This window comes from Finegoldia magna ATCC 29328, from assembly GCF_000010185.1.
GTDB classification, from domain to species: domain Bacteria; phylum Bacillota; class Clostridia; order Tissierellales; family Peptoniphilaceae; genus Finegoldia; species Finegoldia magna_H.
Genome location: NC_010376.1, coordinates 922744 through 980414, shown reverse-complemented (window position 1 = coordinate 980414; position 57671 = coordinate 922744). Strand labels below are relative to the sequence as shown.

The window sequence follows — 57671 nt, the reverse complement described above, 5'->3', positions numbered from 1 at the left end:
AAATATTCGGAATTTGATATCAGATTTTATCTAAAATTATGTGATGTTATAATATTTACAAGAAATCGAAATATAAATTAAAAAAAATATTTGATTTTTGAAATTTAATAAAAAATTTATGAGATTCATAATATGACCCTAACACAATATTTATAGATTATTGTAAGATTGGGGTCAGTATGAGTCTTTTTTTTTACACTAAAAATAGTTGGAAATTACACAGCTTGATAAAATATTATGATATTAATGATTTTATATACGTTATTAAAATAAAATAACGCCAAGAATATAACAAAATATAAACAAAGCTGTTAAAATAATATTGAATTACTTGCTCTTTTTTAAATTGTATTGTAAAATAATTTGGGTTAAAAAATGCAATATGTATTTTACATATAAAACAACATAAAATAAGGAGTGATTTAAAGAAAATGAGTAAAACTGAAAAGAAAAAACTAGGATTAATACCCAAATTATTAATCGCGATAGGATTAGGTACTTTAGCTGGTTTGTATATGCCTCAATGGTTCGTGAAGACTGCTGTAACATTCTCATCAATGTTCGGCGCATTTTTAAACTTCGTTATTCCACTTATGATTATCGCTTTTGTAACAAAGGGAATTGCTGATCTTGGAGAGGGAGCTGGACAATTATTATTAGTAACTGTTGTAATTGCTTATGCATCTACTCTTATTGGTGGGTCATTATCATATGTTATGAGTTCAAATATATTCCCAGCATTTATAAGTCCGGACCAAGTTTCTAAGATTCAAGCGTCAACTAAGATAGGCATGGATCCATTTTTTGAAATTCCAATCAAACCATTTTTTGATGTAACTTCATCAATTATTTTTGCATTTATGATGGGAATTGCAATTTCATGGTTAAGAAAACATGGCAAAGGAGAATATTGCTACAATTTAGTAGGAGAATTTAATGAAATAATCACAAAAGTATTGTCAACTGCAATTGTACCATTATTACCTTTCTTTATATTTGGTAATTTCTCAAAAATGGCATTTACTGGATCTGTATTTGCAGTTCTTTCGATTTTCTGGAAGATATTCTTGTGTGTAATAGCACTTCACTTAATATATGTAGCAGTATTATTTATAATAAGTGGGACTTACACGAAGAGAAATCCTGTAAAACTTATCAAAAATCAAGTCAAAGGATATTTGACAGCAATAGGAACTCAATCATCTGTTGCGACAATTCCAGTTAACTTGGAATGTGCTAAACAAAATTCAGTAAGCAAAAGTATTAGAGATTTTGTAATTCCATTGGGAGCTACTGTTCATATGCCAGGTTCAATGATTACAATTACTGCTTGTACTTTTACAATATTAACAATGTATGGAATGAATCATTCTTACTTACTAATGTTAAGATATATGGCAATTCTTGGAATAGCAATGGTTGCTGCTCCAGGAGCTCCAGGTGGAGCAATTATGAGTGCATTGCCATTCTTGCCAGTAGTTGGAATTCCATCTGAAGGTGAACTTGCATCATTGTTGATGACACTTTATTTGACACAAGATTCATTTGGAACTGCTGCGAATATTTCTGGGGATACTGCAATCTCTGTAGCTATCGATAAAATATTCAACAGACATATTGTAAAGAATGATGAGTATAAAGATGGTTTTAATGAAAAAGTAATAAATGAAGAAGATTTATAATAAAAATATTTGGCTAGGCTCTGTGAGCCTAGTTTTTGTTTAAGAAATTTTTTTAGATATTTCGACAATGAACACGAATTATTATTTATTGAATTAAAAATGCGAATGATATATAATGTTAAAGTAAAACATATGTTCAAGGGGTGAGTTATGGAATTTAAATTACATTCAAAATTCAAGCCTACAGGTGATCAACCACAAGCGATTGATAAACTTGCAAATGGTTTGGAAAATGGAAAAAATCATCAAATTTTAAAAGGTGTTACTGGTTCTGGTAAAACTTTTACGATGGCAAATATTATTCAAAAAGTTCAAAGACCAACTCTGGTTATAGCTCACAATAAAACTTTAGCATATCAGTTAGCTAGTGAGTTTAGGGAATTTTTCCCAGAAAATGCGGTTGAATTTTTCGTTTCGTATTATGACTACTACCAACCAGAAGCATACGTTGTTCAATCGGATACTTATATCGAGAAAGATTCAAGTATTAATGAAGAATTAGATAAACTTCGCCACAGTGCAACCATGAGTTTGTTTGAGAGAAGAGATGTTATTATCGTATCTTCTGTTTCATGTATTTATGGTTTGGGAGACCCAATTGATTACGAAAATTTGGTTATATCTTTGCGTCCTGGCATGGAAAAAGATAGAACTGAAGTTATGAAAAAATTAATCGATATTCAATACGTTAGAAATGATATTAACTTTACTAGAGGAACTTTCAGAGTAAGGGGAGATAGCTTGGATATTTTCCCGGCATCAAGTGGTGAAAAAAGTGTTAGAATAGAATTTTTCGGTGACGAAATAGATAGAATTACTGAAATTGATGCATTAACTGGAGAAATTGTCGGAGAAAGAAATCACGTTGCAATTTATCCAGCGAGTCACTATGCAACAACTCAGAAAAAAGTTGAAAAAGCTATTGTAACCATAGAAGAAGAATTAGAAGATAGATTAAAATACTTTAAAGATCACAATAAATTGTTAGAGGCTCAAAGATTAGAGCAAAGAACAAGATACGATATAGAAATGCTAAAAGAAATGGGATTTTGTACTGGAATAGAGAATTATTCAAGACACATGTCTCAGAGAAAACCTGGAAGTAGACCATATACTCTTATCGACTATTTTCCAAAAGATTTTGTAACTATGATTGATGAATCGCATGTTACTGTTCCACAAATAGGTGGTATGTATGAGGGAGACAGGTCGAGAAAAACGAGCTTGGTTGATTATGGTTTTAGATTGCCTTCTGCACTTGACAATCGTCCTTTGAAATTTAGTGAATTTGAATCAATGATGAATCAGGTAATTTATGTTTCAGCAACTCCAGGAAAGTATGAAAAAGCAAAAACTAATGAAGTTGTTGAGCAAGTTATTAGACCTACAGGATTATTAGATCCAAAAATTGAAGTTCGTCCAACAAAAGGGCAAATTGATGATTTGGTTAGTGAAATCAATAAGACAATTGAAAAAGGCGAACGCGTTTTGATTACTACTCTTACTAAAAAAATGAGCGAAGATTTGACAAGATATCTTGAAGATTTGGATATTAAAGTAACTTATTTGCATTCAGATATTGATACGATTGAAAGAATGGAAATCATAAGAGATTTGCGAGAAGGAAAATACGATGTACTTGTAGGAATCAACCTTTTGAGAGAAGGATTGGATTTACCAGAGGTTTCGTTGATTGCGATTTTGGATGCCGATAAAGAAGGGTTCTTGCGTTCAGAGACTTCTCTTATACAAACAATAGGTAGAGCTGCTAGAAATTCAAATGGTCACGTTATAATGTACGGTGATACTATTACAAGATCAATGGATGTAGCTATAACAGAAACTAATAGACGTAGAGAAATACAAGAAGAATACAACAAAGAGCACAATATTACTCCAACTACTATAAATAAATCTGTTAGAAAAAGAATTCAAAATACTTTTGTGGCAGAAGAAAATGAAAATTACGATGCTAATAAAGTTACAGAATTTTCAAAGGACGAGATCGAAGTTATTATCGAAAATTTGAACACAGAAATGCTAAAAGCTGCGGAAGAATTGGATTTCGAAAGAGCTGCTACACTTAGAGATCAAATAAGGAATTTGAAAAACACTTACTAAAGGAGCAAAATGAGTAAAGATAAAATTATTATAAAAGGTGCTAAGGAGAATAACCTTAAAAACGTGGACCTAACCATTCCTAGAAATAAAATGGTAGTCTTCACAGGTTTAAGTGGATCAGGTAAATCATCTTTAGCATTTGATACAATATATGCAGAAGGACAGCGAAGATACGTGGAATCTTTGAGTTCTTACGCACGCCAATTTTTAGGTCAAATGGACAAGCCGGATGTAGAATACATTGAAGGATTGTCTCCTTCAATTTCGATAGATCAAAAAACGACTAACAACAACCCACGTTCAACAGTAGGAACTGTTACGGAAATATACGATTATTTTAGACTACTTTTTGCAAGAGTAGGAACTGCTTACTGTCCAGTTTGTGGAAAACAGATTGTCAGCCAGACAGTAGATCAAATTGTAGATAGTGTGAAAGAATTAGAAGAACGTTCCAGAATTCAGATTTTAAGTCCTGTTGTAAAAGGCAAAAAGGGAGAATTCAAGAAACTTCTACAAAATTTGAGAAAAGATGGATTTATTAGAGCAATTGTAGATGGTGAGCAAGTTGAATTAGCAGAAGATATCGAACTAGATAAAAACAAGAAACACGATATTGATGTAATTGTCGACAGAATTATAATTAAAGACGGAATTGATTCGAGACTTACAGATTCTATAGAAACTGCCCTTAGATTATCTGAAAACAATGTAAAAGTTGATGTTATAGGAAAAGAAGTAATTTCTTACAGCACATCGATGAGTTGTCCAGATGGTCACATTTCTTATGAAGAATTAGAGCCAAGAGATTTCTCTTTTAACAATCCTTTCGGAATGTGTCCACATTGTAACGGACTTGGTTTTCATAAAAAAGTTGATGAAGATTTGGTTATTCCTAATATGGAGTTGTCGATTTCACAAGGGGCAATTGATCCTTATCAATCTTCAAAACCAGGCGGATATTATTATGAAATTATAAAAGCAATTGCTGATTCTTATGATTTTCCATTGGATAAACCAATTAAAGAAGCACCTAAGAAAATGATTAATGAGATTTTACATGGATCAAAGAAAAATCTTTCATTTATTTTTGATAGTCATTTTTCTGGAAGAAAAAAATTCAACGGAAAATTTGAAGGAGTTTTGAAAAATTTAGAAGAAAGATATAACAGAAGTACAACAGATTCTATGCATCAAAAAATAGGTGAGTACATGACAGATGTTGAATGCGATTATTGTCATGGTGCTAGATTAAAAGATGAGTATTTATCAGTTAGAATTAATGAGAAAAATATTTATGAAATTTGCCAAATGCCAGTAAAAGATTCTCTTCAATGGTTCAAGGACTTAGAATTAGAAGAATCCAAGAAATTTATCGGTGATGAAATATTGAAGGAAATTATCAGCAGACTTCAATTTTTGAATGATGTAGGGCTTGATTATTTGACTTTGGATAGATCTGCGTCTACTTTATCAGGTGGGGAATCTCAGAGAATAAGATTGGCAACGCAAATTGGATCTGCATTGGTCGGAGTTGTGTATGTATTAGATGAACCTTCAATAGGACTTCACCAAAGAGACAATGATAAATTGATTAAAGCACTTAGAAATTTGACTGATATCGGAAATACTTTAGTTGTGGTTGAACACGACGAAGATACAATGAAAGAATGCGATTATTTAGTAGACATTGGACCTGGAGCAGGGGTTCACGGAGGAGAAGTCGTAGCTTGTGGAACTATAGATGACATAATAAAAGAAAAAAGATCCATTACAGGGAAGTATTTGTCGGGCGAATTGGCAATTCCTGTTCCTAAACAAAGACGAAAGCCAAACGGATATTTAGAATTTAAAGGTTGCAAAGAAAATAACCTAAAAAACATAAATGCAAAATTTGCACTTTCATGTTTTAACTGTGTTACCGGAGTTTCTGGATCTGGAAAATCATCTTTGGTAAATGAAATTGTCTACAAAAAATTAGCTAGAGATTTGAATAATGCAAAGATGAAAAATGGTAAGTTTAAATCAGCGACTGGGATTGAGAATTTGGATAAGGTAGTTCAAATCGATCAATCTCCAATTGGTAGAACTCCACGAAGTAATCCAGCAACTTATACAAAAGTATTTGACTTAATAAGAGATTTGTTTGCATCAACACCTGAAGCGAATATGAGAGGATATCAAAAAGGAAGATTCTCATTTAATGTGAAAGGTGGAAGATGTGAAGCATGTAAAGGTGATGGAACTATAAAGGTGGAAATGCATTTTTTACCAGATGTTTATGTTCCATGCGATGTTTGTAAGGGAAAAAGATACAATAGAGAAACTTTACAAGTAAAATACAAAGGCAAAAATATTGCTGATGTATTGGATATGACAATTGATGAAGCGTTAGAATTTTTCAGAAATTTCCCACCGATTAAAAACAAATTACAAACTTTACAAGATGTTGGTTTGGGCTATATCAAATTGGGACAATCTTCAACAGAATTATCTGGTGGAGAAGCACAAAGAGTAAAACTTGCTAGTGAATTATCTAAAAAAAGCACAGGAAAAACTGTGTATATTTTGGACGAACCAACTACTGGCCTTCACTCTGCAGATATAGATAAATTAATTGAAGTATTACAAAGACTTGTTGATCAAGGAAACACTGTTATTGTTATTGAACACAATCTAGATGTTATTAAGGTTGCGGATTATATTATTGATTTGGGGCCTGAAGGAGGAAATGGTGGAGGAGAGGTAATCTTCCAAGGAACTCCAGAAAAACTAATTAACAAGAAAAATTCTTATACAGGACAATATTTGGCTCCAAAATTGAATCGTTAAATTTTTGTAATAATCACCTTCTTATTTTTAGTGTATAATAAAAGTTAAGAAGGTGATTTTTATGTACAATATTATGGTTGTCGATGACGAAAAAGACATAGTAAAAGCCATAGAAATATATTTAAAAACTGATAATTACAATGTACTGAAAGCTTATAATGGTTTTGATGCATTAGAATTAATGGAAAAGAATAAAATCGATTTATTTTTGGTGGACATAATGATGGAAGGAATGGACGGATTAGAACTAACACAAAAAATTCGAGAAGTTTCGAACGCGCCAATCATAATTTTGTCTGCAAAAAGCGAACTGAATGATAAGGTTATGGGATTGAATTTGGGTGCTGATGATTATATTACAAAACCTTTTGATGCTGTGGAATTATTGGCTAGAATCAAATCTTGTTTGAGAAGGTTAGAACTTAGCAAAGATAAATCATTAAATGGAAATATATTTTCAGCTGGAAGATTGACAATAAATGATGACAAAAAAGAAGTATTGATTGATGGAGAAGAAATAAAGCTAACTCCTTATGAATACGGAATTATTTTGCTATTATTGAAAAACAAAGGAATAGTATTCACATCAGAAGAAATATATGAAAATGTATGGGAAGCTCCACCTTATGATGTAAAAAAAATAGTTTCAGTCCACATTTCTAGACTGAGAGAAAAAGTTGAAATCAATCCTAGAAGACCAGATTTGATTAAATCTGTGTATGGAATGGGATATAAAATAGAGGACATTTAATGATAAAGTGGATTAAAAAAAGTTTTAGATCTATCGATGGTTACGTAGAAAAACAATTGGTAGATCTACTACTATATTTTAGTTTTGGTTTTATTCTTATATTCACTGTAGCATTTTTCATTGAAAATATAATTAATGTAGATAATTTTTCAGTTCTCATAACGCTGATTTATGCGTTTGTAGGTTTATTTTATTCTTTAATTAAAGTTGTAAGAACTATTTATAAGAAAAAAAAGAATGCTTTTTTGATATATCAATTTTTGAGTAATTTCAAGGGAAAATACTACAATATTTACGTTGAATCATTATTAACGTTGCTATTTCTAATGTACACAATGACAACAATTATGGTTTCAAATAGAAATTTATTTGGGATTATATTCATTGGAGCAATTTTAGCCAAAATTTACATTTCTATTTTGATTAATAATCTGGGAAAAATATTGCTCAATAAAAAAGTAGAAGCTATGTATTCTGGAAAAGATATTGATGTGTTTATTGACGATGAAATATACAAGGATTCAGTATATTTGATTAACCATTTGCATGATTCAGTTATCAATACGATGCAAGATAAAATCAATTCAGAAAAAATGAAAACTGAACTTATAACAAATATTTCACATGATATAAAAACACCGTTAACGTCTATTATTAATTATGTTGATTTGCTTAACCACGAAACTGACGAATCAGAAAAGAAAAGATATATAGAAATTCTAGAATATAACGCAAAAAGATTAAAAACTATGGTAATTGATTTAATATACGCTTCCAAAACAGGAACAGGAAATATTGATCTTGAGATGGAAGTTGTGGAGCTTAATGAATTAGTATTACAAGTTTATGGTCAATTTGACTCTGATTTTAATAAGATAGGTCTTGAATTCGATTATAATGATAAAAGAAAAACAGTTTTGATGATGACAGATGGTGCCAAGCTGTCTCGTGTAATTGAAAATATTTTTAGTAACATAGTGAAATATTCAAAACATAACACGAATGTTTACGGTGAATGCGATGTAGTAAATGATAATATTATCCTTAAATTTTCCAATGTTTGTAAAAATAAGATTGAAGTTAGTGCAGAAGAATTGATGGGACAATTCGTAAGAGGGGAAAGGTCACGCCATTCTGAAGGTAGTGGACTCGGATTGTATATTGCGAAGAATTTGATAGAATTGCTCGGAGGGACAAGTAAAATATCAATTGACGAAGATAGATTTATATATGAGATTAATTTTAAAGTTACTAGAAAGAAAAAAATGAACAAATAAAAAAGGTTAATTTTGGAAAAATCCAAAATTAACCTTTTTTTAATTTCTTTTATCATTTGACGAATCACGATCACGTTTACGATCTCGTTCTCTATTGTTTCTTTTATTGTCCTTATCGTTGTCTTTGTTGTCTTTTTCGTCTTTGTCTTTGCCGTCTTTATCCTTGTCATCCTTGTCTTCGTCTTCTTTATCCTCAGGTTTTAAAATATTGAAGATTGTTCTATCTGAATAACCAGGCATGCTGTATTTCCAGTCTTTAGGAATGATATTATTGTGTTCTGATGGTTTGTATGGAGGATCTCTTTTTATGAAAACTCCCCATCCTAATTCCCAAGGAGGAGTATTGTCAGTTGCCAATTTTCCATCCACAACATCAATTCGTTTAGATTCATATAAATCAGAAACTTCAGTAGGTTCTGTGCCTGCTTTGTAAATTTCTTCTTTTACAATTCCACGAGGATCTCTCCAACTATATTTGCTTGGTAATTTATTTGCCAAAGTATCAACTTTAACTCGTACAATTCCATCAGGCTCATCAAACTTAATCGGAATTTTATCTTCTAAAGTATATTTGTTGACTGCGCTCCAAATTTGTACAACTTTTTTCTGGCTGATTTGAGTCATCTTCAATTGCTGATTATCAAAACCTAACCAAGTACTTATTGTGTAGTAAGGACTCATTCCAACGAACCATACGTCTTGATAGTCGGTTGTCGTACCAGTTTTTCCACCGATATCGAATCCGTCTAACCTTGCGTATTTTGAGTAGTTGTAATCTGTAGAAGTTCTAAGAATATCTCTCATTATATATGCGATTTGAGGACTTACAACTTCATTTTGTTTTTGAGGATTATCTATTATAACTTTTCCTAAACTATCAGTAACTTTTGTAAATGAAATAGGCTCTCTGTATTGTCCACTGTTATTAATTGCATTATATGCTCCCGCCATTTCAACAGGTGTAAATCCTTTAGTTAATGAGCCGAGTGCCATTGCTGATGTGTTTTCATCGTTTTCTGAAGTATTTTCAGCTGCACTTATATAGTTATCAGCTTTAGGATTTTTTGCGTTAATCAATCCGAATTTTTCTAAATAAGTTTTCGATTTTTCAATTCCGATATCTTCCAAAACTTTTACGGCAGTAACGTTGATCGAGTTTTCAACTGCGTGTCTAAGTGAAACTAAACCTTCGTAACCTTCGTACCAGTTTTTTGGCCACAATTCGTGTTTCTCATTATAATGTGGTAAATCATCTAGGCCTGATGCAGGAGAGTATCCATTGTCCAATGCAGGAGTGTACACTCCCAAAGGTTTCATACTAGAACCAACTTGTCTAGGAATATCTGAGGCTCTGTTAGTAGTATCTTTGTTATCTGAATATCTTCCGCCAACTAATGCTTTGATTTGGCCAGTCGATTTATCAATGACAACACTTGATGATTGTGGTTGTTTGATTCCAACTTCATTTATTGTGTAGAAATCTTTAGCAAAAATCAAATTATCATTGTTATCATATTTTATTAAATTTGGATTATCTTTGATATATTGACTTGAAATTGTTATATTACCTTCACCATCTGTGTTAAGATTTTTCTTACCAATATTAATCGAAGATATTTTATGTGTTACTAAATTATTGCTGTCATTTACTGAATAATAATCTTTCAAATCTAAGTAATTTCCATATTGTTTTACTTTTATTGATTTTGAATAATTAAATGTTATAGACCCATCTGGGTTTTTAGTGTATTGTTTTGGAGAAATAAAGAATTCATCATTGTCGTTAATTATATTTTCCTTTCTAAAATAAATTACTTCATCTAATGCATTCGTAATATTTCTTCCGTCATCACTTGACCATTTTAACAAATTTGCTGATGAGCCATCGGATATAATATCATCGACTTTTTTGTCATACAATTTTTCCAAATTACTTTGCATATTCATGTCAACGCATGAATATATCTTTAAACCACCATTTATAAGTTTGCTTTTAGCTTCTTGTTGTGAGTATCCTTTTTCTATTAGTTTTGCAATGACTTGTTCGTAGATAATATCTGAATAGTAATTAGATAAGTTATCCACGTTTTTTATACCTGGTTTAATATTCGCTACTATATTTTCTTGAAGAGCTGTTTCGTATTCTTCCTTAGTTATTTTCTTATTTTCTAACATTTTTTTAAGAACGTAATCTCTTCTGTCGATAGTTTGTTGGTTGTAAACAGCTTTGTAAGTCTCACCGCTTAATGTAACTTCACCGACAATTTTTGATTGGTCTTTTACTTGACCTGGTTCAATAGCCTTGTATAGCGCTAGATTAGTAGGACTCTTTACGATTCCTGCTAGAGTAGCACATTCTGATAAAGTTAGTTCATTTATGTTTTTCTTGAAATAAATTTCAGAAGCTGCTTGAACTCCATAAGCATTTTGGCCCAAGAAAACAGTATTCATATACGTTTCCAAAAGTTTTTCTCTGCCTAAATAGTTTGTCAATTCCATTGCCAAGTAAGCTTCTTTGAATTTTCTATCAAATGATTTTTCATTAGTTAAGTACAAATTACGAGCCAATTGTTGTGCTAAAGTACTCGCTCCACGTTTCATAGAACCTGATCTTAAATTATCAAAAATAGCCGATGTAATACCAATAGGATCTACACCATTGTGTTTGTAAAATCTTTCATCTTCTACAGAGGTGAAAGCATCCATCATATATTTTGGTATTTTATCTAATTTAACAACCTCTCTGTATTCAGTGGTCTTGATTTTTTCGATTAAATTTCCATCCTGATCCAAAATTTCTGATGTTTGATTCATCATATTATTAATTTCTTCGGGGTTAACTTTAGGAGCTAACTGCATGGCGCGTACTCCGGCCACTCCGATTAGTCCACCAACAAATGCAAATATACAAATCAAACATAATATTAAAATTTTTATGGATTTCAATATTATATTTTTATCTTTATTCATAAATTCCTCCATAAAATGTATATAAACTATTATACCACAAAGTGTTGATTCAACATATATTCCAAGATTTACAATGCACATTTTACTTAAGTGAAGATTATTATATAATATAGATAAAGGAGCAACAATGAAAGAAAAAACAATTTTAGTTTATTTTGAATTTAAAAATAAAAAAATAAACGATGAAGATATAGGAGAAATGGAAAGTTTGATTGAATCATCTGGTGGTGAAGTCTGCGCTATCTCAGAAGTTCGAAAAAATTCCATCGATTCGAAATATTTTATTGGTAAAGGAAAATGTCTGGAGATAAAAGATGCTGCAGAAAAATTAGATGTAACTACTTTAATATTTAATGTAGAATTATCTGGCTCAAATATTAAAAATTTGGAAGATATTACTGGCCTTAAAATAGTTGATAAAACAAATTTGATTCTAGATATATTTGCGAGCAGAGCAAAAACAAAACAAAGTGTACTTCAAGTTGAACTGGCAGAGTACAAATACAGGCTTCCAAGATTGATTGGCTTCAGAGACCATTTATCTAGAACTGGTGGTGGAATTGGAACTAGAGGTCCAGGAGAAACAAAACTGGAAGTAGACAGAAGAACTATTCAAAAGAAAATAGACAACATAAAACGAGAATTAAAAAGTATCGACAAAAGTCAAGAAAACATGAGAAAACAAAGGCTGAAATCAGATATAAAAATGGTGAGTATGGTTGGATACACAAATGCTGGTAAATCTACATTATCTAATAAATTGGTGAATTTCTACAAAGATAAATATACCGAAGAATTTGAAACAGAAGATTTGCTTTTTAAAACTTTGGATACCACTTTAAGAAAATGTACATTACCGAATAAAAAGCAATGCCTCGTAATTGATACAGTAGGTTTCATTAAAGATATTCCTACAGATTTAATTGAAGCATTTAAGTCAACGCTACTGGATTTGAAACATTCTGATTTAATATTATTTGTATTAGATTCTTCTAGTTCTGATCTGGACAATCAAATAACTACAACTATGGACATATTAAAAGAACTAAAAGTATTAGACAAACCTATGGTTACTGTATTCAATAAATCCGACAAGAATCCTAATGTGATTTTTCCATATAATTTAGATAATAAAATAAAGATATCAGCTTTTAATGATAAAGATATAGAAAAGTTATTGTATAAAATTCAAGAAGAGTTATATGGCAATTATAAATGTGTTAATATGAAATTTGACTACAATCATCAGGATGTTTTGAATGCTGTTTTACAAAATTTCAAATGTGAAAATGTGTCTTATAATAATGATGATGTAAGTCTTGAGGTTGAAATCTCTGAATCAGAAATAGAAAAGTATAAGGAATTTATAATATGAAAAAATATAGAAGCGTTCACAAAAGCGTACCTTTTTCTTTTATTATCAATAAATCTGAATTTATTGGAAATTGTAAGTTTGTTGAAACAGAAGAAGAAGCACTGGAATTTGTGGATAGCATAAAATCAAAATACAGTGATGCAACTCACAATTGTTCAGCTTATGTTATTGGAGAAGATAAATTAACTCAAAGATTTGACGATGACGGAGAGCCTTCACAAACAGCAGGAATTCCAATTCTTGAAGTCATAAAAAAAGAAGATTTAACTAATGTTTGTGTTGTTGTTACAAGATACTATGGTGGCATTAAACTTGGAGCTGGTGGACTTATAAGAGCATACACAAAAGCATCTAGTGAGTGTTTGAATGAGTCGGTTATTGTAGACAAGAAAATATTTAGAAAATTTCAGATAGAATTTGATTACACAAATGTTGGAAGTATTGAAAATTTTTTGATGAATAATGATATTTACGTTGCTGATAAACAATACTCGGACAAAGTTGTATTCGATATTTTATTAGATGAAGATAAGTATGAAGAAGTTAAAGGCAAATTAATTGATTTGACAAGCGATAATATAAAGTTTACAATGATTGAATTTACTTATCAATCATCTTTAAATGATAAGTTAATATTTTAAAATGATTTAAATTGTGATAAAATTTGAAGGTGGATTAAAATGAATTACGCAAAATTATGTGAAGATCTAACAAAATGGATAAAAGAAGAAGTTGAATCTGCTAATCTAAAAGGAGCGGTTTTTGGAATTAGTGGTGGAATAGATAGTGCTGTGTTAGCTTGTTTGTGCAAAAAAGCTTTTGGAGATAACGCATTAGGTTTGATTATGCCAATAAAAAGTAATCCAAAAGACGAAGAAGATGCAAGAATATTAGCAAAATCAATTGGTTTGAGATTTACAAAAGTTGATCTTAATGAAAGTTACGATGCTTTGATTGGAACTTTTGAAAAAAATTCTGTGGAAATGGCTGCATCAAATATTAAGCCAAGACTTAGAATGATAACTTTGTACTATTACGCACAAAACAACGGATATATGGTGTTATCTGGATCAAATCGTTCTGAGTTTATGACTGGATATTTTACAAAATACGGAGATAGTGGAGCTGATCTTATGCCACTATTGAATTTGTACAAGACAGATATTTTCGAAATGGCGAAAGTTTTGGGCGTTCCAGATGTCATTATCAACAAAAAACCTAGTGCTGGTTTGTGGGAAGGTCAAACAGATGAAGATGAGTTTGGATTTACCTACGAAGAGTTGGATGATTATTTGATGAATAATTCAAACACGAAATCCAAAGATTTGATTGATAAAAAGATTAAACAAAGCGAACATAAAAGAAAATTTGCGAAATCATTTGAATTCGATAGAAGAAATTATTAAGGATGTGATTTTATGTCAGGACATAATAAATGGAGTAAAATAAAAAATAAAAAAGGCAGTGAAGACGCTAGAAGAGGCAAAATATTCACTAAGATGGCGAGAGCAATAACTGTTGCTGTTAGAGAAGGTGGAGCAGATCCAGAATACAACCCTAGTTTAAAATCTGTTATAGAAAAAGCTCGTGCAGAAAATATGCCTAACGATAACATAGACAGAGCAATTAAAAAAGCGAGTGGCGACGGAGATTCTGCAAACTATGAAAACATAGTCTACGAAGGATATGGTCCAGAAGGAGTTGCGGTTATAGTTGAATGCTTGACAGATAATAGAAACAGAACCGCTTCAGATGTTAGACATTATTTCGATAAATTCGGCGGAAATCTTGGACAAAACGGATCTGTATCATTTATGTTCCAAAGAAAAGGTCTGTTATTAATCGATGCAGATTCTTTGGATGAAGAAGAAGTAATGATGGACAGTTTAGATGCTGGTGCAGAAGATTTTGAAGCTGATGATGGAATTTTTGTAATCAACACAGCAATGGAAGATTTCGCACAAGTAAGAGATACTTTGTTAGATAAGGGATATAAATTCGTAAAATCTGATTTGGTTTATGAACCATCAAATTACGTTAAGATTAACGACGAATCAAATGTCGATAAGATGGAAAAGCTAATAGATAATCTTGAAGATAGTGATGATGTTCAACAAGTAAGTCATAATTGGGATAACGAATAAAAATGGACAGAGTAGCTTTTTCGATTTTTGGAATAGATATAATGTGGTATGGAATATTGATTACTTTAGGGGTGATTTTGGGCTATGTTGTAGCTGTAAAGTTAGCCAAGATGGAAAATATTTCAGAAAATACCATATTGGATATTTTAGTTTGGGCACTTCCTCTTGCAATTGTAGGAGCGAGGGCTTATTATGTGATATTCGAATGGGACTATTATTCCAAGAATTTAGGAGAAATCATAGACATTCGCGGTGGTGGATTAGCGATTTATGGGGGAATAATTGCCGCAGTTATTACTTGTTACGTTATTTGTAAAAAGAAAAATCTTAAATTTTTAAAAATGCTGGATATTTTTATGCCTGCGATTGCTTTGGGACAAGCAATTGGTAGATGGGGTAATTTTATTAACAAAGAAGCCTATGGTACTCCAACTAATCTTCCTTGGGCAATTACAATAGATGGTGTAAAAGTTCATCCTACATTCTTATATGAATCACTAGGAGATTTTCTAATATTTTTACTATTGGTGTATGTATTTAAGAATAGGAAGAAATTCAATGGTCAAATTACTAGTATGTACATGATTTTGTACGGAATATTGAGATTTTTCGTAGAAGGACTCAGAACAGACAGCTTGTACATTGGTGCATTAAGGGTGAGCCAATTAGTAAGTATCGCGATTATAATTGCAGGAGTAATCTTACAAATCAAATACAAAAAGCAAATTATTAAGTCAGATGAAAAATAAATCATCTGGCTTTTTAAACATTTTAAAGAGGTGATATATTTGTGTTCTAGATTTGAACTAAATATAAATGAACTTAATTTATTGAAAAGATACAATAAAAAACAAATCACAAAATTTAAACCAAAAGAAGAAGTCTTTCCGGGTCAACAAATTTTAACTTTGTGCGACGATTTTGATTACATGAGATGGGGAATTGATGTTGATTTTATGAAAAAATCTATAATAAATTCGAGGATAGAAAAGATTTATACTTCAAAGTTTTTTAAGGAAGATTTTGAATACAGAAGATGTTTGATTCCTGCGACAGCTTTTTTTGAGTGGAATCAAAAAAATAAAGATAAATATAGATTAACTGTTAAGAGTCAAAAAATATTTTCTATTGCAGGTATTTTCAGAGAATATAAAAGTCAAGAAACGAGAATTAGACACGTTAGTATGCTTACGACAGAAGCAAAAGGTTTAATGTCTGAAATTCACACTCGAATGCCAATTATATTGCCGCAATCTTTTGAACAAATATATTTGTCAGGAAAAAATCATGAAGAAATTCACGAGTTTATATTTAAAAATTACATTGATTTAGAATTGGAAAATTTATCAGATAGTCAATTAACATTTTTGTAATTTTATGATATAATTTATATGAATATTGAAAAGCGAAGAAGGATAAATAATATAACATATACAGAGAGTTAATGTGTGGTGAAAATTAACAAGTTATAACGGCAATCCGGAGCTAGTAATTCTAAGAGTGATGTTTATCATAATTAGGGTGGAACCGCGGAAATAACATTTCGTCCCTGAAGTTTTACTTCGGGGATTTTTTATTATTCAAAAAAATGGAGGGTTTTATGAAAAACGAAGAGAAAACTATGGAAAAAATAGTGAGCCTGTGTAAATCAAGAGGAATAATATTTCCTGGCAGTGAAATCTATGGAGGATTATCAAATACTTGGGACTATGGTTCTTTAGGAGTTGAAATAAAAAATAATATTAAAAGAGCTTGGTGGAAAAAATTTATACAACAAAGTCCTTATAATGTTGGTTTGGATGCAGCTATACTTATGAATCCTCAAACTTGGGTAGTTTCAGGTCATGTTGGTGGATTTTCCGACCCATTAATTGATTGTAAAGAATGTAAATCTAGATTTAGAGCAGATAAATTAATTGAAGATTATTACATGAACGAAAAAAATGAAGAAATTATTGGATTAGATGGAAAATCTGAGCAAGAATTGTTAGATATTATAGAAAAAGAAGACATTAAATGTCCTGAATGTGGTAAACACAATTTCACAGACATTAGAAAATTCAACTTGATGTTCAAAACTTTCCAAGGAGTTACTGAAGATAATAAATCAGAAATATATTTGAGACCAGAAACTGCACAAGGTATTTTTGTGAATTTTAAAAACGTTCAAAGAACATCTAGAAAAAAGGTTCCTTTTGGAATTGGCCAAATAGGTAAATCATTTAGAAACGAAATTACTCCAGGTAACTTTATTTTTAGAACAAGAGAATTTGAACAAATGGAATTAGAATTCTTCTGTAAACCTGGAACTGATTTAGAATGGTTTGATTACTGGAGAAACTTCTGTAAAGAATTTTTATTGAATTTAGGAATTAGAGAAGAAAATCTAAGATTAAGAGACCACTCTCAAGAAGAGTTATCATTCTATTCAAAAGCTACAACAGATTTTGAATATCTGTTCCCATTTGGATGGGGAGAATTGTGGGGAATTGCTGATAGAACAGATTACGATTTGTCTAAACACAGTGAAGGCTCTGGAGAAAAGTTGGAATATATGGATCCTACTACAAACGAAAAATATATTCCATATTGCATAGAACCATCTGTTGGTGTAGACAGAATGTTCTTATCTTTCTTGTGTGATGCTTATGATGAAGAACAGTTAGAAGACAATACAACAAGAACTGTTTTAAAAATCCATCCTGCTTTGGCAGCTTATAAAGTTGCAGTACTTCCATTAACTAAAAAGCTAAATGATAAAGCAATGGAAATTTATAATGAATTAGCTAAGAATTTCATGACTCATTTTGATGATGCTGGTTCAATTGGTAAGAGATACAGAAGAGAAGATGAAGCCGGAACACCATACTGTGTAACTATAGATTTTGATACATTAGAAGATAATACAGTTACTATCAGAGATAGAGACTCTATGGAGCAAAAGAGAATGACAGTTGAAGAAATTATTGAATTTGTAAATAAAGAAATGGAGTTTTAATTATATGACAGAAACATTGAATCCATTGGAAAATGCAAGATATCAAATAAAAAAGGCTTGTGAGATTTTAAAGTTAGACGATAGCGTTTATGAATTATTGAAAGATCCTTACAGAGTAATTGAAATTAATATTCCAGTAAAAATGGATGATGGATCAATGAAAGTATTCAAAGGTTATAGATCACAACACAATAATGCTATGGGTCCTACTAAAGGTGGATTGAGATTTAGAGAAGATGTTAATTTGGATGAAGTCAAAGCTTTGTCTATATGGATGACATTTAAATGTCAAGTAACAAATTTACCTTATGGTGGAGGAAAAGGTGGAATAATTGTTGATCCATCAAAGCTTTCTGAAGGCGAATTAGAAAGATTATCCAGAGGATTTGTAGATGGAATGTACAAATATTTAGGAGAAGATTTTGATATCCCAGCTCCCGATGTTAATACAAACGGAAAAATCATGAGCTGGATGGCTGATGAATACAACAAATTAACTGGTACTAATCAAATTGGAACTTTCACTGGAAAACCAATTGAATTTGGTGGATCATTGGGTAGAACTGAAGCTACAGGATTTTCAGTAGCTCTAAGCGCAAAAAAAGTTGTTTTAAATTTGGATAAAAAACTAGAAGAAACGACTGTTGCATTACAAGGATTAGGCAATGTTGGTATTTATACTTTAAAATATGTGCTTGAACATGGTATGAAAGTCAAATACATCATGGAATACAATAAGCAAAGAGGAGTATTTGCAATTCACAAGGAAGACGGATTCAACTTTGAAGAATGCTATGAAATCTCTCAAACACAAGATAAAGATTTTGCTAGCATTGAAGGATGCGAAGTAATTTCAAATGAGGAATTTTTCGCAGCTGATGTTGATGTTTTGATTCCTGCTGCTTTGGAAAATGCAATTACAACTGAAAATGTTAATTCAATTAAAGCGAAAATCATTGTAGAAGGTGCAAATGGACCTATAACAAAGGATGCAGATGAAATCTTAAATGAAAAAAATGTAGTTATTGTTCCTGATATTTTAGCAAACTCTGGTGGAGTAACAGTATCTTATTTCGAATGGGTACAAAACAAAGATGGATATTACTGGTCAGAAGAAGAAGTAAGAGACAAGGAATATCAATTGATTGACAAATCATTTGATGAAATTTGGGCTTTATCTAAAAAACTTAATATAACATTGAGACAAGCTGCTTATGTAAATTCAATCAAAAAGATTAGCAATACTATGAAAATACGCGGATGGTATTAATGCAAGCAAAAATAGAATTTGATGATGAATTAAAACTTACAAAAATCAAACAATCATCTTTTAACCCTACCCACATTTTTGAATGTGGGCAGGCTTTTAGATGGTACAAAGAAGACGATATGTCATATACAACAATTGACGGTGACATGTACTGCAATGTAAGTTTAGTTGGAGATTACGTATATATTAAAAACTGCACAGAAGAAGATTACTATAAAAAATGGGAAAATTATTTTGATTTAAAGACTAACTATACAAAGATAAAAGAAAAATTATCATTTAATGAAACTTTAAAAAACGCATTAGAATATGGTGATGGAATTAGAATTTTAAATCAGGATAAATTCTCAACTATAATTTCATTTATTATATCGGCGAACAATCAAATACCAAGAATTATGAAATCCGTAAATATAATTTGTGAAAATTACGGAAAATTTTTGGGCGATTTTAACGGTAGAAAATTATATTCTTTTCCTAAGCCTGAAGATTTGGCAAAAGTACCAGTACAAGAAATGAGAGAAGTGTGCAGAGTAGGATTTAGAGATAAAAGAATTGTGGACGTTTCAAAAATGGTTGCAAATAATGAGTTTGATATTTTGGAAATCGACAAATTATCAAATGAAGAATTGAGAAAAGAATTAATCAAGCTTCCTGGAGTTGGACCAAAAGTTGCTGATTGTATTATGCTTTTTTCATACAACAGACACAATACATTTCCTGTTGATGTATGGATCAAAAGAGTTATGGAGTATTTGTTCATTAAGGAAGAAACGAATAAGAATTTAATTGCAAAATATGCAGATGATTTATTTGGCGAATATGCAGGATATGCACAACAATATTTATTCTACTATGGAAGAGAAAATACAATTGGAAAATAACCATTAAAATCAAATAATAAAAAAAGACATAAAAGGATAAAAACTGAAATAAATACAGATATCTTTGCTTAAACACTGATAAATATGCTTGATAAAAACAAAAGTGTGGTTTATTATATAAGAGTATTAACACTCATCAAGTTAGAGTGCTAACAAAAGATTCTGAAGGAGGATATTATGAATTTAAAACCTATTGGTGATAGATTAGTATTAAAAAAACAAGAAAAAGAAGAAGAAAAAACATTCTCTGGAATAGTTCTCCCTTCTTCAGCCAAAGAAGCTCCTGTTTATGCAGAAGTATTAGCTATTGGTTCTGAAGTAGAAGAAGATGAAAAAATGAAAGGCAACATTAAAGTTGGAGATAAAGTTATATACTCAAAATATGCTGGAACAGAAATAAAACTAGAAGATACAGATTATATTCTAGTAAAATATGAAGATATTCTAGCAGTTGTAGAATAGGAGGATAAATTTTATGGCAAAACAAATTAAATTTTCAGATGATGCTCGTAAAAGCATGGTAGAAGGTATTAATAAATTATCAGATACAGTTAAAGTAACATTGGGACCAAAAGGTCGCAATGTAGTTTTAGATAAAGAATACGGCGCACCATTGATTACAAATGATGGTGTTTCAATTGCAAGAGAAATTGAACTTGAAGATGAATACGAAAACATGGGTGCACAATTAGTAAAAGAAGTTGCGACAAAAACAAATGACGTAGCAGGTGATGGTACAACTACTGCAACACTTTTAGCTCAAGCTATTATTAGAGAAGGATTGAAAAACTTAGCAGCTGGTGCTAATCCTATAGTTTTGCAAAAAGGTATAAAAAAAGCTGTTGAGAAGTCTGTAGAAGCTATCAAAGCTAGAAGTCACAGCGTTACTACAAAAGAAGAAATTGCTAATGTTGGTAGCGTATCAGCTGCAGATGAAACTATTGGTAAACTAATTGCAGAGGCTATGGAAAAAGTTGGAAACAATGGTGTAATTACTGTTGAGGAATCAAAATCTATGGGAACTACATTAAATGTTGTAGAAGGTATGGAATTCGATAGAGGATATGTTTCTCCTTACATGGTTTCTGATTCAGACAAAATGGTTGCAGCAATGGAAGATCCATTCATTTTAGTTACTGACAGAAAAATTACAAATATTCAAGATATATTGCCATTATTAGAACAAGTTGTTCAACAAGGTAAGCCATTATTTATAATCGCTGAAGATGTTGAAGGTGAAGCACTAGCAACATTAGTTTTAAATAAAATCAGAGGAACTTTCAATTGTGTAGCTGTAAAGGCACCAGGATTCGGAGATAGAAGAAAAGAAATGCTTGAAGATATTTGCATTTTAACTGGAGCACAATTAATTACAGAAGATTTGGGAATCGAATTAAAAGATGCATCATTTGATATGCTTGGAAGAGCAAGAAAAGTTAATGTATCAAAAGATAAAACAACAATTGTTGATGGTAACGGCGACCAATCAAAAATTGAAGAAAGAATTAACCAAATCCAAAACAGAATTCCTGAAACTGATTCTGAATACGATAGAGAAAAACTACAAGAAAGATTAGCAAAATTATCTGGTGGAGTTGCAGTAATTGAAGTCGGAGCAGCTACAGAAACAGAATTAAAAGAAAGAAAATTGAGAATAGAAGACGCTCTTGCAGCTACAAGAGCAGCAGTTGAAGAAGGAATTGTAGCTGGTGGTGGAACAATTCTATTAGATATTATTGAAGAAGTTGAAAAACTTGTCGATGACGTTGAGGGTGATGAAAAAACAGGTGTTAAAATAATTTTAAAAGCATTAGAAGAACCTGTAAAACAAATCGCAATTAATGCTGGAATCGACGGCTCAGTAATAGTAGAAAATGTAAAAAATAAAGATAAGGGAATAGGATTTGATGCATACAAAGGCGAATATGTAGATATGTTAAAAGCCGGAATTGTAGATCCAACAAAAGTAACATTATCAGCACTACAAAATGCAGCATCGGTTGCAAGTCTATTATTAACAACAGAAGCAGCAGTTGTAACAATAAAAAAAGACGAGCCAGCTATGCCTCAACCAGGTCCAGGCGCTTATATGTAATAAATCAAAGATGAGGATGTATATTCCTCATCTTTTTTTATGAAAAAAATTAAAGATGTTAGTTGAAAATGAATATCGGGTATATATTAATTAAGTTGGTGAGAAAATGAATAATTACGATTTAATAAACGAAGTGCTTGGTAAAACAAGTGAAGAAATAAAAAAAATGACTCCAATTAATATTCTTTTGGTAGGAAAAACCGGAGTTGGTAAATCAACACTAATTAATGGAATGTTTAGAGATAATTTAGCAGAAACTGGAATAGGGAAGCCTGTCACTAAATATTTACAAAAAATTACAAAAGAAAATATTCCTATTAATTTATATGACACCCAAGGGCTTGAACTTAATGCACAAAATCAAAGAGAAGTACTCGCTGAAATTACAACTCTTTTAAATGACTTAGAACATAATGGAGCAAAAGATAAAATTCATTTAATATATTATTGTATCAACTCGAATGGAGCTAGGATAGAAGATTCTGAAATAGCTTTGATTAATTCTTTAAAACAATTTGCACCAGTAATCATAGTATTGACACAATCATTAGGCGAAAATTCTGAAAAGTTAAAAGAATATATCGAAAATCTCGATTTAAATGTAGCTGATATTATAGAAATACTTGCGAAACCATACCGAATTAATGATATGGTTGTTGAAGAAAAAGGATTAAAAGAGCTGATGACTAAAAGCTTTGATCTTTTGGATGAGGAAATTAAAAATTCTTTTATTAATGCCCAACATGTTGACATTGACTTAAAAGTTAAAACGGCAAGACGTTGGGCAAAAAGATATATAAAAACAGCTTTTGGTATTGGATTTGTTCCTATACCATTTTCGGATGCATCATTATTAGTGCCTATGCAAATTGGAATGATAGCTCACATTAACTCTATATTTGGAATATCTATGGATAAGCAAAGAGTAGCTTCAATTATTGCGGCGATAGGAGGAACTGGAGGAGCGACTTTTGCAGGAAGATTTATAGTTACCAATGCATTAAAATTTATTCCGGGAATAGGAAGCATTGCCGGGGGATTGATTTCCGCTGCAACAGCATCAATAATGACAACTGCATTGGCTATGAGTTATATTGAAGTTTTGAATTATATTGCAAAAAGAGAAAAGCTAGGAATAAATATGGATTTTTCTGAAATTGAAAAATTAATGCAAAAAACTTATACAGAATATTTGAAGAATAGGAAGAAAAAAGAAGATGAATGATTTAACAAAAAAAGATTTTATTGAAAAGTACAAAGATGGGAATTATGATTTTGCAGTTCAAAATACTTGTAGAGCTGTAGAATATGCAAAACTTGAAGATTGCTTTAATGTAGCCGAAAGGAACAGGGAGCCATCGGATATTATAATTTATGAAGATGATGATATGATTGATTATTTTCATTATGATGGGCTAAAATATCAAGATTAAAAAACACAAGTGTGGTATAATATTTTTAACAGAGTAGGGTTGATGCGTTTAGTGTAATGGGATAGGGAGTTGCCCATTAACGAAATCATTGCGATATCAATGCCGCTTCCGCTGATAATATGAATTAGTGGGAGCATTATCTTTTAAATATAGGATAATGCTTTTTTTGTGGAGCACTCTCGAGTGCTCTTATATTTTTTATAAGAAAGGGATTTAAATGGATAAAGAAAAAATAGAACAAGCAGTATCGATGATAATAGAAGCAATTGGTGAGGATCCAAACAGAGAAGGGTTGTTGGAAACACCTCAAAGAGTTGCCAGAATGTATGAAGAAATTTTCAGTGGGTTAAACCAAGATGCAAAAACACATTTGTCAAAATCATTTGAAATAGTTGATGACAATATGGTAATTGAAAAGGATATTCCTTTTTATTCGATGTGTGAACATCATTTACTACCATTTTGGGGGAAAGTTAATATTGCATACATTCCTAACAAAAGAGTTGCAGGTTTGTCAAAATTAGCTAGAACAGTTGATGTGTATTCAAAAAAACCACAATTACAGGAAAGATTGAATATTGAAATAGCTGATGCTTTAATGGAATATTTAAACTGCAAAGGATGTTTAGTAACTATAGAAGCAGAGCACATGTGCATGAATATGAGAGGAGTAAAAAAACCTGGAACTTCTACAATGACTTCAGTAGCAAGAGGAGCTTTTGAAGAAGATTTGGATTTAAAGAATGAAGCATATAGATTAATGGGATTATAATGAAAAACACAGATATAGTCCTTAATCACAAAATATTTAACGAAAAAATAAATAAAATTGAAAATGATGAGAAAACTCGTGTGTTTTGTAAACACGACTTTTCTCATCTTATGGATGTTGCTAGAATCTGCTATATTATTAATTTAGAAGAAAATTTGAATATCGACAAAGATTTAATATATGTTACAGCGCTTCTACATGATTTGGGAAGAGCTGATGAAGTGGATACAGGTATTAATCACAGCATATTATCTCAAGAAATTGCACAAGAAATTTTGAAAGATTTAGATTTTGACGATATCTCTAAACAAAGAATAATAAATGCAATTAAAAATCATAGAACTAAAGAAAAAAACGACGATAGATTTATAGAAATTTTTTACAAAGCAGACAAGCTGTCTAGGATGTGTTTTAGATGTCCTGCTAGAAGTATTTGCAATTGGTCAGAAGAGAAGAAAAATAAAACGGTTATTTATTGAGAGGATACAAAATGTTAATTAGAAACAAAGAGTTTGATTTTAAAAACGACGCGTATATCATGGGAATTTTGAATGTCACACCAGATTCTTTTTCAGATGGAGGGAAATGGAATGATGTAGATAGAGCTGTTAAACACGTTGAGGAAATGATAAAAGATGGAGCTAGCATAATAGATATTGGTGCCGAATCAACAAGACCTGGTTACACTCCATTATCAACAGAAGAAGAACTTGAAAGAGTTATTCCTATTATCAGAAAAATAAGAGAAAATTTCGATGTTCCAATTTCCTTGGACACTTATAAAGCTGATACTTTAAGAGAAGTTGTTAAAGAAGGTGCTGATATTTTAAATGATATATGGGGATTGAAATCTGATTCTAAAATGGCACAAACTGCTAAAGAACTAGATATACCAGTAATATTAATGCACAATAAAGACAACAATCATTATAATGATTTAATGAAAGACTTGAATAGAGAAACATTAGAGTCAGTAGAATTGGCAAAAAAAGCAGGAATTAGAGAAGATTTAATCATATTGGATCCAGGAGTAGGCTTTGCACTAGATTATGAAAAAGATTTATCGGTTGTGAATAGGATTAAAGAATTTGTCGATTTGGGATATCCAGTTTTACTAGGTACAAGTAGAAAAAGATTTATAGGAAAAGCTATGGGAATTGATGTAGCAACTGATAGGGATTTTGGAACAGCAATAACTACAGCCATTGGAGTAATGAATGGTTGCTCGATATTTAGAGTTCATAATGTAAAACAAAACTTTGACGCAATGAGAATGGCTTTGGCTATAAAAAGAGAAGGAAAGTAATGGATTATCTTTTAGTTAAAGATTTAGAAATATACGCTAATCATGGAGTGTTTCAATCTGAAAAAGAATTGGGCCAAAAATTTTTGGTGACATTAAGAATGGGATACAATATGAAAAAAGGCGCAACATCAAATAATTTGGAAGATTCTATACATTATGGAATTTTGAGCAAAGAAGTTTATGATTATTTTCGATCGGAATCTATAGATTTAATTGAAACTGTAGCTTATAAATTAGTTGAGTTTATATTTGAAAAATATAAAATTGTACAAGAACTTTCTGTAGAAATAAAAAAACCATGGGCTCCTATCAATTTGCCACTGGATACAGTTAAAGTGACAATTAATAGGAAAAAAAGAAGATATTTCTTAGGGATTGGATCTAATATTGGAAACAAACAAGAATATGTTGACTCAGCTATTGATAGATTGAAAAGCATAAAAAGTATTGAACTGAAAAGAGTGTCTGAAATGTATATTACAAAAGCTTGGGGAAAAACTGATCAGGAAGATTTTCTAAATTGTGCTGTCGAAATAGAATCATATGAAGAACCTGAAGATTTGCTTAATATAACTCAAAAAATCGAACAAGATCTAGGAAGAGAAAGACACGAAAAATGGGGACCAAGAACTATAGATATCGACATTTTATTTTGTGATGGAGAAATAATATATACTGATGATTTGAAAATTCCTCATCCTTATGTTCAAGATAGAAAATTTGTGTTGGAACCTTTGAATGATTTTGCTGAATTTTTTATACATCCTGTTTTTCACAAAACCTTGAAGCAATTGTTAGAAGAATTAGAAAGCAAATAGAAAATTTTTTAAAAACAACGATTTTTAAGTCGTTGTTTTTTATTTAAAAATACAATAAATGAAAACTTGAAATTATCACTTGAATCAAATAAGATAAAATGATGATGAGTAAGTTTCAATTAAAATTTTTCTTTGAATTTTAATAGACTTTATATTATAATATCATAGTAATTTTTTAATTAGGGGGAAATATGATTTTATTTATAGTCGGTATATTAATTTTATTTGTCGGCGGTTATTTTTATGGAAAATACTGCGAAAAAGTATTCCAACCAGACGATAGAATAACACCTGCTATATCAATGGCTGATGGTGTAGACTTTGTCGAAATGAAAAAATGGAAGAATCAACTCATTGAGCTTCTAAATATCGCAGGAACTGGACCTATTTTAGGACCGATTCAAGGTATTTTATTTGGGCCTATAGCTTTTATAACTATTCCAATAGGATGTGTTTTAGCGGGAGCAACTCACGATTATTTCATAGGAATGATGTCTATGAGAAATGAAGGTGCTCAAGTTCCCAAAATGATAAGAAAGTATATGGGGAAAACTACTAATAAAGTTTATAATATTGTTATTTGGATATTAATGCTTTTAGTTGGTGTAGTATTTATTTATACTCCAGGAGATTTAATTGTTAATGACATTCTACATATGGATGTCGATGGTGGAATAATTTGGGTTGTATATGGAATTATTTTGATTTATTATCTATTAGCTACACTTTTTCCGATTGATAAGATAATAGGAAGAGTTTATCCTATTTTTGGTGCTATTTTAATAGTCAGTGCTATTGGTGTATTAGGCGGCGTTTTCCTAGATGGCGGAGCTAATTTGCACAATATTACTGAAGGGGTTTTATTAAGTAAGCATCCTTTGGGTCAAAGTTTTATTCCGGTATTTTTTATCACAGTTGCTTGTGGAATTCTTTCTGGATTTCACGGATCACAAATTACACTTATTTCTAGAACTGTAAAAAATGAACATGAAGGAAGATCAACATTCTACAATATGATGATTGCAGAAGGACTTATAGCTATGTGTTGGGCTTCAGGTGCTATGGTACTTTTCAATAGAGGTACAGCACTGGATACTAACGCTACTTTAATGGTTGGTATAATTTCTAAAACTTTTATGGGCAAAATTGGTGGCTTGTTTGCAATTATAGGAGTAATTGTATTACCAATTACAAGTGGAGATACTGCATTTAGATCGCTTCGTTTAATGATAGGTGAACAATTCAATATAAGTCAAAAATCCGTTAAAAATAGAATTTTGTTAAGCTTACTCATTTATGTTTTTGCTATCGCGATTCTTTATTTTGCCAAGACAAATGGAAATGGATTTAACTTATTATGGAGATACTTCGGTTTTACTAATCAATTGGTAGCTGTATTTGCTTTAATGTTGATTACAGTATATTTATATATCAATAAGAAAAATTACTTTATAACAATGATACCAGGAATGTTTTATGCATTTATAGTTTCAAGTTATATTGCGCATGCTGATTTGGGATTATCACTTGATAAGAGATTAGGAATGGATGGATACTTAGCAAGTTATATTGTAGGTTTCATATTCGTAGTTTTATTTACAGTATTTGTTATTAAAAAAGGTAAAATTGGACAAACTAAATCAGAATTAATAGGATAATTTTAAAAATCAAGCAGCTAAGTCTGCTTGATTTTTTGATATTCAAATTAATTTCAGAATTATTGAAATTAAAATATCTTTTTGATATAATTATATTAATAACAATGAATGGAGTGATAATATGGCAAGGGCAAGAGTATCATTAGCTGTTGTTAAGAGACTTCCAAAATACTATAGGTATTTAGGAATGATCGAGCAAAAGGGAATAATAAGAGTATCAAGTCAAGAATTGAGTAGCATAACAGGATTAACTGCTTCTCAAATCAGACAAGATTTAAACCATTTTGGTGGTTTTGGTCAACAAGGATACGGATACAATGTCGAAGAATTAAAATCAGAAATAGAAAAAATTATGGGAATTAACAAGTCTTATCGAGCAATAATTTTAGGTTGCGGAAATATAGGTAAAGCCATAATGAATTACAAAGGGTTTAAATCTTCAGGATTTAATATTGTTGATGTATTTGATCACGGTAAGAAAGTGGGATCTAAAATTTCAGATTACGAAATAAGAGATATCGATAAACTTGAAGAGTATCTTAAAGAGGAAAAACCGGAAATCGCTGTTATTGCCCTACCAACAGAAATAGCTCAAGAAATTTGCGATAAGCTAGTAGAAGGTGGAATAAAAGGAGTTTGGAATTTTGCATCATTAGATTTAAAATTACCAAAAAATGTTGTATTGGAAAATGTACATCTCGATGAAAGTTTGTATACACTGACATACTACATGAACAATTTAGCAGATTATCCAGGTACTAAAAATTAATTAAATTCGGCGTTTTAAAGCGCCGTTTTTTTATTGTAACTAATGTTACTACATTTTTAGTGTTTTTATATTATAATTATAATGTAAGAGGAGTGATAGTATGGATAGTATATTAGTTTTAGAAAAAGAACACGAAAATATAAGTAAAATAATTGATTTAATGAAAGAAAAGTCTATTGAGTTTATTAACAGCAAAAATATAAATGTTGAATTTGTAAAATCATTGATATTTATTTTGAAAGAATATGCGGATAAATTTCACCATAGAAAAGAAGAAGAAATACTTTTCAAAAAAATGCAAGAAGATTTGGGAAGAATCGGCCAAGTTATGATTTTAAACGGTATGCTAGTTGAACACGAGATAGCTAGGGGACTAATTTTTGATTTGGGACAAAGTATTAAAGCTTATGAAAATGATAAATCTGATGAAAATTTTGTTGAAGTTATTGGAAATTTGATGGGCTATAGAAGACATTTACAAAAGCATATCGAAAAAGAAAACACAGTTATATATCCTTATGGAAAGAAGAATTTATCTAAAGAAAGATTAAAAGAAGTTGAAGACGAAACTATAAAATTTTTAGAGGAAAATAAAGAACTACACGATGATTTAATGAAGAAAATAGAAGAATTATTTAATATGTAAGCTAAAAGAGGAATTAGTTATTAATTCCTTTTTTATTTATAGAAAATGTAATAATATTGTAACAAATAGATGCATTTCATTTATGTTATAATCTTATGTGGAAGGTGTTTTATGAAGATATTAATAACTACAGATACATACAGACCAACTATAAATGGAGTGGTAACTTCTATTGAATCATTAAAAAAAGCTTTAAATAGATTGGGACATGATGTTAGAATTTTAACCTTTTCAGATAGTTTTAATTCTAAAAAAGAAGAAGACATTTATTATATGGGTTCTTTAGGAGCTGGGAAATTTTATCCTGATGCTAGAATGAATAAATTATTTTATAATAGATTTTATGAAGATATAATGGAGTGGAAACCAGATATTGTCCATTCACAGACAGAATTTACTATGTTTATTCAAGCGAGAAGAATAGCTAAAGACCTTGATATTCCACTTTTGCATACTTACCACACTGTTTACGAAGATTATACACATTATTTCTCTTTAAATAAGAAAATTGGTAAAGAACTTGCCAAACAGTTCACAAAACAGATTATTAGATTTACTGACGGTGTAATAGTTCCGACTAAGAAAATATATAATTTATTGAAAGACTATAATATTCACGAAGAAATATATGTAGTTCCAACGGGTATTAATGTTCAAAAATTATCTGAGTGCGATGATTTTGATATAAGAAGTGGTTATAAGATTCCAAAAGATAAGCATATAATTCTATTTCTAGGCAGAATTGGTAAAGAAAAAAATATAACTGAAATTCTTAATTATCTTGAAAACATTGAAAGAGATGATATAGTATTTATTATTGCGGGCGCTGGACCATTTTTAACAGAGTTAAAAGAGATTGGGCTGAACTCTAAGATAAAAAACAGATTAATATTTACGGGAATGATTGATTCATCAAAAGTAGGAAACTTTTATTCCCAAGCAGATGTATTCGTGTCAGCCTCAACATCGGAAACACAAGGTTTGACTTTTATTGAGGCGATGGCTTGTTCAACGCCAATTATCTGCAGACACGATGATTGCCTGGAAGGTGTGTTAATTGACGGCAAAACAGGATTTGGTTACGATACTGAAGAAGAGTTTATAGAGTATTTGAATAGAATTTTGGGTAATGAAGAGTTAAGATGCGAAATGGGACGAAACTGTAAGCGATTAGTAGATGAAAATTATACTGAAGATTCTTTCGCTAATAAGATAGAAAAGATATATAAAAAGGTAATTGAAGAATATGCAAAATCTATTCAATAGGATAATCGAATCTGACAATAGAAAATTTCAAATTATTATTCATGTTTTAAATGTTATAGGAATACTTATAAGTATTGGTGTTATGATCTACGCATGGAGAACAGGAATATTAAAAGATATCGATAAATTTCAGGACTTTATGAACAGGTTTGGAAAATCTGCTGCTTTGATATTTATTTTGTTTCAAATTATGCAAGTAATTATACCAATTATTCCCGGCGGAATCACCTGCTTGGGTGGAGTAATATTATTTGGACCATGGATGGGATTTGTATACAATTACGTTAGTATTTGTATAGGATCAATCATCGTGTTTTTTATTGGTAGAAAATACGGTACTCCTTTGATTATAGCAATTTTTGGAGAAAAAGCTTATAACAAATACATAAAAATTCTTACAAAAAAGAATAGATTTGATAATGTATTTGCAGCATTAATATTTTTTCCGATAGCACCAGATGATATGCTATGCTACATAGCAGGAACAACAAAAATAAAATTTAAAAAATATTTCTGGATAATTATATTAGGAAAGCCTATGTCAATAGCGCTTTATTCACTGGGACTGGAAGTATTATTCAAGAAACTGATATTAAGGATTTAAATATAGATGAAAATTTTAATATATAAAGGTGATTATGATTTAGTAAAGCAAAGTGGTGTTGGTCAAGCTATCGAACACCAGGAAAAAGCTCTGAAACTAAATAATATTGACTACACAACTGACGAAAATGAAGATTACGATATTGTTCACATAAATACTATAATGCCTAAATCTAAAATTTTTGGACGAAAAGCAAAGAAACAAGGCAAGAAAGTTATTTATTATGGACATTCCACTATGGAGGATTTTAGAAATTCTTTTCGCGGAGCAAACTTACTAAGTGGACTTTTTAAAAAATGGATTATAAGTTGCTATAACATTGGAGATATTATTATAACTCCATCATTATATTCTAAAAATATACTCGAAGGGTATGGGATTAATAAAAAAATATACAATCTATCAAATGGTATTGATTTAGATAAATTCAAGGGTGATGAAAATAGCAGAAAGAGATTTCGCGATAAATATAACTTAAAAGATGATGATAAAGTTATAATTTCTGTGGGTCATTTGATGAAGAGAAAAGGACTTGACGATTTTATAGAAGTTGCAAGAGAACTTCCAGAATATAAATTTATTTGGTTCGGGCACACTAATGCTAAACTCCAAACTACTCACATTAAAAAAGCAATAAAAAACAGACCAGATAATGTAATTATGGCTGGATATGTTGACCAAAAAGAATTGGTAGATTGTTATCATGGAAGTGATTTGTTCCTATTTATGACAAGAGAAGAAACTGAAGGAATTGTACTATTAGAGGCTTTTGCATCTAAAATAAAAGTTTTGGTCAGAGACATAAAAATTTATGAAGATATGTTTACCGATGGTAAAGAAGTGATTAAAGCAAAGACCAATGAAGAGTTTAAAAATGAAATTATTAATATAATTAATGGCAAAAATTCTACTGTTGAAGAAGCATATAAATATGTTAAAGAACGAAGTGTTGAGAGAATCGGTGAAAAGTTGAAAAATATTTATTTAAAATTGGAAAATGAATAATAAGTACTGACAACTTAATCTCACAAAAATATATTATATATAAATGTTTTGCTTAATATTTACACTTATTTACAAAATACTTATTTAGCGATATAATTATATAAATAATATACAAGGTGGTGAGGTTATGCAAATTACAGATGTTAGAATTAAATTATTAAATATTGATAACAGACTAAAGGCAATCGCTTCTGTTACTTTTGATGATGAGATAGTGATTCATGACATTAAGGTGATTGAGGGAGAAGAAGGTTTATTTTTAGCTATGCCTAGCAGAAAAGTTGGAAACGATAGATATCGCGACATAGCTCATCCTATTAGTTCTCCAGCAAGAGAAAAAATTGAAACAGCAGTTATCAATAAATACAATGAAGAATTCGAAAAACAATCTTCCGTTGAGACTGAACCAGTGACTGAAGAAAATATGGAAACTGCAGAAAACGAGAATGAATAATTCAAAAAGCATCTTTTTAAGGTGCTTTTTTTAGTTCATGTAATTCTTTTCACAAAAATTATTTTACATATTGGACAGGTTTGATATAATAATAAAATATGATTAATTTTTTAATAAGGAGAGAATTATGGAATTACAAATACCTAAAGGATACAAGTCCTCTTTGGATTTATTAGAAACACAAAAAGCAATTAAAATAATTAAAGATTTTTTTCAATATAGGTTAGCCGAAACTTTAAATTTGACAAGAGTATCTGCACCGTTATTTGTTAGAGCTAATACTGGGATCAACGATAATTTAAATGGAGTTGAAAAGCCTGTTGGCTTTGAATTTTTGGAAGATGGTACTATGAGTAGATTAGAAATAGTACAGTCATTAGCTAAATGGAAGAGAATAGCTTTGAAAAACTACAATATTCCTGTAGGAGAAGGAATTTATACTGATATGAATGCTATCAGACCTTCGGAGATATGTGATAATACTCACTCATTATATGTAGACCAATGGGACTGGGAAAAAGTCATTTCAAATGAACATAGAAATTTAGAATTTTTGAAGGAAACTGTAAGAAATATATATAAATGTTTCTTAGATACACAAACAATGCTAATTAATTCATACGATGATTATGAAAAAATACTTAAAGATGAAATTACTTTTATAACTACTGAAGAATTAGAAGAGATGTATCCTGATAATACCCCTGAAGAAAGAGAAAATTTGATTACTAAAAAATATGGATCTGTGTTTTTGATTGGAATTGGAGATGCATTAAAATCAGGTGAATCTCATTCTGATAGATCTCCGGACTACGATGATTGGAGTCTAAACGGAGATATTTTAGTTTATAATCCCGTTTTAGATAATTGTCTTGAATTGAGTTCTATGGGAATTAGAGTTGACAAAGACAGACTAGTTTATCAATTAGATAAAAAACAAAACAATGATAGGAAAAATTTAGAATATCATAGAATGTTGCTTAACGATGAATTACCTCAATCAATTGGAGGAGGAATAGGTCAATCGAGAATTTGTATGTTCTTTTTACAAAAAGCACATATAGGCGAAGTTCAATCCTCTATCTGGCCAAAGGAAATGTTAGTAGAGTGTAATAAATTAGGAATTAAATTATTATAATTTCATTTAATCATAGAGTTATTTATTTGAATAAAATAAGTAACTCTTTTTTGTTTAATGTTTAAAAATTCGTTTTACTTTTAAATTTTTTTGTAGTATGATTTGTTTATGAAACATTTAAAAAAATATTTAGAAGATAATCCGCCATTGGTTTTGATTCTAAGTTTCCTTTTTTTGATTATAATAGGATCTTTACTATTATCACTGCCTATTAGTCAAAATACAACAAGAGTTCCATATATTGATTGCTTTTTTACAGCGACATCGGCAGTATGCGTAACAGGTCTTGTTACCGTTGCAACATACAGTGCATGGAGCGTTTTAGGAAAAATTATTATAATAATATTAATCCAAATGGGCGGACTTGGATTTATGACATTTGCAACATTAATTGCACTTGTCATGGGTAGAAGAATCACTTTAAAAGATAGATTGATTATCAAAGAACAAACAAATAGTATTGACATGCAGGGAATGGTAAAACTAATAAAATACATACTGATTTCTACTTTTTCTATTGAAACAATTGGGGCTTTTTTGTTAATGACAAAATTTGTTCCAGTATATGGTTTTAAAGGAGTATTTTATAGTTTTTTTCATTCAATTTCAGCTTTCTGTAATGCTGGATTTGATATTTTGGGGCCAAATTCATTAATTGATATTAATACTAATATATTTGTTTTATTGATAATTGGACTTTTGATCGTGATAGGTGGTATTGGATTTAACGTAATACTTGATGTATTACATAATAACTTTAAATTTAAAAAATATTCTTTGCATTCAAAAATTGTACTTACAACAACTATTTTGATGTTATCTATTACTTCGATTTTAATTTTTGCTATGGAGTTTTCAAACCCGGGAACAATTGGGAATTTGGGATTTATCGATAAAATTACTAATTCGATTTTCCAAGCAATTACATTGAGGACAGCAGGCTTTGCATCAATTAATCAATCGAAATTACTAGACAGTTCAAGCGTGTTATCTATTTTGAATATGTTTATAGGAGGATCCCCAGCAGGTACTGCAGGTGGTATCAAAACTACAACTTTTGCATTATTGATTATTGTAGCTTTGAGCGAAATTAAAGGTCAAGAAGATGTTGAAGTTTTTAATCGAAGAATTAGATTTTCTCAAGTTAAAAAAGCTTTAGCAATAATAACTTTGTCAATGGCTTGGGTAATATTTGTAACATTTGCAATTTTAGTTATAGATAAAGCAAAATACTTGGATGTAGTGTTCGAAGTTGTAAGTGCTTTTGGTACAGTAGGATTAACTAGAAGCTTAACTCCAGGAATCAATAGTATTTCTAAGATTTTAATAATTTCAACTATGTATATTGGAAGAGTTGGATCTTTAACAATACTTTATGCTTTATCCAATACAAAAAACAAAAAAGCTTATAAAGAAGCTCACGAAAATATTATAATAGGTTAGGTTTAATTATGAAACAATTTGTAGTTGTTGGCTGTGGTAGATTCGGCAGAGCATGTGCTATCGAACTATCTAATACAGGCCACGAAGTTTTATTAATAGATAATAATGAAGATACTGTTGATGAAATGAGTAGAATTGTTACTCACGCAGTGTACATTGAACATTTAACAGAAAACTCATTGAGTTCTGTCGGTGTTGGAAATTTTGATGTGGCTATAGTTGCTATTTCTTCGAACTTTGAAGCATCAATTTTGTCAACAGTAGTTTGTAAAAAACTGGGTGTTAAAAAGGTAATAACTAAAGCAAAAGATACGTTACACGGTAATATTTTGCTAAAAGTTGGTGCAGACAGGACAATTATTCCAGAAAATGATTCGGCCGTTAGACTGGCAAAAAGTTTGATTAGTGATCAAATTTTTGATTATATTGAATTTACTGATGATTATTCCATTGCGGAGATTACTCCTAAAAAAGAATGGATTGGAAAGAATTTTATCGATATAGGAATAAGAAGCAAGTATGGAATTAACGTTGTTGCAGTTAAGAACAATGGGGAAATGAATATTAACCCTTCACCAAATTATACAGTTAAGTTTGAAGACTATTTGATAGTAATAGGATCAAATGAGGATTTGGATAAGATTACTGAAACAGGCGATAAAAATGATAACCTCTACTTCAAATAAAATATATAAACATGTAAAATCACTTTATAAGAAGAAATATAGACAAAAATACAATGAATTTGTCATAGAAGGCTACAAGCTTTATCAAGAAGCAATTAAATCAAATTTAAATATCAAACAAGTCATAATAAGAGAAGGTGAAAATTTTCTTGATGAATGTGTCTATTTTGATTCAAAAACTTTCAACAGTCTCAGTGAAATGAATAATCCCGAAGGAATAATTTGTGTGGTTAGTTTTATTGAGCAAAAAGATGTAAAGTCAGATCAAATTCTTTTTTTAGAAAATATCAATGATCCAGGAAATCTGGGGACTATAATCAGAAGTGCTGAAGCTTTTGGTTACAATAAAATTGTTCTATCTAATAATAGTTGTGATATTTATAATTCGAAAACTATTAGAAGTGCTATGGGAAGCTTATTTAGAATGAATATTTCTTATGAAAATATAAATGTACTTGAGAAGTATAAATCAAAAGGGTTTAAAATATACGAGACATCTTTGGAGAAAAATTCAAGAAGTATTTTGGAAATTAAAAACAAAGAAAAGCACGTTCTAATAATTGGAAATGAAGCAAATGGAATTAGCGATGAAATAAAAAAATACGCTGATGAGTTTTTGATAATTCCTATGGATAATGTAACAGAATCATTAAATGCTTCTATAGCTGCTAGTTTGAGTATGTTTTATTTATCAAAATTGACAAATTAGTAGTTATATTATAAAATAATTAAAAATGTTGAAGAAGAAAATACAAAACTAGATATACAGAGAGATATGGGTTGGTGCGACATATTTATTGAATTTTGTTGGTTCGCTTTGAAATTGCCATTATGGTCGTATAGAGTGCGTTAAACTTACGAGTGATGTTATCATAAATTGGGTGGTACCGCGGAAATACAATCTTTCGTCCCATAGGGGATGAGAGATTTTTTTATTGTTTAAGGAGAAAATAATGAAAGAAGAAATTTTGAAAATTAAAGAAGAAACTGTCGGTTTAATAGACAATGCCATTGATTTAAAATCATTGGAGGATATTAGAGTAAAAGTTCTTGGGAAAAAAGGAGATTTGACTCTTGTTCTAAGAAATATGGGAAAACTTTCTAAAGAAGAAAGACCAGTTATGGGTCAACTAGCAAATGAAGTTAGATCTGAAATCGAAGAAATTTTATCCAATAAATTTGAACAATTAAAACAAGAACAAAAAAAGATTAAATTAAAAGAAGAAGAATTAGACGTAACTGCAAACAGAGGTGTAAGAGAAATTTCTCACAAACATCCATTGAATGAAACGATAATACAGTTGGAAAATCTGTTCCAAACAATGGGTTTTGATATTGTAGATGGTCCTGAAATTGATACAGTTGAAAATACATTTGATTTATTGAATTCACCAAAATATCATCCATCAAGATCACTATCTGATACTTTTTACTTGGATGATAAAACTGTACTTAGACCACACACATCAAGTGTACAAATTAGAACGATGAAAGCACAAAAACCACCTATTAGAATGGTTTCAGCAGGAAGAACTTTTAGATTTGATGATGTGGATGACACACACTCTCCAATGTTCCATCAAATCGAAGGCTTGGTTGTGGATAAAGGCGTTACTATGGCTAACTTAATGGATACAATAAATATTTTCATTAAAAACTTGTTTGGTGAAGAAATTGAAACAAGATTTAGACCACATTATTTTCCATTTACTGAACCTTCAATGGAGGTTGACGTTACTTGCTTCGATTGTAAAGGTAAAGGTTGCCCAAGTTGCAATGATACAGGTTGGAGTATGGAACTTTTAGGATGTGGTATGGTACATCCTAATGTTTTAAGGAATTGCGGAATTGATCCTGAAGTTTATACCGGATTTGCTTTTGGTATGGGAGTAGACAGGATTACAATGGTAAAACACAAAATCGACAATATAAGATTGTTGTATGATAATGATAAGAGATTTTTGGAACAATTCTAGGAGGAAGTATGTTATTACCTATTAATTGGCTTAAAGATTACGTCGATGTAGACGAAACAATAAAAACTATTACAGACAGACTTTCAGAAACAGGAAGTCACGTTGAATCAGTTATAGATAAAAGTAAATATTTAAATGATAAATTAATCGTAGCTAAAATTAAGAAAATTGATAAACATCCAAATGCAGATAAATTATCTATAGTTACCTTAAATACAGGAAATTCAGATATAAAAGTAGTTACAGGCGCAAAAAATATAAAAGAAGATATGTATGTTTGTTATGCACAAGTAGATGCAACTCTTCCTGGAAATATTGTTTTAAAAGAAGCTGACCTTAAAGGAATTATGAGCCCTGGTATGTTGACAAGTTTTGAAGAAATGGGTTTTGAAACTTCTGTTGTAGATAAAAACTCCAAAGATGGAATAGCGGTTTTATCTGAAAATAAAATTGGTGAAACTATTACTGAAGCACTTGAAATTAATGAACCTATAATTGAATTTGAAATCACTCCTAACAGGCCAGATTGCTTGTCAGTATTGGGAATGGCAAGAGAATACGCTGCATCTTTCGGTAAAAAAATAAAATATCCTTCAATAGAAATTAAAAACTTTGAAGACGATATTAAAGATTATGTAAATTCAGTAGAAATTCAAACTGACAAGTGCACACGTTATGTGGCCAGAGTTGTAAAAAATGTAAAAATTTCAGACAGCCCACAATGGATAAAGAATAGACTTATTCAATCAGGAATTAGACCTATAAATAATATAGTTGATATTACAAATTTTGTAATGTTAGAAACTGGTCAGCCAATCCATGCTTATGATTTGGATAAAATTGCAGATAAAAAAATTGTCGTAAAAGAGTCTGGCTCACAAAAATTCACAACATTAGATGATGTTGAACGTGAATTATCCGATGATGTTATAATTTGTGATGGAGAAAACACATTAGGTATAGCTGGAATTATGGGCGGTTTTGATTCAGAAATTACATCAGATACTAAAAATGTGCTTATTGAAGCGGCAAGTTTTGACAGTGATACAATTAGACTTTCTTCAAGAAGATTGTCTTTAAGAACTGATGCTTCTACAAGATTTGAAAAAGGAGTAAGCCAACAACTATGTGACTTAGCTTCACTGAGAGTTTGCAAATTGATTGAAGACATTACAGATGCTACAGTTATTAATAATTCAATTGATGTAATTACAAAAGAAGAACATCTTGATGATGTGGAACTTTCTTATAAAAAATGTAATGATTTATTAGGATCTAATATTTCTAATGAAGAAATTAAAAATATATTGCAATTATTAGAATTTAAAATAGTTTCAGAAGATGAAGAAAATATTATGGTAAAAGTTCCTTTCCACAGACAAGATGTATCTATTTATCAAGATTTAATTGAAGAAGTCGGAAGAATTTATGGATTTGAAAAAATTGGTGCGAAACCTCTTGTTGGTAAATTGAAAAGAGGAATCAAAAGCGAAGAAAGAATTGCCATAGACAATGCAAAGAAGGCTTTGTATTCTATGAATACTTTTGAAGTATTATCGTATTCATTCATTAGTCCTAAATCTTATTCAAAAGCAATGGTTCAAATGGATGATGACAAATTAATCAAACTAATCAATCCATTGGGAGAAGATTTCTCAGTTATGAGATCCACAATAATACCAAATATTTTGGATATTTTATCTAAAAATTATAAGAATAAAATTAAAGATATTTGTGTTTATGAATTGGGTAATACTTTCCACTTGGTTGGAAAAGAAAGAATCGAAACTAAAAAATTAGCTTTGGGAATGTACGGAGATTATGATTTCTATGATGTTAGAGCTATGATTTTGGCGTTATTTAACGAATTGGGAATTAATAATTATGAAATCGTAAAAAATAAAGACAATGAAACTTACCATAGTGGTAGATGTGCTGATATTCTAGTAAATGGAGAATTAATTGCAACATTTGGTGAAATTAGCTATGAAGTAAGAGATAACTATGACTTTGATAATAGAGTTTATGTTGGAGAAATTCATTTTACAGAATTAATAAAACACATGGATTTCAAAAAGATTTACACACCTATTAGTAAATATCCTTCAATCGAAAGAGACATAGCTCTTGTAGTTGATAGGCAATTGGAAAGTATAGAAATAGAAAAAGAAATTCTAAAGCATTCTAATGGCATTATTAAAAATGTTTACTTGTTCGATGAATATAAAGGTGAACATGTTGATAATGACAAGAAGAGCTTGGCTTACAGAATAATTTATCAATCAAAAGACGAAACATTAAAAGATAAAATTATTGAAAAAATACAAGAAGAAATTTTAAATTCATTAGAACAAAAATTCAATGCAACATTGAGAAAGTAGGAGTATATATGAACAAATTACAAGTTGTAATTCAAGGTTCAACTTACAATATTGTTACTGAAAAATCTAAAGAAGATACAGACAAGATAGTTGACAAGATTAATAAAGATATAGAAGACTGCAAAAACAGAAATTCAAAATTAACGACTTTGAACGCGACTATCTTAGCTCTTATGAATTTGGCAGAAACTCACGATAATTTAACAACTGAATTAAAAGACTATAAAAATGAAAATGATCCGATTATAAAAGATTATTCAAATCTAAAAAATGACTGCGAAAAGTTGTATCAAAAATTAGTGATTAAAGAAACTAACCTAAAACAAATGACTAAGCAATACAACGAAATCAAGGAAAACTCTGAAAAAGAAATAAATGAGATTAAGAAAAAAACTGAGAAGTATTCTAATGATATAAGATCACAATATGAGAAAAAATCATCAGATTTAAATAGTAAACTTAAACAAGAAAGGGAAACTATAGATGATTTAAAAAAGCAAATTGAATTTTACGAAACAGAAAATAATGAGTTAAATTCAAAATACAAAGATTTAAAAGACGAGTATAACAAACTAGCTTTTGAAAAGAATAAGTTAGAAAATCTTTTAATGGATTATCAAAGAGATGAAATCATTGATTAGTGAAATATTAGCTCCTTGCGGAAATTGGGACATGGTAAAAGCGAGTGTATCCGCAGGAGCTGACGCTATTTATCTTGGAACAAAAGAATTTTCCGCAAGAGCTTATGCGGAAAATTTTACTGTTGAGGATGTTAAGGAAGTTGTAAAATATTGTCATTTAAGAAATGTAAAAGTTTATGTAACATTAAACACTCTTATCAAACAATCAGAAATCCACAAGGCTATTGATTACGTAAACAGATTATACAATATCGATATTGATGCACTAATCGTGCAGGACATTGGTCTAGCTTATCTTGTTAACAAGTTATTTCCTGAATTAGATTTACACGCATCTACTCAAATGAATATTAATAATTTGAACGGTGCAATCATTGCTAAAGAAATTGGATTTAAAAGAATAGTATTAGCAAGAGAAACTGACTTAGAAGAATTGAAAAATATCAGGGAAAATTGTGATATTGAGATTGAAGTTTTCATTCATGGATCATTATGCGTGTGTCAATCAGGACAATGCTTGATGAGTTCATTAAATGGAGATAGAAGTGCGAATAGAGGAAGATGTGCTCAACCTTGCAGAAAGGATTATAAGATTATTTTAGATAACGAAACTATAAATTCAAAACTATCTTATCTTAGTCCAAAAGATTTGTGTACTATTGAAAATGTCGATGAAATTGCAAAATATTGCGATAGTTTAAAAATCGAAGGAAGAATGAAATCCAAAGAATATGTTTATTCCGTTGTAACATCGTACAGAGAAAAATTAGACCACGGTAATTGCAGTTATTATTTGGATGAAGTTAAAAATCGCGGATTTACAAAAGGTTTAATTAATAATACAAGTGGATATGATTATGTAGAACTTGGAAGAAAAAATCAAATTAAAGGACACTCAGTAGGGAAAATCATTGGAAAAGGTAAAATACAATTTATAGAAGATGTTTATAAGAAAGATATCCTTATACTTTTCAACGGGAAAAATACATTTCCATTAACATTAACTGAAGATTACAAGAAAAATAGTATCGTTTCATTTAAAAACATAACTGATGCTCTTGAAAATTCTGATGTAAAAAGAGTTAGTCATATTAAAATAGTCGAAAAGTCAGATGAAGAAAAAAATGTTTGTTTTGATTTAGATGTAAAATTCATTTGTAAGAAATCTAAACCAATTCAAATATTTGTAAATGGACTCGAATACAAAACAAATATAATTTGCGATGAAGCAAAAAATAAGCCTATAGATGATGAATTTATTCGAAATCAAGTTTTAAAAACGGGTAATTACCCAGTAAATATTACTGAACTGCAGATTGTATTAGACGCTGGACTATTCTTATCAAAAAGTCAGCTAAATCAAGTAAGAAGGGATTTTATTGAATTTTATTTGGACGAAAAAGCTAATTTTAATCATAGAAAACAAAAAAACATTGATTTAGTACATTTAAATAATCCAATAGAAAACAATACTACTAAAAATTCAATTAATAAAATTGTTTATGTAGAAGAAGTAAATGGCTATAGCGATAAGATTTCATCAGAATATATTGTCAGAGTTCCAAGATTTTTGAATCAAGAAAAAACTGATAATTTTATTAAAAAGTGCAAAGAAAATAATGTATACAAACTTTTAATTAATAATATCGGAGATATCAATATAGCCAAAGATATTAATGCGAATTTTGTAGTAAGTAATTATCAAATGAATGTATTTAATACTTTCTCTGCAAAAATTTTAAATGATTTGGGAATAGATGTAATAACATTATCTGTTGAATTAAACAAATCTGAAATTAAAGAAATTGTAGATAATTCAAATTATAATTTTGAGTTGGTAGTTGAAGATAACTTGATTAATATGGTTACTGTTTATTGTCCTTTTTCTGGAATTATAAAATGTAACGGTAAAAATTGTGAATTCTGTAAGTTTAATGATTGCTTTATTGAAGGAGATTTTTCTAAATATAGAGTTGTAAGGAAGGATGATTACTCTTTGATATATTCTTGTGATAGAATTAAGATAGATGAGAATGATATAGATTTTAATTTATACTCAATTAGAAAAAATAAAAAGGCAACTGGAAAATCTAATGAATTTCATTTTAAAAAAGGAATTTTATAAATGGACAAAAAAACATTAAACACACTTGAATACAATGAAATAAAAAATAAAATAGAAAAACTTTGCAAGTCTAAATTAGGAAAAAGCATTGCTAATAAATTGGAACCTATGATAGAAGAAGATGAAATCAGACAAAGTTTGGATGAAACTTATGAAGCTATGAGTATGATTTACAAATTTTCTAATCCTCCGATATATGAGATTATAAATGTTAAAGCGAGTATTATGCATGTATCAAAAGGTGGATATATAGTTCCAGAAGTTTTGTTGAAAATTGGTCAAATATTGAATAGCGTCCACGATATTAAAAGATACGCTGGAGAATCTGACGAAAATTACGAAAATTGCCCTATGATTATGGCGATGATGGATTCTTTAGTAGAAGAACCAGATTTAGTTGCAACTATTAATAATGCAATAATTTCTGAAGACGAAATTAGTGACAATGCAAGTCGAAATCTTGCAAGAATTAGACAAACTAAAAGACAAAAGACTGAAAATATTAGGGACAAAATAAATAGTATTTTATCTTCTAATGACCAAGCATTACAAGAAAATATCGTTACTATGAGAGACGATAGATATGTAATTCCTGTTAAGGTTTCACATAAATCATCCTTCAAAGGAATAGTGCACGACCATTCATCTTCTGGTCAAACAGTTTACATTGAACCAATGGAAGTTGTAGAATTAAATAACGAATTGAGAATGCTAGAAGCAGAAGAACGAGAAGAAATCATAAGAATTTTGAAAGAAATTTCTGATAGAGTTTACGATGTGAAGGATTCGATTTTTGTGGATCAAGATGTTTTATCAAAATTAGATTTCATATTTGCAAAAGCAAAGTATGCTATAGAAATTGATGCTACTAATCCAAAATTAAATACAAATGGATATTTTAATTTTAAAAATGCACGACATCCTTTGTTAGACAAGAAAAAAGTTGTGCCGATAAGTATTTATTTAGGCGATGACTATAATACATTGGTAATAACTGGACCTAACACAGGTGGTAAAACAGTAACGCTTAAAACCGTTGGATTAATAACTTTAATGGCACAATCAGGAATATTAATTCCTGTAGATGAAAATTCTGAAGTTGCAATATTCGATAATATCTTTACGGATATCGGTGATGAGCAAAGTATAGAACAATCTTTATCAACTTTCTCAGCTCACATGAAAAATATTGTGCACATTGTAAATAATATTACATTCAATTCTCTTGTACTTTTTGATGAACTTGGAGCAGGAACAGATCCAACGGAAGGTGCAGCGCTAGCAATTGCAATCTTAAGAATCTTTTTGTATAAATCCATCAGAACTATTGCAACAACTCACTATTCTCAGCTTAAAATATTCGCGTTAACAGAAAAGTATGTTAAAAACGGTTCTGTGGAATTTGATGTAAACACTTTATCACCAACCTATAAGTTGAGGATTGGAATTCCTGGTAAATCAAATGCTTTTGAAATTTCTAGAAGACTTGGTCTAGATGATGATATAATTAATAATGCAAAGGAAATTTTATCTCAAGAAGATAAAGATTTTGAAGATGTTTTATCTGATATCGAATCTAAAAAGAAGCAAATTGATGAAGATAAACAAAGACAATTAGAACTTAAAGAAGATTTATTGAAACTTCGTGATAGATACGAAAAAGAAATAGAAAAGACAAAACTAGAAAAAGAAAAAATAATAAATGAAGCAAAAGAAAATGCTAATGAAATTTATATGAGAGCTAAGGAAGAGTCACGAGAGCTTATCAATAAATTAAAATTTTTGGAAAAAGAATCTGATGCTAGAACAGTAGCAAATGATGTCGAAAACAAATTTAATAAAAGGATTAAAAAGAGTTCTAATAAAAAACTTTTGAATGAAACATCCAAGAAACAAAAACTTCAATTAGGAGACGAAGTAGAAATTCTAGGCATAGAGCAACAAGGTACTATTGTTTCAGAGCCTGATAAAAAAGGTGATTTATTGGTGCAAGTGGGTATATTAAAAATAAATGCCAATGTTAAAAATTTGAAAAAAATCAAAGAAAAAGAAGTTATTCAATCATCAAAAAGCATTAAAAGTATAATAAAAAACAAAGCTAATTCTGATATTAAAAGTGAAATTGATTTAAGAGGAAAAAATATCGAGGAAGCTATATACGAGCTTGACAAATACATTGATGATTGTGTAATTGTTGGTTTGAAAAAAGTAAATATCATTCACGGAAAAGGTACTGGCATGCTTAGAAAAGGTATCAGAGAATACTTAAGAAGTGATAAAAGAGTCAAAAAGATTGAAGATGCAGGATATAATGAAGGCGGTCTTGGAGCTACTTTCATTTATTTAAAATAAGGGGATTAAAATGATAAATTTTAAAGACGAAGTAAAAAAAATAATACTAGGATTTGACACTGGATTAACTGAAGAAGAAATATCAGATTTAATCGAAATACCACCAAATAGTGAAATGGGAGATTACGCGTTTCCTGTATTTAAATTAGCAAAAACTTTTAGAAAAGCACCTAATTTAATCGCAGAAGAGTTAGCAAAAAAAGATTTTGAAAATGAAAATATTAAAAAAATTGCAAATGTTGGTCCTTATGTAAACTTTTTTGTAAATAATTCAAAATTAATAGAAAGCGTACTAACAGAAGCCATTAAAGATGATTTTGGAAGTAGTCATATAGGTGTTGGCAAAAATGTTGTATTAGATTTTTCATCTACTAATATAGCTAAGCCATTTCACATTGGACATTTGCGATCCACTGTAATAGGTAATGCAATTAGAAATATTATGAAGCATCAAGATTTTAACACAACAGGCGTTAATTACATTGGTGATTACGGAACTCAATTTGGTATGATGATTTCAGCTTATTTAAAATGGGGAGACGAAGATAAAATAAATGCCGATCCAATTAAAGAACTTTTAAACCTTTATGTAAAGTACAATAAAGTCGCAAAGGAAGATGAAGCATACATGGATGAAGCTCGTGATTGGTTTGATAAATTAGAAAAAAAAGATCCTACTGCAGTGAAATTATGGTCATGGTTTAGAGAAATTTCATTGAAAGAATTCCAAAGAGTTTACGATTTACTTGGAGTTAAATTTGATAATTTTAATGGCGAATCATTCCATTCACAATTTATTGGCGATGCACTTGAAGCTATAGATAAGAAAAACTTACTCGAAGAATCCGATGGAGCAATGATTATCAATTTGGACGATGAAAATCTACCACCTGTCTTAATTAAAAAATCAAATGGTTCATCAACATATCTAACTCGAGATATCGCTACAGCTATGTATCGTAAAAAAACTTACGATTTTTATAAAAATGTATACGTTGTTGCTAGTCAACAAAAACTTCATTTTGAACAATTAAGAGCCGTTTTGAAAAAAATGGGATTTGATTGGTGGAATGATTGCGAACATGTTTCTTTTGGTATGGTTAGCATGAAAGATGGATCTATGAAAACAAGAGAAGGTAAAGTAATTTTCTTGGAAGATGTTTTGAATAGAGCTATAGATAAAACAAAATCTATTATCGAAGAAAGAAACCCAAATCTTGAACACAAAGAAGAAGTTGCAAAACAAGTTGGTGTTGGAGCTGTAATATTCCAAGACTTATTTAACAACAGAATAAAAGATTATACTTTTGATTGGGATCAAGTTTTGAATTTTGATGGGGAAACTGGACCATATACACAATATACATTTGCAAGAAGCTGTTCTATATTAGACAAGGGAGAATTTGAATTAAAAGACAATAGCAAATTTGATTTATTAGTTGACGATACAGAAATCGACATTGTAAAACACTTATCAAAATTTGATGAAGTTTTATTAAATGCAACTGAGAAATACGAACCTTCTTTCTTGACGCGTTATACTGTAGAATTAGCTAAACTTTTCAACAAATTCTATGCAAATTGTCCAATCAACACTGTAGAAGATGAATTAAAATACCAAAGATTATATTTAACTTATTGTGTTAACAAATGTTTGAAATTATCTTTGAGTTTATTAGGAATTGAAGCACCGGTTAGAATGTAGGGAGAATAATGGACTCATTTATAGAAATAATCAAAAATTCTTTTACAAGAACCGCACATACAATTAAATATTTTCCGTTGATTTTTGCATCAATGATTGTAATTAAATTATCGTTAAATATGTCTAATAATATTTTGTTTAGATTATCTGTATCTAAAGAAATATCAAGCGTGATAATAGCGGTTTTGGTTACATTTCTGTTGAGTATCCTTTTAAATATGCTTAGTATTTCGGTTCATACAAGAGATAACTATCAAATAGAACCAATTACTATTCCCAAATTAATGTTAAAGGTCGCTTTTAATGGAGGAATTTTATTGTTGTTGTATTTTTTCTTAAAAAAATACGAGGGAGCAGTAATTGTTCTTTTATTAATATTTAATCCTTTAGTGGAGACACTTTACATGATTGACGAAGAATTTTATAAATCGATTTGCACATCATTAAAATTTAATTTTAAAAATTTTTTAACATGGAATATACCTAATATTGCGATTTTTGCAATTTTGTATAATTTGATTATGAAGAATTACACATTTGAAGACTTTATAATGTCAAATGAAATTGTGTCAATCATAAAATTTGGATTACTCTTGATGTTCATTTCTTTATTCATGTTGTATAGGGCTAATTTGTACAGAATTTTAGAAACGGGGGAAAAGTAAATGATAAATAAGATTGATGAATATTTCAGTAAATTTATGAATCAGTTGGTTTATGTGAATTTATTAGAATCAAATGATTATATTGATAAAGATATACCACTACCTGTTTTAGAAAAAGATTTATTAGACGGAGTAAAGAATAATGATTTCGTCAAAAACTTTGATTTGGAATTAATAATTAAAGGTATGATTTATAACATAGCTTATGATAGAACATTCAAATACTGTGTTAATTACACAGATATTATGTACAATATATTTCCTGAAATTGAAAAATCAATAATATCTATGGGAGTTGAAAAGATTTCTAATCCAAAAGAAGCTGTTATTTATTTTAGAACAAATGATATATTAAAATCTGATATCCCGGATAATGCCTATTACTATGCGTATTGTTTGAGGTTAATGGCTCTTGAAGATGAGTTTAATTCTAGTATTTTTATAGAAGAAGCATTCAGAGTTCTAAATGAAAATGTTGCAAATTATCCAGACTTTTTCTTAAATTATGTAGAACTTGCGAACTTAGAATTATTAAATCACAATTATATAAAAGCTTATGATTATTTAAAAAATACACATAAAATGGCAACTCTACCTAACGATTACGATGAAAAAAGAGTGTTAATTGTCATTAATGAAGTTGAACGTTTAATGGATGATATAAAGCCATTAAGAGATTTGGATTTTGCTACAACTTTAATCAACTCAAAACCACAAAAAGCTCTTGAAATTTTCGAAAAACTTGAAAAGAATTCTAGAATTGTTTATTTAATGGGCAAATGTTACTTAAATATGAATGAATTAGATAAAGCTATAGAATATTTTGAAAAATCAGAAAATATGGGATTTGATCACGTTGATTTGTACAACGATATGTCTGTGGCTTACTTTAATGATTATGATTTTGATAAATCAATTCAAGTTTTAAATAGAGGATTAAAAATTCATACAGATAATGAAATTTTATTGTACAATAAAGCAGTAATTGAGCTTAATTGTAATAGGGTAGAACAAGCACAAGATACATTATCGACATTAGTTTCGTATGACGATGTGCACGAAGATATATTTAATATGGCAATGCAATTATTGCAAAAAATAGAAGAAGACAATTAAATGTCTTCTTCTGTTATTTTTAGCGTATTGTCTAATCTGTCGATTATTTCCAAGGCACTTATTATGTTTTTTCTTGCTTTATAATTATCTAAATTAATATCAACTAATTCATTGATTTTATTTATTCTGTAAACAATGGAGTTTCTGTGAACATTCAACCTTTGAGATGCTTTGATTAGTGATCGTTCTTCTACAAGGTAAAAGTATAATGTTCTAAGAAGGTCTGTACCGTTATTTATATCGTCATATTTAAGCTTGTAAATAAATTCAGGAACCAAGATTTCGATTTCAGAATCTAAGCACATCAAATCATAAATTATCTTGCAGCAATTATCGTTTATGTTTTCAGTTAATTCAATATTGTTCTCTAAAATTCTTCTAGATAAATCATAAGCTTTTTTTAAATTGAATAAATTGTTTTTTAGTGATAATTTAATACTTTTTAAATCGTATTTTTCAATGAAAAAGTTTAGATTTGTCTTTACTGATGATACATCTTTAATTTTATTATTAGTTAATAAGACAAGATATCCTTCTTGCAACACAGAATACATATACATTGGATAATCCAACACAAACCTATTTCCATGTGAGAACATGTCTTGGTATTTAAATAACCCACCTTCAATTTTAATTACATTAATATCGTATTTGTCATCCGTTTTCCAACCTATATTTGCAATATTTTCTTCGTCTTTATCAGTAATGTTTCCAGAAATCAAATTCTTAATAGTGCTATATATGTCTTCTTTTGAATTTATCAGGCCATTTACGTTGTTATAAATGTATGTTGAAATTATCTTGGAAATTTTTTTAAATTCGAAATCATATTCATCTTCAATAGTTTCAAAGGCAAGATATCCATATAATTTACTCAAGCTTTTCTTTTTTATCTCCAATGGATAAATCTTTTTGATAGTTGAGAAATCAAATGTATTTAGTAACAACTTTTTGTTTGAGTTCAAAAGACACACATTTACATCGAAATAATCTTTTATGATTAAAAGCAAATTATTAACGGCCTCACGGTTTGAAATTGTATTGTGAATTCTATTATAGAACTCGGAATTTTCGCGTAAAAATCCATTTACAATGTCGTAAACTTTAAAAATATCTTCTTCTCTGGAATAAATAATATTTGAATTTTCATTTTCTAAAAATTTATCTTGAGATTTCAAAAAGAGAATATTAGAGTTTTTAGGACACACAATATTTTTGTCGTATTCAATAATGGATAAGGTGTTTTTTTGATCAGAAATAGAATTTAAAGAAATATTATTAATATCATTTAAAATTTTTATATCTGATGAGTCCACAAATTTATCCAATTTTTTTATCAATAATCTTATATTCATATTATCACCTTTAATTATCGTTAGACCTGTGTTATTATCTATAGTATAAATAATATCACAATCAACAAATTTTTTAAATATAAACAGGAGATACTTATGAAAAAGACTGCAATTTTACTTATGATCATCACGCTACTATCGAAAGTCTTGGGATTGGTAAGAGAAACTACACTAGCTTATTTTTTTCCAACGAATGGTCCAGTTGCTAATGCTTTTTTAGTTTCGCAAATACTTCCAATTACAATAGTAAGCTTGTTTTCAGCAGGGATTTCTACATCTTTTATTCCAATATACAATAAAATTGTACATGAAAAAGGGAAAGAAGAAGGAGATATATTTACATCAAATATTAATAATATAGTAGTTATTATAATTTTAGCATTAATAGTATTGCTTGAAATTTTTACACCATCGGTAATTAAGATTTTTGCGCCTGGGTTTACTGGATACACAAAAGAATTAACTATTAAATTTATGCGATTGACTTTACTGTCAATGATACCATCCATAATGTCTTGTGTATTCAAAGGTTATTTGAATGCAAATAATCACTTTGTGGTTCAAAATCTACAAGGGTTTATAATGAATTTCTTTATAATTCTAGCTCTTGTAATTTCCAATAAATACGATAATAATATGATAGTTGGGATAGGATTGCTATTGGGAAATGCACTTCAATATTTGCCATACGTATTTATAACAAAAAGAAAAAAATTTAAGTATCATAAGATTCTAGATTTTTCTGATAAAAATGTAAAAATGATTGTATTATTGTCCATACCAATAATTTTAGGAGTGTCAGTTAATCAAATCAATGTTATGGTTGATAAATCGATAGCATCAACAGTTTCAGCTAATGGTATACCTATTTTAAATTATGCATCACGATTGATTGAATTTGTAACGGGAATTGTCATAGCGAATATTTCAGTTATCGTATATCCTGAATTATCAAGAAATTTTATCGCAAATGATTTGAATAAAATGAAAGATAGCATCATGAAATCAATGTCTATGATTTGTATTTTAGTAATTCCGGCCACAATAGGACTTTTGGTTTTATCGTATCCAATTACAAAGATGTTATTTTTTAGGGGAGCATTTACGATGAATGATGTTGACATGACATCAGTTTGCATGTTCTTCTATGCTCTTGGAATTATAGGAACAGCTATCAGAGATATTTTGTCGAAATCATTTTATGCCATGAATGATACAAAAACTCCTACGATTAATTCTGTAATAATGGTTGTGATAAATATTATAGGAAATATAATTTTATCAAGAATTTTAGGTTTAGTTGGATTAGCAGTAGCAACTAGTTTCGCAAATCTTATTGGAGCAGCAATGATTATAATTAGATTGCACAAAAAAATTGGGGATTTTAGTTCTACAAAATCATCTTTTGTAAATATTTTTAAAATGTTAATATCGTCTTTGATAATGGGAGCTCTATCATATATTACATTTAAAACTACAAATATAAGATTCTCAAATACATTATCTCTAATGATGTCGATAGTTGTTGCCGGAATTAGTTATTTAAGTTGTATCATAATATTAAAAGTTGATGAGCTAAACGAAATCATAGCTTTTTATAAAAATAGAAGAAAAAATAGATAGTTTGACAATTCAAAGTTTTTTGAATATAATTTTTATTGTAAAGACAAAGATAAAAAGAGCGCATTATGATTGATTTTCAGAGAGATAAGGGTTGGTGTGACTTATTATTCATAGTAATTGCAGACATTTTTGAGTCGAATTTTCCGCTTAATAGCGTTATAAATTAAAGTGAGGTTTACCTAATTAGGGTGGTACCGCGATTTATCTCGTCCCTTATCATAAGGACGAGTTTTTTATTTTAGGAGGTTTTTATGAATAGTATGGGAAATCTTAGACGTACTCACATGTGTGGGGAGTTGAGATTAAGTGATGTAAACAAAGAAGTCATTCTTATGGGATGGGTTCAAAAAGAAAGAAACTTGGGATCTCTTATATTTATAGATTTGAGAGATAATACAGGAATAACTCAAATAGCTATAAAAGACGATAACAAAGAGATTTTTGATAAAGCAAAAGATGTAAAAAGTGAATATGTTTTGTGTGTAAAAGGTGATGTTAGAGAAAGAGAATCAAAAAACAATAACATTCCTACTGGAGAAATTGAAGTTATAGCCAATGAACTAATTGTTTTGGATACAGCTAACGTTCCTCCAATTTACATTAAAGATGATGATAATGCACAAGAAGCTGTTAGATTAAAATATAGATATTTGGATTTAAGAAAACCTAAATTACAAAATAATCTAAAACTAAGAGCCAAAACTAATAAATTAATTCGTGAATATTTAGATGAAAATGGATTTTATGAAATTGAAACTCCAGTCTTAGGAAAGCCCACTCCAGAAGGAGCCAGAGATTATTTAGTAGCTAGTAGAGTAAATGAACATAGATTTTACGCACTACCACAATCGCCACAATTAATGAAGCAACTTCTTATGATAAGTGGAATGGACAGATACTATCAAATTGTAAAATGCTTTAGAGATGAAGATTTAAGAGCAAATAGACAGCCAGAATTCACACAAGTGGACATGGAAATGAGTTTTGTGGATCAAGAAGATGTAATGACAATTAATGAAGGCTTGATTAAAAAACTTTTCAAAGAAATCAGAGGAATTGATATTCCAACTCCTATTAAAAGAATGACTTACTCAGAAGCAATGGAAAGATATGGATGCGACAAGCCTGATTTGAGATTTGGATTTGAATTGAAGAATATTACTGAATTAGTAAAAGATTCAGAATTCAAAGTATTTTCAAGCTGTAATGAAAAGAATAAGAGCGTTAGATGCATCAATATAGGTAATTACGAAAGTGAATACTCACGTAAGAAAATTGACAAATTAGAAAAATTTGTGAAAGAATACGGAGCTAAAGGGTTAAGTTGGATTAGAGTTCACGATGGAGAAATTCAATCTTCAATTAAAAAATTCTTATCTGATGAAGAATTGAACTCAATAATTGAATCTACAAAAGAAGACGAAAATGCATTGATATTTATTTTAGCAGATAAAAATGATGTTGTATTTAACGGATTAAGTGCATTAAGAAATAGAATCGCACGAGATATGAATTTGGTTGACAATGATACTTTTGAATTTGTATGGATAGTTGATTTCCCATTGTTTGAATATGACGAAGAAGAAAATAGATTTGTAGCAATGCATCATCCATTTACAATGCCAAAAGAAGAAGACATACAATATTTATTAACTGACAAGGAAAAAGTAAGAGCTAAGGCTTACGATATTGTATGTAATGGAGACGAAATCGGCGGTGGTTCAATCAGAATTAACAATTCTGATTTGCAAAAGAAAATGTTCGAAGCACTAGAATTAACTGAAGAAATGATTGAAAATAAATTTGGTTTCTTTGTTGAAGCTTTTAACTATGGAACACCTCCACATGGTGGATTAGCTTACGGTATGGACAGACTTATGATGCTATTAGTTGGAACTGATAATATCAAAGATGTTATAGCATTCCCTAAGACACAATCTGCTACAGATTTATTAACTGGTGCTCCAACAAATGTTGACGAAAAACAACTTAAAGAAATTCACATTAAATTAGATTAGTATGGACAAAAGATTTGAAAGAACAAAACTTCTAATAGGTGAAAATGACCTCGAAAATATCATAAACTCCAAAGTAGCTGTGATTGGCTGCGGCGGAGTTGGAGGTTTTGTTATAGAAGCTTTGGCTAGATGTGGAGTAGGAACATTAGCAATAGTAGATTATGATACGATAGATATAACAAACATCAATCGTCAAATTATTGCTTTGGAAGATACTGTTGGAAATTATAAAGTGGATGAATTTGAAAAAAGAATTCATAAAATTAATCCGAATTGCAAAGTTATTAAGTTTAGGGAAAAGTTTGATAAATCTACTGTTGATTTTTTCAATCTTAAAGATTATAATTATGTTATAGACGCTATTGACTTAATATCAGCAAAGCTAGATTTGGCTGAGTACTGTTATAAAAACGATATTAAATTAATAAGTTCTATGGGTGCTGGATCAAAACTAAATCCTTTTCTTTTTAGAATTACGGATATTAAAAAGACCCACACTTGTCCAATGGCTAAAGTAATGAGAAAAGAGCTAAAAAGAAGAAACGTTAACAAGCTTACATGCATTTGGTCCGATGAAAAAAGGTCGGGAGAAGTTTTATCTGCAAACGGAAGAAATGCTCCAGCAAGCATTAGCTTTGTCCCTTCATGTGTTGGACTAATGATTGCATCGTACGTTATTCAAGAATTGAGGTAATTTTTTATGGCAAAAGAAGGAATGGTTATAAAAACTGAATCTACCAAAGCATCTGTTCTAATTACTAGAAAAGGTGCATGTGGTGGCGAAGGCTGCAGCAAATGTTCGGGTTGTGAACATCAAACACAAGTTATCGAATGTGCAAATTATATAAGTGCAAAGGTAGGAGATAGAGTCCAAATTTCTGGTGACGATTCTTCTATGCTTAAATATACTGCATTGCTGTATCTAGTGCCTTTAACATTTTTCCTAATTGCTCTTATATCATCTTATTCTATTTTAGAAAATAAGATAGGAAATTTTGAATTAGCATCTTTCGGTATAGGGCTAGTAGGATTACTAATTGGCTATATAATTGTAAAATTTATAGATAAAAAATTTGTTGATAAGGACTTAGTTCATATCACGAAAATAATTGGAGGTTTGTATGAATAATTGTAGACAAAATTTAGAGAATTTTGATCCAGAGGTTTTCGGATATCTTAATGATGAAATCAAAAGACAAGAAGAACATATTGAATTGATAGCTTCAGAAAACTTTGTTTCAAAAGCAGTACTTGAAACTATGGGAACTGAATTAACTAACAAATATGCTGAAGGATATCCTGGTAAAAGATATTATGGCGGTTGTGAACATGTTGATAAAATAGAACAATTAGCTATAGATAGATTAAAAAAATTATTTAACGCAGATCATGCTAACGTTCAACCTCATTGCGGTGCCAATGCTAATATTGCTGTATATGTTGCAGTGTTAAAACCTGGTGACACAGTATTGGGTATGAGATTAACAGAAGGTGGACACTTAACTCACGGATCACCAGTAAATATGTCTGGTAAATTCTATAACTTCGTAGATTACGGGGTAGATCCTGAAACTGGAACTATCGACTATGAAAACGTTCGTGAGCTAGCTTTAAAGCATAAACCAAAATTAATCGTAGCTGGTGCATCAGCTTATCCAAGAATTATAGATTTCAAAAAATTCAGAGAAATTGCAGATGAAGTTGGCGCTTATTTAATGGTAGACATGGCTCATATTGCTGGATTAGTAGCTACAGGGGATCATCCAAGCCCAGTTCCTTATGCAGATTTTGTAACAACAACTACACACAAGACATTAAGAGGACCAAGAGGTGGAGCTATTCTTTGCAAAGAAGAACATAAAAAATTACTAGATAAATCAGTGTTCCCAGGATTCCAAGGTGGTCCATTAGAACACATTATCGCAGCAAAAGCAGTATGCTTTAAAGAAGATTTACAACCTGAATTCAAAGAATACACTCATCAAATTTTGAAGAATGCAAAAGCAATGGAAAAAGTTTTCTTAGATAATGATGTAAGATTAGTTTCTGGTGGTACAGACAATCACTTATTATTAATCGACTGCAGAAGCTTCGGTATGACAGGTAAAGAAGCTGAAAATGTATTGAGTGAAGTTAATATTACAACTAATAAGAATACTATTCCAAACGATCCTGAAACACCATTTGTAACTAGTGGTATAAGAATTGGTACTCCAGCTATTACAACTAGAGGTTTGAAAGAAGCAGAAGCTACAAAAGTTGCTGAATTTATGATAGATGCATTAAAGAAACGCAGACCTGCTGAAGAAATCAAAAATGATGTTGTTGAATTGATGAAACAATTCCCAATCAATAGATAAAATTTCAAGCTAATACTAGACTAATGTTTAGTATTAGCTTTATTTTTTGATGAATTATTGTATATTTGACACATTTTATGGTATCATTTATAGAGAAATGAGGTGATAACATGGCAAAACCAGTTGTTGCTATTGTAGGAAGAGCTAATGTAGGAAAATCTACATTGTTCAATAAATTAATTAAAAAAAGAATCGCCATAACTCAAGATGATCCAGGTGTTACAAGAGACAGATTGTACATGGAAGCTGAGTGGCAAAATAAATATTTTACAGTCGTAGACACGGGTGGTTTGGAACCTAAAAGTAATGAGATTATAACTAAAAATATAAAAAAACAAACTGAACTTGCGATTGAAACTGCAGATGTAATTTTGTTCATGGTAGATGGTAAACAAGGCATAACTCCAATTGATATGGAAGTTGCAGATATGCTTAGAAGAACAAAAAAAAGTGTAATTTTAGTTGTAAATAAAATTGACCATATAAAACAACAAGACAATGTTTATGACTTTTACAATCTAGGATTTTATGAAATATTTCCAATAAGTGCTTCAAATTCAATGGGACTTGGAGATTTACTTGAAGCTGTGGTGTCTAAATTTGATGATAATTCAAATACAGAATCTGATGATGATATTACGAAAGTTTGTCTGATTGGAAAACCGAATGTTGGTAAAAGTTCTTTAATCAACAACTTATTGAACGAAGAAAGAATGATAGTTACAGATATTGCAGGTACAACGAGAGATGCAATAGATTCCAAAATTAATTACAAAGGAAATGAGTATATATTCATAGATACAGCAGGTCTAAGAAAAAGAAAAAAAATTGACACGGAAGTTGAAAGATACTCTGTTGTCAGGACTTTGTCAGCAATTGATAGGTCAGATATTTGCGTTCTAATGATAGATGCCACTGAAGGTGTCAGTGAGCAAGATACTAAAATATTAGGGTATGCTC

General features: G+C 29.9%; 50 protein-coding genes, 1 riboswitch and 2 other annotated features (2 of these 53 only partly in view). Of the genes, 48 read left to right on the top strand and 2 right to left on the bottom strand.

The window, feature by feature from the left end; all coding sequences use genetic code 11:
• The 6 genes from FMG_RS04825 to FMG_RS04800 all read left to right on the top strand — a co-directional run.
• Positions 1 to 17, top strand: the 3' end of a protein-coding gene (locus FMG_RS04825) for a cell wall-binding repeat-containing protein (protein ID WP_012290700.1). The gene continues 1543 nt to the left of window position 1, outside the view; the window shows 17 of its 1560 coding nt (coding positions 1544-1560); its start codon lies beyond the left edge, outside the window; the stop codon is at positions 15 to 17.
• 414 nt (positions 18 to 431) lie between these two features.
• A complete protein-coding gene (locus FMG_RS04820) occupies positions 432 to 1682 on the top strand; it encodes a dicarboxylate/amino acid:cation symporter (protein WP_002837972.1) in 1251 nt (416 codons plus the stop codon).
• A gap of 150 nt (positions 1683 to 1832) precedes the next feature.
• Positions 1833 to 3803 carry an excinuclease ABC subunit UvrB gene (gene uvrB / locus FMG_RS04815; protein WP_002840490.1) on the top strand — a complete coding sequence of 657 codons (1971 nt, stop codon included), beginning with the start codon at positions 1833 to 1835 and terminating at the stop codon, positions 3801 to 3803.
• Between the two features lie 9 nt (positions 3804 to 3812).
• Positions 3813 to 6632 (top strand): excinuclease ABC subunit UvrA, encoded by a 2820-nt coding sequence (gene uvrA / locus FMG_RS04810; RefSeq protein WP_012290699.1) that lies wholly within the window; start codon positions 3813 to 3815, stop codon positions 6630 to 6632.
• 61 nt (positions 6633 to 6693) lie between these two features.
• Complete coding sequence (locus FMG_RS04805; RefSeq protein ID WP_002837897.1) at positions 6694 to 7383, top strand: response regulator transcription factor; 690 nt, start codon at positions 6694 to 6696, stop codon at positions 7381 to 7383.
• Positions 7383 to 8660 carry a sensor histidine kinase gene (locus FMG_RS04800; protein ID WP_012290698.1) on the top strand — a complete coding sequence of 426 codons (1278 nt, stop codon included), beginning with the start codon at positions 7383 to 7385 and terminating at the stop codon, positions 8658 to 8660. The genes FMG_RS04805 and FMG_RS04800 overlap by 1 nt, the downstream gene beginning before the upstream one ends.
• Before the next feature lie 39 nt (positions 8661 to 8699).
• Here FMG_RS04800 and FMG_RS04795 read toward each other — a convergent pair whose 3' ends face one another.
• Positions 8700 to 11630, bottom strand: coding sequence for a transglycosylase domain-containing protein (locus FMG_RS04795; RefSeq protein WP_041250600.1), 2931 nt, complete (start codon positions 11628 to 11630; stop codon positions 8700 to 8702).
• A gap of 127 nt (positions 11631 to 11757) precedes the next feature.
• Between FMG_RS04795 and hflX the strand changes: the two genes are divergently transcribed.
• The 36 genes from hflX to FMG_RS04615 all read left to right on the top strand — a co-directional run bounded on the left by hflX (position 11758) and on the right by FMG_RS04615 (position 49355).
• Complete coding sequence (gene hflX / locus FMG_RS04790; protein ID WP_012290696.1) at positions 11758 to 13005, top strand: GTPase HflX; 1248 nt, start codon at positions 11758 to 11760, stop codon at positions 13003 to 13005.
• Entirely contained in the window at positions 13002 to 13646 is a 645-nt protein-coding gene (locus FMG_RS04785; protein ID WP_002839087.1) for a YigZ family protein, read from the top strand. The genes hflX and FMG_RS04785 overlap by 4 nt, the downstream gene beginning before the upstream one ends.
• 39 nt (positions 13647 to 13685) lie before the next feature.
• On the top strand, positions 13686 to 14411 hold the full coding sequence (nadE, locus tag FMG_RS04780; protein WP_012290695.1) for an NAD(+) synthase: 726 nt from the start codon (positions 13686 to 13688) through the stop codon (positions 14409 to 14411).
• Between the two features lie 12 nt (positions 14412 to 14423).
• Positions 14424 to 15149: a YebC/PmpR family DNA-binding transcriptional regulator gene (locus FMG_RS04775; RefSeq protein ID WP_012290694.1), complete on the top strand. Its 726-nt coding sequence runs from the start codon at positions 14424 to 14426 to the stop codon at positions 15147 to 15149.
• Between the two features lie 2 nt (positions 15150 to 15151).
• Positions 15152 to 15898 (top strand): prolipoprotein diacylglyceryl transferase, encoded by a 747-nt coding sequence (gene lgt, locus FMG_RS04770; RefSeq protein ID WP_012290693.1) that lies wholly within the window; start codon positions 15152 to 15154, stop codon positions 15896 to 15898.
• Between the two features lie 30 nt (positions 15899 to 15928).
• Complete coding sequence (locus FMG_RS04765; protein WP_227930515.1) at positions 15929 to 16522, top strand: SOS response-associated peptidase; 594 nt, start codon at positions 15929 to 15931, stop codon at positions 16520 to 16522.
• Between the two features lie 227 nt (positions 16523 to 16749).
• On the top strand, positions 16750 to 18147 hold the full coding sequence (locus tag FMG_RS04760) for a glycine--tRNA ligase (protein WP_012290691.1): 1398 nt from the start codon (positions 16750 to 16752) through the stop codon (positions 18145 to 18147).
• 4 nt (positions 18148 to 18151) lie between these two features.
• On the top strand, positions 18152 to 19417 hold the full coding sequence (locus tag FMG_RS04755; protein ID WP_012290690.1) for a Glu/Leu/Phe/Val family dehydrogenase: 1266 nt from the start codon (positions 18152 to 18154) through the stop codon (positions 19415 to 19417).
• Positions 19417 to 20301 carry a DNA-3-methyladenine glycosylase family protein gene (locus FMG_RS04750; RefSeq protein ID WP_012290689.1) on the top strand — a complete coding sequence of 295 codons (885 nt, stop codon included), beginning with the start codon at positions 19417 to 19419 and terminating at the stop codon, positions 20299 to 20301. Before FMG_RS04755 ends, FMG_RS04750 begins: the two co-directional genes overlap by 1 nt.
• A 177-nt stretch (positions 20302 to 20478) precedes the next feature.
• The gene (locus FMG_RS04745) at positions 20479 to 20763 is read left to right on the top strand and encodes a co-chaperone GroES (RefSeq protein ID WP_002839153.1); all 285 of its coding nucleotides are present in this window, start codon (positions 20479 to 20481) and stop codon (positions 20761 to 20763) included.
• A gap of 13 nt (positions 20764 to 20776) precedes the next feature.
• Positions 20777 to 22396 carry a chaperonin GroEL gene (gene groL / locus FMG_RS04740; protein ID WP_012290688.1) on the top strand — a complete coding sequence of 540 codons (1620 nt, stop codon included), beginning with the start codon at positions 20777 to 20779 and terminating at the stop codon, positions 22394 to 22396.
• A 106-nt stretch (positions 22397 to 22502) separates the two neighbouring features.
• The gene (locus tag FMG_RS04735; protein ID WP_012290687.1) at positions 22503 to 23621 is read left to right on the top strand and encodes a YcjF family protein; all 1119 of its coding nucleotides are present in this window, start codon (positions 22503 to 22505) and stop codon (positions 23619 to 23621) included.
• Positions 23614 to 23829 (top strand): hypothetical protein, encoded by a 216-nt coding sequence (locus FMG_RS04730; RefSeq protein WP_002837906.1) that lies wholly within the window; start codon positions 23614 to 23616, stop codon positions 23827 to 23829. Before FMG_RS04735 ends, FMG_RS04730 begins: the two co-directional genes overlap by 8 nt.
• Positions 23830 to 23856: 27 nt before the next feature.
• A riboswitch (THF riboswitch) is annotated at positions 23857 to 23945 on the top strand.
• A 101-nt stretch (positions 23946 to 24046) separates the two neighbouring features.
• Positions 24047 to 24601: a GTP cyclohydrolase I FolE gene (gene folE / locus FMG_RS04725; RefSeq protein WP_002839074.1), complete on the top strand. Its 555-nt coding sequence runs from the start codon at positions 24047 to 24049 to the stop codon at positions 24599 to 24601.
• A complete protein-coding gene (locus tag FMG_RS04720; protein ID WP_002841825.1) occupies positions 24601 to 25080 on the top strand; it encodes an HD domain-containing protein in 480 nt (159 codons plus the stop codon). The genes folE and FMG_RS04720 overlap by 1 nt, the downstream gene beginning before the upstream one ends.
• A gap of 11 nt (positions 25081 to 25091) precedes the next feature.
• Positions 25092 to 25907, top strand: a complete 816-nt coding sequence (gene folP, locus FMG_RS04715; RefSeq protein WP_012290686.1) for a dihydropteroate synthase — start codon at positions 25092 to 25094, stop codon at positions 25905 to 25907.
• On the top strand, positions 25907 to 26725 hold the full coding sequence (folK, locus tag FMG_RS04710) for a 2-amino-4-hydroxy-6-hydroxymethyldihydropteridine diphosphokinase (RefSeq protein ID WP_012290685.1): 819 nt from the start codon (positions 25907 to 25909) through the stop codon (positions 26723 to 26725). The genes folP and folK overlap by 1 nt, the downstream gene beginning before the upstream one ends.
• A 191-nt stretch (positions 26726 to 26916) precedes the next feature.
• Positions 26917 to 28383, top strand: coding sequence for a carbon starvation CstA family protein (locus tag FMG_RS04705; protein ID WP_002839029.1), 1467 nt, complete (start codon positions 26917 to 26919; stop codon positions 28381 to 28383).
• A 121-nt stretch (positions 28384 to 28504) separates the two neighbouring features.
• Entirely contained in the window at positions 28505 to 29152 is a 648-nt protein-coding gene (locus FMG_RS04700) for a redox-sensing transcriptional repressor Rex (protein ID WP_002839060.1), read from the top strand.
• Positions 29153 to 29252: 100 nt separating this feature from the next.
• Positions 29253 to 29798, top strand: a complete 546-nt coding sequence (locus FMG_RS04695) for a hemerythrin domain-containing protein (protein ID WP_012290684.1) — start codon at positions 29253 to 29255, stop codon at positions 29796 to 29798.
• A 111-nt stretch (positions 29799 to 29909) separates the two neighbouring features.
• Positions 29910 to 31064 carry a glycosyltransferase family 4 protein gene (locus tag FMG_RS04690; RefSeq protein ID WP_012290683.1) on the top strand — a complete coding sequence of 385 codons (1155 nt, stop codon included), beginning with the start codon at positions 29910 to 29912 and terminating at the stop codon, positions 31062 to 31064.
• Positions 31045 to 31668 carry a TVP38/TMEM64 family protein gene (locus FMG_RS04685; RefSeq protein ID WP_002839116.1) on the top strand — a complete coding sequence of 208 codons (624 nt, stop codon included), beginning with the start codon at positions 31045 to 31047 and terminating at the stop codon, positions 31666 to 31668. The genes FMG_RS04690 and FMG_RS04685 overlap by 20 nt, the downstream gene beginning before the upstream one ends.
• A 6-nt stretch (positions 31669 to 31674) precedes the next feature.
• The gene (locus tag FMG_RS04680) at positions 31675 to 32673 is read left to right on the top strand and encodes a glycosyltransferase (protein ID WP_002837904.1); all 999 of its coding nucleotides are present in this window, start codon (positions 31675 to 31677) and stop codon (positions 32671 to 32673) included.
• A gap of 127 nt (positions 32674 to 32800) precedes the next feature.
• Positions 32801 to 33127, top strand: coding sequence for a septation regulator SpoVG (gene spoVG / locus FMG_RS04675; RefSeq protein WP_002837910.1), 327 nt, complete (start codon positions 32801 to 32803; stop codon positions 33125 to 33127).
• Between the two features lie 127 nt (positions 33128 to 33254).
• Positions 33255 to 34265: an aspartate--ammonia ligase gene (gene asnA / locus FMG_RS04670; RefSeq protein WP_012290682.1), complete on the top strand. Its 1011-nt coding sequence runs from the start codon at positions 33255 to 33257 to the stop codon at positions 34263 to 34265.
• A 108-nt stretch (positions 34266 to 34373) separates the two neighbouring features.
• Positions 34374 to 35708, top strand: coding sequence for a TrkH family potassium uptake protein (locus FMG_RS04665; protein WP_012290681.1), 1335 nt, complete (start codon positions 34374 to 34376; stop codon positions 35706 to 35708).
• A gap of 8 nt (positions 35709 to 35716) precedes the next feature.
• Positions 35717 to 36394: a potassium channel family protein gene (locus tag FMG_RS04660; RefSeq protein ID WP_012290680.1), complete on the top strand. Its 678-nt coding sequence runs from the start codon at positions 35717 to 35719 to the stop codon at positions 36392 to 36394.
• On the top strand, positions 36372 to 37103 hold the full coding sequence (locus FMG_RS04655) for a TrmH family RNA methyltransferase (protein ID WP_041250599.1): 732 nt from the start codon (positions 36372 to 36374) through the stop codon (positions 37101 to 37103). Before FMG_RS04660 ends, FMG_RS04655 begins: the two co-directional genes overlap by 23 nt.
• A 19-nt stretch (positions 37104 to 37122) precedes the next feature.
• Positions 37123 to 37310, top strand: a binding site (T-box leader).
• Between the two features lie 37 nt (positions 37311 to 37347).
• The gene (gene pheS / locus FMG_RS04650; protein WP_041250598.1) at positions 37348 to 38370 is read left to right on the top strand and encodes a phenylalanine--tRNA ligase subunit alpha; all 1023 of its coding nucleotides are present in this window, start codon (positions 37348 to 37350) and stop codon (positions 38368 to 38370) included.
• 8 nt (positions 38371 to 38378) lie between these two features.
• Positions 38379 to 40751: a phenylalanine--tRNA ligase subunit beta gene (gene pheT / locus FMG_RS04645; RefSeq protein ID WP_012290677.1), complete on the top strand. Its 2373-nt coding sequence runs from the start codon at positions 38379 to 38381 to the stop codon at positions 40749 to 40751.
• Between the two features lie 8 nt (positions 40752 to 40759).
• Positions 40760 to 41392 carry a coiled-coil domain-containing protein gene (locus FMG_RS04640; protein ID WP_002837957.1) on the top strand — a complete coding sequence of 211 codons (633 nt, stop codon included), beginning with the start codon at positions 40760 to 40762 and terminating at the stop codon, positions 41390 to 41392.
• A complete protein-coding gene (locus FMG_RS04635; RefSeq protein WP_012290676.1) occupies positions 41376 to 43517 on the top strand; it encodes a U32 family peptidase in 2142 nt (713 codons plus the stop codon). The genes FMG_RS04640 and FMG_RS04635 overlap by 17 nt, the downstream gene beginning before the upstream one ends.
• Complete coding sequence (locus tag FMG_RS04630; protein ID WP_012290675.1) at positions 43518 to 45869, top strand: endonuclease MutS2; 2352 nt, start codon at positions 43518 to 43520, stop codon at positions 45867 to 45869.
• Between the two features lie 10 nt (positions 45870 to 45879).
• Positions 45880 to 47574, top strand: a complete 1695-nt coding sequence (gene argS, locus FMG_RS04625) for an arginine--tRNA ligase (RefSeq protein ID WP_012290674.1) — start codon at positions 45880 to 45882, stop codon at positions 47572 to 47574.
• 8 nt (positions 47575 to 47582) lie between these two features.
• Positions 47583 to 48239 carry a hypothetical protein gene (locus FMG_RS04620; protein WP_012290673.1) on the top strand — a complete coding sequence of 219 codons (657 nt, stop codon included), beginning with the start codon at positions 47583 to 47585 and terminating at the stop codon, positions 48237 to 48239.
• Complete coding sequence (locus tag FMG_RS04615; protein WP_012290672.1) at positions 48240 to 49355, top strand: tetratricopeptide repeat protein; 1116 nt, start codon at positions 48240 to 48242, stop codon at positions 49353 to 49355.
• Here FMG_RS04615 and FMG_RS04610 read toward each other — a convergent pair.
• Positions 49352 to 50710 carry a helix-turn-helix domain-containing protein gene (locus tag FMG_RS04610; RefSeq protein ID WP_012290671.1) on the bottom strand — a complete coding sequence of 453 codons (1359 nt, stop codon included), beginning with the start codon at positions 50708 to 50710 and terminating at the stop codon, positions 49352 to 49354. The two genes, FMG_RS04615 and FMG_RS04610, sit on opposite strands and share 4 nt — an antisense overlap.
• Positions 50711 to 50806: 96 nt before the next feature.
• Between FMG_RS04610 and murJ the strand changes: the two genes are divergently transcribed.
• The 6 genes from murJ to der all read left to right on the top strand — a co-directional run.
• Complete coding sequence (gene murJ, locus FMG_RS04605) at positions 50807 to 52333, top strand: murein biosynthesis integral membrane protein MurJ (RefSeq protein WP_012290670.1); 1527 nt, start codon at positions 50807 to 50809, stop codon at positions 52331 to 52333.
• A gap of 37 nt (positions 52334 to 52370) precedes the next feature.
• Positions 52371 to 52550 (top strand) — a binding site (T-box leader).
• A gap of 34 nt (positions 52551 to 52584) precedes the next feature.
• Positions 52585 to 54351, top strand: coding sequence for an aspartate--tRNA ligase (gene aspS / locus FMG_RS04600; RefSeq protein WP_012290669.1), 1767 nt, complete (start codon positions 52585 to 52587; stop codon positions 54349 to 54351).
• 1 nt (position 54352) lies between these two features.
• A complete protein-coding gene (locus tag FMG_RS04595) occupies positions 54353 to 55045 on the top strand; it encodes a tRNA threonylcarbamoyladenosine dehydratase (RefSeq protein ID WP_012290668.1) in 693 nt (230 codons plus the stop codon).
• Positions 55046 to 55051: 6 nt separating this feature from the next.
• Positions 55052 to 55480 (top strand): SoxR reducing system RseC family protein, encoded by a 429-nt coding sequence (locus tag FMG_RS04590; RefSeq protein ID WP_002837908.1) that lies wholly within the window; start codon positions 55052 to 55054, stop codon positions 55478 to 55480.
• Entirely contained in the window at positions 55473 to 56711 is a 1239-nt protein-coding gene (glyA, locus tag FMG_RS04585; protein ID WP_012290667.1) for a serine hydroxymethyltransferase, read from the top strand. Before FMG_RS04590 ends, glyA begins: the two co-directional genes overlap by 8 nt.
• A 110-nt stretch (positions 56712 to 56821) precedes the next feature.
• Positions 56822 to 57671, top strand: the 5' portion of a protein-coding gene (gene der / locus FMG_RS04580) for a ribosome biogenesis GTPase Der (RefSeq protein WP_002841927.1). Its footprint extends 467 nt past the window's final position; only the first 850 of its 1317 coding nucleotides appear in the window; it begins with the start codon at positions 56822 to 56824; the stop codon falls past the right edge of the window.

What these genes read in the sequence shown, in the direction of transcription:
- FMG_RS04745 (WP_002839153.1), top strand. Translation starts at nt 20,479, where the DNA reads ATGAATTTAAAACCTATTGGTGATAGATTAGTATTAAAAAAACAAGAA.
- folK (WP_012290685.1), top strand. Translation starts at nt 25,907, where the DNA reads ATGGATTATCTTTTAGTTAAAGATTTAGAAATATACGCTAATCATGGA.
- aspS (WP_012290669.1), top strand. Translation starts at nt 52,585, where the DNA reads ATGAATAGTATGGGAAATCTTAGACGTACTCACATGTGTGGGGAGTTG.
- FMG_RS04695 (WP_012290684.1), top strand. Translation starts at nt 29,253, where the DNA reads ATGGATAGTATATTAGTTTTAGAAAAAGAACACGAAAATATAAGTAAA.
- FMG_RS04630 (WP_012290675.1), top strand. Translation starts at nt 43,518, where the DNA reads ATGGACAAAAAAACATTAAACACACTTGAATACAATGAAATAAAAAAT.
- murJ (WP_012290670.1), top strand. Translation starts at nt 50,807, where the DNA reads ATGAAAAAGACTGCAATTTTACTTATGATCATCACGCTACTATCGAAA.
- FMG_RS04590 (WP_002837908.1), top strand. Translation starts at nt 55,052, where the DNA reads ATGGCAAAAGAAGGAATGGTTATAAAAACTGAATCTACCAAAGCATCT.
- glyA (WP_012290667.1), top strand. Translation starts at nt 55,473, where the DNA reads ATGAATAATTGTAGACAAAATTTAGAGAATTTTGATCCAGAGGTTTTC.
- FMG_RS04720 (WP_002841825.1), top strand. Translation starts at nt 24,601, where the DNA reads ATGAAAAACACAGATATAGTCCTTAATCACAAAATATTTAACGAAAAA.
- FMG_RS04805 (WP_002837897.1), top strand. Translation starts at nt 6,694, where the DNA reads ATGTACAATATTATGGTTGTCGATGACGAAAAAGACATAGTAAAAGCC.
- asnA (WP_012290682.1), top strand. Translation starts at nt 33,255, where the DNA reads ATGGAATTACAAATACCTAAAGGATACAAGTCCTCTTTGGATTTATTA.
- hflX (WP_012290696.1), top strand. Translation starts at nt 11,758, where the DNA reads ATGAAAGAAAAAACAATTTTAGTTTATTTTGAATTTAAAAATAAAAAA.
- FMG_RS04700 (WP_002839060.1), top strand. Translation starts at nt 28,505, where the DNA reads ATGGCAAGGGCAAGAGTATCATTAGCTGTTGTTAAGAGACTTCCAAAA.
- FMG_RS04595 (WP_012290668.1), top strand. Translation starts at nt 54,353, where the DNA reads ATGGACAAAAGATTTGAAAGAACAAAACTTCTAATAGGTGAAAATGAC.
- FMG_RS04680 (WP_002837904.1), top strand. Translation starts at nt 31,675, where the DNA reads ATGAAAATTTTAATATATAAAGGTGATTATGATTTAGTAAAGCAAAGT.
- FMG_RS04735 (WP_012290687.1), top strand. Translation starts at nt 22,503, where the DNA reads ATGAATAATTACGATTTAATAAACGAAGTGCTTGGTAAAACAAGTGAA.
- lgt (WP_012290693.1), top strand. Translation starts at nt 15,152, where the DNA reads ATGGACAGAGTAGCTTTTTCGATTTTTGGAATAGATATAATGTGGTAT.
- pheT (WP_012290677.1), top strand. Translation starts at nt 38,379, where the DNA reads ATGTTATTACCTATTAATTGGCTTAAAGATTACGTCGATGTAGACGAA.
- groL (WP_012290688.1), top strand. Translation starts at nt 20,777, where the DNA reads ATGGCAAAACAAATTAAATTTTCAGATGATGCTCGTAAAAGCATGGTA.
- FMG_RS04795 (WP_041250600.1), bottom strand. Translation starts at nt 11,630, where the DNA reads ATGAATAAAGATAAAAATATAATATTGAAATCCATAAAAATTTTAATA.
- FMG_RS04800 (WP_012290698.1), top strand. Translation starts at nt 7,383, where the DNA reads ATGATAAAGTGGATTAAAAAAAGTTTTAGATCTATCGATGGTTACGTA.
- FMG_RS04785 (WP_002839087.1), top strand. Translation starts at nt 13,002, where the DNA reads ATGAAAAAATATAGAAGCGTTCACAAAAGCGTACCTTTTTCTTTTATT.
- argS (WP_012290674.1), top strand. Translation starts at nt 45,880, where the DNA reads ATGATAAATTTTAAAGACGAAGTAAAAAAAATAATACTAGGATTTGAC.
- FMG_RS04750 (WP_012290689.1), top strand. Translation starts at nt 19,417, where the DNA reads ATGCAAGCAAAAATAGAATTTGATGATGAATTAAAACTTACAAAAATC.
- FMG_RS04615 (WP_012290672.1), top strand. Translation starts at nt 48,240, where the DNA reads ATGATAAATAAGATTGATGAATATTTCAGTAAATTTATGAATCAGTTG.
- uvrA (WP_012290699.1), top strand. Translation starts at nt 3,813, where the DNA reads ATGAGTAAAGATAAAATTATTATAAAAGGTGCTAAGGAGAATAACCTT.
- FMG_RS04775 (WP_012290694.1), top strand. Translation starts at nt 14,424, where the DNA reads ATGTCAGGACATAATAAATGGAGTAAAATAAAAAATAAAAAAGGCAGT.
- FMG_RS04655 (WP_041250599.1), top strand. Translation starts at nt 36,372, where the DNA reads ATGATAACCTCTACTTCAAATAAAATATATAAACATGTAAAATCACTT.
- FMG_RS04665 (WP_012290681.1), top strand. Translation starts at nt 34,374, where the DNA reads ATGAAACATTTAAAAAAATATTTAGAAGATAATCCGCCATTGGTTTTG.
- FMG_RS04635 (WP_012290676.1), top strand. Translation starts at nt 41,376, where the DNA reads ATGAAATCATTGATTAGTGAAATATTAGCTCCTTGCGGAAATTGGGAC.
- folE (WP_002839074.1), top strand. Translation starts at nt 24,047, where the DNA reads ATGGATAAAGAAAAAATAGAACAAGCAGTATCGATGATAATAGAAGCA.
- FMG_RS04760 (WP_012290691.1), top strand. Translation starts at nt 16,750, where the DNA reads ATGAAAAACGAAGAGAAAACTATGGAAAAAATAGTGAGCCTGTGTAAA.
- FMG_RS04685 (WP_002839116.1), top strand. Translation starts at nt 31,045, where the DNA reads ATGCAAAATCTATTCAATAGGATAATCGAATCTGACAATAGAAAATTT.
- FMG_RS04640 (WP_002837957.1), top strand. Translation starts at nt 40,760, where the DNA reads ATGAACAAATTACAAGTTGTAATTCAAGGTTCAACTTACAATATTGTT.
- pheS (WP_041250598.1), top strand. Translation starts at nt 37,348, where the DNA reads ATGAAAGAAGAAATTTTGAAAATTAAAGAAGAAACTGTCGGTTTAATA.
- FMG_RS04820 (WP_002837972.1), top strand. Translation starts at nt 432, where the DNA reads ATGAGTAAAACTGAAAAGAAAAAACTAGGATTAATACCCAAATTATTA.
- FMG_RS04620 (WP_012290673.1), top strand. Translation starts at nt 47,583, where the DNA reads ATGGACTCATTTATAGAAATAATCAAAAATTCTTTTACAAGAACCGCA.
- FMG_RS04755 (WP_012290690.1), top strand. Translation starts at nt 18,152, where the DNA reads ATGACAGAAACATTGAATCCATTGGAAAATGCAAGATATCAAATAAAA.
- folP (WP_012290686.1), top strand. Translation starts at nt 25,092, where the DNA reads ATGTTAATTAGAAACAAAGAGTTTGATTTTAAAAACGACGCGTATATC.
- spoVG (WP_002837910.1), top strand. Translation starts at nt 32,801, where the DNA reads ATGCAAATTACAGATGTTAGAATTAAATTATTAAATATTGATAACAGA.
- FMG_RS04705 (WP_002839029.1), top strand. Translation starts at nt 26,917, where the DNA reads ATGATTTTATTTATAGTCGGTATATTAATTTTATTTGTCGGCGGTTAT.
- FMG_RS04610 (WP_012290671.1), bottom strand. Translation starts at nt 50,710, where the DNA reads ATGAATATAAGATTATTGATAAAAAAATTGGATAAATTTGTGGACTCA.
- FMG_RS04660 (WP_012290680.1), top strand. Translation starts at nt 35,717, where the DNA reads ATGAAACAATTTGTAGTTGTTGGCTGTGGTAGATTCGGCAGAGCATGT.
- FMG_RS04730 (WP_002837906.1), top strand. Translation starts at nt 23,614, where the DNA reads ATGAATGATTTAACAAAAAAAGATTTTATTGAAAAGTACAAAGATGGG.
- uvrB (WP_002840490.1), top strand. Translation starts at nt 1,833, where the DNA reads ATGGAATTTAAATTACATTCAAAATTCAAGCCTACAGGTGATCAACCA.
- FMG_RS04690 (WP_012290683.1), top strand. Translation starts at nt 29,910, where the DNA reads ATGAAGATATTAATAACTACAGATACATACAGACCAACTATAAATGGA.
- nadE (WP_012290695.1), top strand. Translation starts at nt 13,686, where the DNA reads ATGAATTACGCAAAATTATGTGAAGATCTAACAAAATGGATAAAAGAA.